The 42,584-nt window shown below is 60.6% G+C and carries 43 protein-coding genes and 1 tRNA gene; 26 read left to right on the forward strand and 18 right to left on the reverse strand.

The window, feature by feature from the left end; translation table 11 throughout:
- Window positions 1–165 precede the first annotated feature (165 nt).
- A tRNA-Asp gene (locus NOM06_RS18465) sits at window positions 166–242 on the forward strand.
- A gap of 242 nt (window positions 243–484) precedes the next feature.
- Here NOM06_RS18465 and NOM06_RS18470 read toward each other — a convergent pair.
- Window positions 485–3,067 (reverse strand): bifunctional acetate--CoA ligase family protein/GNAT family N-acetyltransferase, encoded by a 2,583-nt coding sequence (locus tag NOM06_RS18470; protein WP_255912690.1) that lies wholly within the window; start codon window positions 3,065–3,067, stop codon window positions 485–487.
- A 73-nt stretch (window positions 3,068–3,140) separates the two neighbouring features.
- Window positions 3,141–3,332, reverse strand: coding sequence for a hypothetical protein (locus NOM06_RS18475; protein ID WP_005339486.1), 192 nt, complete (start codon window positions 3,330–3,332; stop codon window positions 3,141–3,143).
- Between the two features lie 191 nt (window positions 3,333–3,523).
- Here NOM06_RS18475 and NOM06_RS18480 point away from each other — a divergent pair, with 191 nt between their 5' ends.
- The gene (locus NOM06_RS18480; protein WP_255912692.1) at window positions 3,524–4,390 is read left to right on the forward strand and encodes a transporter substrate-binding domain-containing protein; all 867 of its coding nucleotides are present in this window, start codon (window positions 3,524–3,526) and stop codon (window positions 4,388–4,390) included.
- Here the strand turns inward: NOM06_RS18480 and ilvY are convergent.
- On the reverse strand, window positions 4,379–5,272 hold the full coding sequence (gene ilvY / locus NOM06_RS18485) for an HTH-type transcriptional activator IlvY (protein ID WP_088868139.1): 894 nt from the start codon (window positions 5,270–5,272) through the stop codon (window positions 4,379–4,381). The genes NOM06_RS18480 and ilvY overlap by 12 nt on opposite strands.
- Window positions 5,273–5,493: 221 nt before the next feature.
- Here ilvY and ilvC point away from each other — a divergent pair, with 221 nt between their 5' ends.
- Window positions 5,494–6,975, forward strand: a complete 1,482-nt coding sequence (gene ilvC / locus NOM06_RS18490) for a ketol-acid reductoisomerase (protein ID WP_005355979.1) — start codon at window positions 5,494–5,496, stop codon at window positions 6,973–6,975.
- Window positions 6,976–7,144: 169 nt separating this feature from the next.
- Here ilvC and pgi read toward each other — a convergent pair whose 3' ends face one another.
- The 5 genes from pgi to coaBC form a co-directional block, all read right to left on the reverse strand.
- Complete coding sequence (gene pgi, locus NOM06_RS18495) at window positions 7,145–8,794, reverse strand: glucose-6-phosphate isomerase (protein WP_144716165.1); 1,650 nt, start codon at window positions 8,792–8,794, stop codon at window positions 7,145–7,147.
- A gap of 347 nt (window positions 8,795–9,141) precedes the next feature.
- A complete protein-coding gene (locus tag NOM06_RS18500) occupies window positions 9,142–9,978 on the reverse strand; it encodes a mechanosensitive ion channel domain-containing protein (protein WP_255912694.1) in 837 nt (278 codons plus the stop codon).
- 165 nt (window positions 9,979–10,143) lie between these two features.
- A complete protein-coding gene (gene slmA / locus NOM06_RS18505) occupies window positions 10,144–10,740 on the reverse strand; it encodes a nucleoid occlusion factor SlmA (protein ID WP_005339495.1) in 597 nt (198 codons plus the stop codon).
- A gap of 68 nt (window positions 10,741–10,808) precedes the next feature.
- Window positions 10,809–11,267, reverse strand: coding sequence for a dUTP diphosphatase (gene dut, locus NOM06_RS18510; RefSeq protein WP_139474480.1), 459 nt, complete (start codon window positions 11,265–11,267; stop codon window positions 10,809–10,811).
- Between the two features lie 81 nt (window positions 11,268–11,348).
- A complete protein-coding gene (gene coaBC / locus NOM06_RS18515; RefSeq protein ID WP_255912696.1) occupies window positions 11,349–12,551 on the reverse strand; it encodes a bifunctional phosphopantothenoylcysteine decarboxylase/phosphopantothenate--cysteine ligase CoaBC in 1,203 nt (400 codons plus the stop codon).
- Window positions 12,552–12,698: 147 nt separating this feature from the next.
- On the opposite strand from coaBC, the gene radC reads away from it, so the two are divergent.
- The 6 genes from radC to NOM06_RS18545 all read left to right on the forward strand — a co-directional run bounded on the left by radC (window position 12,699) and on the right by NOM06_RS18545 (window position 16,361).
- Window positions 12,699–13,373 carry a DNA repair protein RadC gene (radC, locus tag NOM06_RS18520; protein WP_255912698.1) on the forward strand — a complete coding sequence of 225 codons (675 nt, stop codon included), beginning with the start codon at window positions 12,699–12,701 and terminating at the stop codon, window positions 13,371–13,373.
- Between the two features lie 136 nt (window positions 13,374–13,509).
- Window positions 13,510–13,746, forward strand: coding sequence for a 50S ribosomal protein L28 (rpmB, locus tag NOM06_RS18525; protein WP_005307492.1), 237 nt, complete (start codon window positions 13,510–13,512; stop codon window positions 13,744–13,746).
- Between the two features lie 11 nt (window positions 13,747–13,757).
- A complete protein-coding gene (gene rpmG, locus NOM06_RS18530; RefSeq protein WP_005307500.1) occupies window positions 13,758–13,925 on the forward strand; it encodes a 50S ribosomal protein L33 in 168 nt (55 codons plus the stop codon).
- Between the two features lie 93 nt (window positions 13,926–14,018).
- A complete protein-coding gene (locus NOM06_RS18535) occupies window positions 14,019–14,474 on the forward strand; it encodes a hypothetical protein (protein ID WP_042054783.1) in 456 nt (151 codons plus the stop codon).
- 24 nt (window positions 14,475–14,498) lie between these two features.
- Window positions 14,499–15,311 (forward strand): bifunctional DNA-formamidopyrimidine glycosylase/DNA-(apurinic or apyrimidinic site) lyase, encoded by an 813-nt coding sequence (gene mutM, locus NOM06_RS18540; RefSeq protein ID WP_021231536.1) that lies wholly within the window; start codon window positions 14,499–14,501, stop codon window positions 15,309–15,311.
- 114 nt (window positions 15,312–15,425) lie between these two features.
- Window positions 15,426–16,361 (forward strand): VirK/YbjX family protein, encoded by a 936-nt coding sequence (locus tag NOM06_RS18545; RefSeq protein WP_255912699.1) that lies wholly within the window; start codon window positions 15,426–15,428, stop codon window positions 16,359–16,361.
- A gap of 106 nt (window positions 16,362–16,467) precedes the next feature.
- On the opposite strand, the gene coaD is transcribed toward NOM06_RS18545, so the two are convergent.
- Window positions 16,468–16,950, reverse strand: coding sequence for a pantetheine-phosphate adenylyltransferase (gene coaD / locus NOM06_RS18550; RefSeq protein ID WP_076495402.1), 483 nt, complete (start codon window positions 16,948–16,950; stop codon window positions 16,468–16,470).
- Between the two features lie 134 nt (window positions 16,951–17,084).
- Here coaD and NOM06_RS18555 point away from each other — a divergent pair, with 134 nt between their 5' ends.
- Window positions 17,085–18,122, forward strand: coding sequence for a glycosyltransferase family 9 protein (locus NOM06_RS18555; RefSeq protein WP_139736005.1), 1,038 nt, complete (start codon window positions 17,085–17,087; stop codon window positions 18,120–18,122).
- Between the two features lie 51 nt (window positions 18,123–18,173).
- On the opposite strand, the gene NOM06_RS18560 is transcribed toward NOM06_RS18555, so the two are convergent.
- The gene (locus tag NOM06_RS18560) at window positions 18,174–18,950 is read right to left on the reverse strand and encodes a glycosyltransferase family 2 protein (RefSeq protein ID WP_005339515.1); all 777 of its coding nucleotides are present in this window, start codon (window positions 18,948–18,950) and stop codon (window positions 18,174–18,176) included.
- Between the two features lie 276 nt (window positions 18,951–19,226).
- Between NOM06_RS18560 and waaF the strand changes: the two genes are divergently transcribed.
- From waaF to NOM06_RS18585, 5 genes are all read left to right on the forward strand, one after another.
- The gene (gene waaF, locus NOM06_RS18565; protein WP_005339516.1) at window positions 19,227–20,261 is read left to right on the forward strand and encodes a lipopolysaccharide heptosyltransferase II; all 1,035 of its coding nucleotides are present in this window, start codon (window positions 19,227–19,229) and stop codon (window positions 20,259–20,261) included.
- 1 nt (window position 20,262) lies between these two features.
- A complete protein-coding gene (waaA, locus tag NOM06_RS18570; RefSeq protein ID WP_255912700.1) occupies window positions 20,263–21,528 on the forward strand; it encodes a lipid IV(A) 3-deoxy-D-manno-octulosonic acid transferase in 1,266 nt (421 codons plus the stop codon).
- Between the two features lie 93 nt (window positions 21,529–21,621).
- Window positions 21,622–22,602, forward strand: coding sequence for an MDR family oxidoreductase (locus tag NOM06_RS18575; RefSeq protein ID WP_255912701.1), 981 nt, complete (start codon window positions 21,622–21,624; stop codon window positions 22,600–22,602).
- Window positions 22,603–22,676: 74 nt separating this feature from the next.
- The gene (locus tag NOM06_RS18580; RefSeq protein ID WP_005339521.1) at window positions 22,677–22,802 is read left to right on the forward strand and encodes a hypothetical protein; all 126 of its coding nucleotides are present in this window, start codon (window positions 22,677–22,679) and stop codon (window positions 22,800–22,802) included.
- 137 nt (window positions 22,803–22,939) lie between these two features.
- Entirely contained in the window at window positions 22,940–23,272 is a 333-nt protein-coding gene (locus NOM06_RS18585) for a DUF2799 domain-containing protein (protein WP_005339523.1), read from the forward strand.
- 20 nt (window positions 23,273–23,292) lie between these two features.
- On the opposite strand, the gene NOM06_RS18590 is transcribed toward NOM06_RS18585, so the two are convergent.
- Complete coding sequence (locus NOM06_RS18590) at window positions 23,293–23,457, reverse strand: hypothetical protein (RefSeq protein WP_005339525.1); 165 nt, start codon at window positions 23,455–23,457, stop codon at window positions 23,293–23,295.
- Between the two features lie 112 nt (window positions 23,458–23,569).
- On the reverse strand, window positions 23,570–24,004 hold the full coding sequence (locus tag NOM06_RS18595) for a flagellar basal body-associated protein FliL (protein ID WP_005339527.1): 435 nt from the start codon (window positions 24,002–24,004) through the stop codon (window positions 23,570–23,572).
- A 145-nt stretch (window positions 24,005–24,149) separates the two neighbouring features.
- Between NOM06_RS18595 and NOM06_RS18600 the strand changes: the two genes are divergently transcribed.
- Window positions 24,150–24,686 carry a chorismate lyase gene (locus tag NOM06_RS18600; RefSeq protein ID WP_193861462.1) on the forward strand — a complete coding sequence of 179 codons (537 nt, stop codon included), beginning with the start codon at window positions 24,150–24,152 and terminating at the stop codon, window positions 24,684–24,686.
- Entirely contained in the window at window positions 24,683–25,552 is an 870-nt protein-coding gene (gene ubiA, locus NOM06_RS18605; RefSeq protein ID WP_005339536.1) for a 4-hydroxybenzoate octaprenyltransferase, read from the forward strand. Before NOM06_RS18600 ends, ubiA begins: the two co-directional genes overlap by 4 nt.
- Window positions 25,553–25,621: 69 nt before the next feature.
- Here ubiA and plsB read toward each other — a convergent pair whose 3' ends face one another.
- A complete protein-coding gene (gene plsB / locus NOM06_RS18610) occupies window positions 25,622–28,045 on the reverse strand; it encodes a glycerol-3-phosphate 1-O-acyltransferase PlsB (RefSeq protein WP_019446525.1) in 2,424 nt (807 codons plus the stop codon).
- A 204-nt stretch (window positions 28,046–28,249) separates the two neighbouring features.
- On the opposite strand from plsB, the gene lexA reads away from it, so the two are divergent.
- The 4 genes from lexA (at window position 28,250) to NOM06_RS18630 (ending at window position 31,773) form a co-directional block, all read left to right on the forward strand.
- Window positions 28,250–28,873 (forward strand): transcriptional repressor LexA, encoded by a 624-nt coding sequence (gene lexA / locus NOM06_RS18615; RefSeq protein ID WP_005339540.1) that lies wholly within the window; start codon window positions 28,250–28,252, stop codon window positions 28,871–28,873.
- Between the two features lie 483 nt (window positions 28,874–29,356).
- Window positions 29,357–29,572 (forward strand): hypothetical protein, encoded by a 216-nt coding sequence (locus tag NOM06_RS18620; protein ID WP_019446524.1) that lies wholly within the window; start codon window positions 29,357–29,359, stop codon window positions 29,570–29,572.
- A 210-nt stretch (window positions 29,573–29,782) separates the two neighbouring features.
- Window positions 29,783–30,409, forward strand: coding sequence for an SCO family protein (locus NOM06_RS18625; protein ID WP_255912702.1), 627 nt, complete (start codon window positions 29,783–29,785; stop codon window positions 30,407–30,409).
- Window positions 30,410–30,483: 74 nt separating this feature from the next.
- Window positions 30,484–31,773: an MATE family efflux transporter gene (locus NOM06_RS18630; RefSeq protein ID WP_255912708.1), complete on the forward strand. Its 1,290-nt coding sequence runs from the start codon at window positions 30,484–30,486 to the stop codon at window positions 31,771–31,773.
- Between the two features lie 13 nt (window positions 31,774–31,786).
- Here NOM06_RS18630 and trmL read toward each other — a convergent pair whose 3' ends face one another.
- The 3 genes from trmL to NOM06_RS18645 all read right to left on the reverse strand — a co-directional run bounded on the left by trmL (window position 31,787) and on the right by NOM06_RS18645 (window position 34,373).
- Entirely contained in the window at window positions 31,787–32,251 is a 465-nt protein-coding gene (gene trmL, locus NOM06_RS18635) for a tRNA (uridine(34)/cytosine(34)/5-carboxymethylaminomethyluridine(34)-2'-O)-methyltransferase TrmL (RefSeq protein WP_064335101.1), read from the reverse strand.
- Between the two features lie 74 nt (window positions 32,252–32,325).
- On the reverse strand, window positions 32,326–33,696 hold the full coding sequence (locus tag NOM06_RS18640; RefSeq protein ID WP_005356054.1) for an ATP-binding protein: 1,371 nt from the start codon (window positions 33,694–33,696) through the stop codon (window positions 32,326–32,328).
- Window positions 33,678–34,373, reverse strand: a complete 696-nt coding sequence (locus NOM06_RS18645) for a response regulator (protein ID WP_255912703.1) — start codon at window positions 34,371–34,373, stop codon at window positions 33,678–33,680. The genes NOM06_RS18640 and NOM06_RS18645 overlap by 19 nt, the downstream gene beginning before the upstream one ends.
- An 85-nt stretch (window positions 34,374–34,458) precedes the next feature.
- Here NOM06_RS18645 and NOM06_RS18650 point away from each other — a divergent pair, with 85 nt between their 5' ends.
- The 4 genes from NOM06_RS18650 (at window position 34,459) to NOM06_RS18665 (ending at window position 37,915) form a co-directional block, all read left to right on the forward strand.
- Entirely contained in the window at window positions 34,459–35,370 is a 912-nt protein-coding gene (locus tag NOM06_RS18650) for a cation diffusion facilitator family transporter (RefSeq protein WP_005339551.1), read from the forward strand.
- 8 nt (window positions 35,371–35,378) lie between these two features.
- Window positions 35,379–36,158, forward strand: a complete 780-nt coding sequence (gene cysE / locus NOM06_RS18655; protein WP_005339552.1) for a serine O-acetyltransferase — start codon at window positions 35,379–35,381, stop codon at window positions 36,156–36,158.
- Between the two features lie 20 nt (window positions 36,159–36,178).
- On the forward strand, window positions 36,179–37,459 hold the full coding sequence (locus NOM06_RS18660; RefSeq protein ID WP_255912704.1) for a hypothetical protein: 1,281 nt from the start codon (window positions 36,179–36,181) through the stop codon (window positions 37,457–37,459).
- Window positions 37,460–37,705: 246 nt separating this feature from the next.
- The gene (locus NOM06_RS18665) at window positions 37,706–37,915 is read left to right on the forward strand and encodes a cell division protein ZapB (RefSeq protein WP_005339554.1); all 210 of its coding nucleotides are present in this window, start codon (window positions 37,706–37,708) and stop codon (window positions 37,913–37,915) included.
- Between the two features lie 72 nt (window positions 37,916–37,987).
- Here NOM06_RS18665 and elbB read toward each other — a convergent pair whose 3' ends face one another.
- Complete coding sequence (elbB, locus tag NOM06_RS18670) at window positions 37,988–38,638, reverse strand: isoprenoid biosynthesis glyoxalase ElbB (RefSeq protein WP_005339556.1); 651 nt, start codon at window positions 38,636–38,638, stop codon at window positions 37,988–37,990.
- Between the two features lie 400 nt (window positions 38,639–39,038).
- On the opposite strand from elbB, the gene polA reads away from it, so the two are divergent.
- Window positions 39,039–41,804 (forward strand): DNA polymerase I, encoded by a 2,766-nt coding sequence (polA, locus tag NOM06_RS18675; protein WP_255912706.1) that lies wholly within the window; start codon window positions 39,039–39,041, stop codon window positions 41,802–41,804.
- Between the two features lie 88 nt (window positions 41,805–41,892).
- Here the strand turns inward: polA and NOM06_RS18680 are convergent, their stop codons facing one another.
- The gene (locus NOM06_RS18680; RefSeq protein WP_255912707.1) at window positions 41,893–42,432 is read right to left on the reverse strand and encodes a gamma carbonic anhydrase family protein; all 540 of its coding nucleotides are present in this window, start codon (window positions 42,430–42,432) and stop codon (window positions 41,893–41,895) included.
- Between the last annotated feature and the right edge of the window lie 152 nt (window positions 42,433–42,584).

Consider the following 42,584-nt stretch of genomic DNA (forward strand, 5'->3'; position numbering starts at 1 on the left):
CAGAAGTGAAACGCGGTAGCGCCGATGGTAGTGTGGCATTCGCCATGCGAGAGTAGGACACTGCCAGGCACCCAATTAAACGGTGATGTGAAAACACATAGCCGGCTGCGAGGGTGACACCTCACAAACAAGCAGCAAAAGATTTAGCGCAAGCTAACCGAATGCGGAGCGGTAGTTCAGTCGGTTAGAATACCGGCCTGTCACGCCGGGGGTCGCGGGTTCGAGTCCCGTCCGCTCCGCCACTAATTTGAAGGCCTTCCCAGATGGGAAGGCCTTTTTGCTATGGGCGGTTTTGTCCATAAGAACCACAGATTTGCACAGCAGAGCCCAGTCGTGAGACTGGGCTCTGCTGTTTTTAGCGTGTTAAACAGCCAACGTTTGGTTTTTACCTGCCAAGAGAGGGCCAGATAGCCGGTTATTCCCGCCATTTTCTGGCTATATCCGAGCCTTATCAGTCATTTGAGCGAGTTTACAGGCGGCCAAATCAGGCTTCTGCCGCCTGCTGGTTGCAGGGCAGTTCCATATTGACCACCCCCTCTTCCATTTGCACATCGATCTTGAAGCCAAGCCGTTTGGCGAGGTTGATCATGCCACGATTGCTGGGCATAGTCATGCCGGATAACTGGCCAATCCCCTGCTCCTTGGCGTAACGGATGATCTTCTCCATCATCAATTTGCCGAGCCCCACCCCTTTCAAGTCCGATCGCACCAGAATGGCAAACTCGGCATCGCTCTGGTCCGGGGTCGAAATGGCGCGCACCACGCCGAGGATCTGATCCTGCAGATCGCCATCTTGCCCCACAGCAACGAAGGCCATCTCCCGGTCGTAATCGATCTGGGTCATGCGAGCCAGCTCTTCATGGCCCAGCTCGCCCACATCGGCAAAGAAGCGTTTGTACCTGTCTTCATCGGAGACCTGCAGCACGAACTGCTTGTGAGCCGGTTCATCTTCCGGCCGGATCGGGCGCAGAAGGATATGGCGCTGATCCTTAAGCCAGGCACCCTCCTCCAGTTCGGTAGGATAGGGACGGATCGCCAGTCGGTTGCTGGTCGGGATGGTGGGGTCAGCCAGCATGAGGCTGGCATCCAGCACCACCATTTCGGCACCGCACGCTTGCAGCGGGTGCAGATCCAGCTCCTGAATCTCCGGAAAGGCGAGCAATAGCTCGGAGAGCTGGCAAAGCACTTGGCCCAAGGCATCGATATCCAGTCGTTCCGGCGTGGCTTGTTCGCGGATCTTGCGGCTTTTGAGGGCGCCGATGATCTGGTAACGGGCCAGCGCCTGATTGAGCGGTGGCAAGGCTGCTACCATCTCCTGCGGTTCGGCGCCCGACTCGCCCAGCAGGATGACGGGGCCAAAGATGGCGTCTTGCTGGATGCGTACCCGCAGTTCGAGGCCGCCGCTGCGGCGAGCCATGCGTTGCACGAGCAAGCCTTCGATGCGGGCGCCCGGATCATGCTGTTTGACCCTGTCCAGAATGGCATCTGCGGCTTGCGCCACTTCGGCCGAGGTGCGCAGATTGAGTACCACTCCGTGTACGGCAGACTTGTGCAGGATATCGGGCGAGCGCAGTTTTACCGCTACTGGATAGCCGATCTGCTCGGCGGTGAGGGTCGCCTCGATGGCGTCGGTGACGATCCAGGTGGGCAGGGTCGCGAGCCCGGCTGCCTGCAAGATGGGGTGGGCGAGATGGGTATCCAATCTTAGCTGTTTGCGCTCCTGCGCTTGGCGGATCAGCTGCTGGCACAGATCGACATTGAGCTGGTTACCGTGCAGGGATGCCGGTGTCTCCATCAACTGCTTCTGGTTGCGGCGGTATTCCACCATGTGCATGAAGGCTGCCATGGCGCTTTCCGGCGTGCGGTAGGTCGGGAAGCCCGCCTCGGTAAAGAGTTTGCGCCCCTCCTGTGCCGAGTATTCGCCCGCCCAGTTGGTGAGGATATTGAAACGGCGCGCTCTGGGATGCTGTTTCAGATGGGCGATTAGATGACTGGCCAGCGGCGCGCTCGGTGCCGTGAGCGAAGGGGCGTGGATGATCAGGATGGCGTCGATGCCATCCTCCTGCAACACGTTGTCCAGCGCCTCCTGATAGGTGGTGATGGTGGCATCGCTGCCGATATCGAGTGGCGGGCGAGCCAGCTTGCCGCCCCGCTCCAGCAGTACATCTACCGCCATATTGGCCAGCCCGCGGCCGTTGGAGATGATGGCGAGTCGCTCTCCCTTGAGGGTCATGGAGTGGCTGAGGGTTTCCACCGCGGCAAACAGTTCGTGGGTATCCCGAACCCGCAGCATGCCGGCGCGACGGATGGCGGCATCATAGACATTGTCGAGGCCGTGGGTCGGTTCGTGGCGCCCGCTTTTCAGTACCAGGATCGGCTTGTTGCGCGAGGCTGCCCGCGCCGCCGAGAGAAAGTGGCGGGCGTCGTGCAACTTGTCCATATAGATCAAAATGGCGCGGGTGACGCTGTCGCGGGAGAGCTGATCCAGCAGCTGGCCGAAGTCGATGTCGCAGTGATCACCTAGGGAGATGAAGGCGGAGAAGCCCAGCTCATGCTGCTTGGCCCAATCCAGAATGGTGGTGCTGACGGCGGCGGATTGCGACAGAAAGGCGACCTGCCCCGGCTTGGCAGCAATGGGGGAAAAGCTGGCGTTTATCCCCTGGCCGGGCAGCAGCATCCCCATGCTGTTGGGGCCGAGCAGGCGAATGCCGTATTGCTGGCAGACCCGTTTCAGCTCCAGCCGCTCCTCGGGGGAAAAGTCGGCGGCCAGTATGATGGCTGCGCCCGTACCCTTGTGGCCGAGCGCTTCCAGCAATGGCAAGACCCGCTCCCGCCTGGTACAGATGATGGCGAGATCCGGGGTCAGCGGCAGGCTGGCAATATCGGGATAGGCCAGCACGCCGGCGATGGCCTTGTTACGCGGGGTGACGGGGAGGATGGGCCCTTTGAACTGGCCCGCCAGCAGGTGGCGTACGATCACATGACCCGCCTTGAGCGGGTCGGTCGAGGCGCCGATCACGGCGATTGAGTGGGGTTTGAACAGCCGATCCAGACCGCTTGCTTTCATGGGCACTCCCGACAAAAGGGGGAAGATACCAGTCTAATACGCCTTTGCTGCGGGTTCTGTGACCGGCTCCTGATCACCGTTTGTTCAGGGCATTGGCACGCAGATAAAAGCGCAGTTCGCCTTGCACCCGGCGAATGGCTCCCAGGTGGCGTTCCTGCAGATAGATATCCTGCTCCCGATCGAGCGCCGTGCTGGGTACGCCCATGCTTTGCAGATACTCGTCAAACAGGGTTGAACCCTTGATCTCTACCAGATGCTGTTTCATGGCGCTCCTCCCTGATGTGGTTCGATGATGGTGAATATTCAGTCTGCGATTCCTTGCCCGGTTTGCCTATTGTCACTTCTGACATGAGACGGGACAGGAGAAGGTTCACACATCTGGCAGCGAACGCCGCATCAGGCCCTTGGCTGGCGTTATAGTATGACCAGAAGCATGGCGCTTGGATGGTGCAGGGAATGAAGCGAGTCGGATTGTTGTGCATGGTGTTGTGGCTGTGGGCGGCGGATGCGTCGGCTGCCGTGCAGTCGATCCGCGCCTGGAATCTGCTGCTGGATCACCCCAACCCCGCCGTCGCCCAGTTGCTGCGGCTCTCTCTCGATCTCACCGTGCCCGAGTATGGCCCCTACCAGCTGGTCTCCAGCCCGCAAATGGAGCAGGGGCGGGCGGTGAAGGAGCTGCGTAGCGGCGAGCTGGTTCAGGTCGGTGTCTTTGCCCCCGATGGTGAGCGAGAGCGGGAGTTGCTGGCAATCCACATTCCGCTGGCCAAGGGGCTGCTCGGCTGGCGGGTGTGCCTGGTTCGGCAGGGGGATGAGGGGCGATTTGCCGCGATCGAGTCGTTGGCGGACTGGCATCGCGCCGGACTCTCCATTGGTCAGCACAGGTCCTGGCCAGACACCCAGTTGCTGCGGGCCAACGGTCTCAAGGTGACGGTGGGCAATCTTTATGAGGCGCTCTTTAACATGCTGCGCAAGAAGCGCTTTGACTGCTTCCTGCGATCGGTCATCGAGGTCGAGGATGAGCTGAAACAGCATCCGGATCTCGCCATCGAGCCCCGTCTGGTGTTTCGCTATCCGCTGGCGCTGCTCTTCTTTGTCTCGCCAAAATATCCGGAGCTGGCGCAGCGCATCGAGCTTGGCCTGCTGCGGGCGCGGCAGTCTGGTGCTTTTGACCGGGTCTTTGAAGAGGGATTTGGCAGCACCATTCGGCGGCTGAATCTGGATGAGCGGGTGCGCCTCGAGCTGCACAACCCCGACTTGCCGCTGCCTAGCCGCATTATGATGGCCGATCCGGCCCTTATCTATAAACCGGTGTCAGCGCAGTGAGCCCTGATTCTGCGCGGTATCCCAGAAGGCGCGGATCAGCGGTTCCTCCAGCCGCTTCTTGAGCACTCCGATCCCCACATCAAATGGCTTGAAGGCGGGTTTGAGGTCAATGATCCGCACCTTGTCGCCGAGCGGGCTATGGTCGATCACCGCTGCTGGCACCAGCCCCACGCCACAGCCGAGCGCCACCATGGCGACGATTCCCTCGTTACCCGCCACTTCGGCATAGATGTTGGGCGCTATCCCCTTGTTGCGAAACCACTGATCGCTGCGTTTGCGGGCCAGCCCCTGCTCGGAGAGGATGACTGGCAGCTGCTCCCAATCCGGCTCCCCCTGACGGAACCACAGGTTCAGTTGCGGGGCGTTGCGCGGCGCGATAAAGACCAGCGGCACCAGCTGCAGGCTGGCGAACTCCAGCTTGGCGGGCAGGGCGTCGGGGCGGGCTGCGATGGCGAGATCGGCCTCGTCGGCCAGGATCTTGTCCACCGCCAGCGCCGGGTCGCCGGTCTCCAGCTTGATCTCCAGCTGGGGGTAGCGGCGGCGAAAGCGCTCCAGTACCTCGGGCAGCAGAAAGTAACTGGCGGTGACCGAGCAGAAGACCCGCAGCCGCCCCTGCAGCGGTTCATCGCTGCGTTTGAGCTCCTGCTTGAGCTGACGCCACTCCTGCAACAGGCCGCCGCCGAATTCGCGCAGCTTCTCGCCGGCGGGGGTGAGCCGTACCGAGCGGTTGTCCCGTTCGAACAGGATGCAGCCGGTCTCCTGCTCCAGCCGCTGGATGGCGCGGCTCAGGGTGGAAGGGCTGACCGCCATGGCATCGGCACTCTTGCCGAAGTGGAGGGAGTCGGCGAGGTGGAGAAACAGCTCGAGATTGCGAAGGTCCATCTTTCAGCTCCTGGCGCGGCTTGTGTGCCCGATATCCAGCGGTTGGCGGCTTGTTTCTGCCATCTCGCGGTACATTCAGCAGGCAATTATGAAGGATTAACGTTTCAATTATTGCAACGTACTGTTTCGAATATATCAGTTCAGGCAATAAGTGTCCCGCGCTATAGTGGTTCAGACAACGCCGCCATCCGGCATGGAATCAATCGAACGGAGCAATTACCATGGCTAACTATTTCAACACCTTGAACCTGCGTCAGCAGTTGGCCCAACTGGGCAAGTGTCGTTTCATGCAGCGCGAAGAGTTCGCGGACGGCTGCAACGTGCTGAAGGGCAAGAAGGTGGTGATTGTGGGCTGTGGTGCCCAAGGTCTGAACCAGGGTCTGAACATGCGCGACTCCGGGCTGGATATCTCCTACGCCCTGCGCAAGGCTGCCATCACCGAGAAGCGCGCCTCCTGGCAGAAGGCTACCGACAACGGCTTCGCGGTCGGCACCTATGAAGAGCTGATCCCGACCGCCGATCTGGTGCTGAATCTGACCCCGGACAAACAGCACTCTGACGTGGTGAAAACCGTGATGCCGCTGATGAAGCAGGGCGCTGCGCTGGGCTACTCCCACGGCTTCAACGTGGTGGAAGAGGGTCAGCAGATCCGTTCCGACATCACGGTCGTGATGGTGGCGCCCAAGTGCCCGGGCACCGAGGTGCGTGAAGAGTACAAGCGCGGCTTCGGCGTACCGACCCTGATCGCCGTTCACCCGGAAAATGACCCGAAAGGCGAAGGCATGGCCATCGCCAAGGCGTGGGCCTCTGCCACCGGCGGCGACCGTGCCGGGGTGCTGGAGTCCTCCTTCGTGGCGGAAGTGAAATCCGACCTGATGGGCGAGCAGACCATCCTCTGCGGCATGCTGCAAGCCGGTTCCCTGCTCTGCTACGACAAACTGGTTGCCGAAGGCACAGACCCGGCCTACGCCGGCAAGCTGATCCAGTTTGGTTGGGAGACCATCACCGAAGCCCTGAAGCAGGGTGGCATCAGCCTGATGATGGACCGCCTCTCCAACCCGGCCAAGCTGCGCGCCTTCGAACTCTCCGAGCAGCTCAAGACCCTGATGCGCCCGCTGTTCGAGAAGCACATGGACGACATCATCGCCGGTGAGTTCTCCCGCGGCATGATGGCCGACTGGGCCGAAGATGACGTCAAACTGTTCACCTGGCGTGAAGAGACCGGTAAATCCGCCTTCGAAAACGCCCCGGCGTTCGCTGGCAAGATTGCCGAGCAGGAGTACTTCGACAATGGCGTGGTGATGGTGGCCATGGTCAAGGCGGGTGTCGAGCTGGCGTTCGAGACCATGGTAGCTTCCGGTATCTACGAGGAGTCTGCCTACTACGAATCCCTGCACGAGTTGCCGCTGATCGCCAACACAGTTGCTCGCAAGCGCCTGTACGAGATGAACGTGGTCATCTCCGATACCGCTGAGTACGGTAACTACCTGTTCGCCAACGCCGCCGTGCCGTTGCTGCGCGAGCACTTCATGCCGACCCTGAAGGCGGGTGATCTGGGTGCCAGCAAGGCGGAAGGGCAGAGCGTGGATAACCTGGCGCTGCTGGCGGCCAACGAAGCGACCCGCAACCATCCGATCGAGAAAATCGGCCAGGTACTGCGTGGTTATATGAAAGACATGAAACGCATCGCCGTTGGCGGTTAAGCCCGCATCGGGCTGGAGGATGAAGGGGCGGGGATGACGATCCCCGTCGCCGGTCGGACTGGACACCCGACCGGCCAGCCAGAAAAACCAGCCTGACAGTCATAAAAGATGGTCATAAAAAAGCCCCGCTCATCGAGCGGGGCTTTTGCATTCAGAAAGGCTGGATAAATCAGGCTTTCCACGCTTTCCAGGTGTTGATCAGGCCGTTGGTAGAGCAGTCGTGGCTGGTGACAGCCTCGTTGTTGCCCAGCTCCGGCAGGATCTTGTTGGCCAGCTGTTTGCCCAGCTCCACGCCCCACTGGTCGAAGGAGAAGATGTTCCAGATTGCGCCCTGTACGAAGATCTTGTGCTCGTACATGGCGATCAGGGCACCCAGGGTTTTCGGGGTCAGGCTCTTGAACAGGATGGAGTTGGTCGGGCGGTTGCCTTCGAACACCTTGAACGGCACCAGATCCTTGACCTGCTCCAGGGTTTTGCCAGCAGCCAGGAACTCGGCTTCGACCTCTTCCTTGCTCTTGCCGAAGGCCAGTGCCTCGGTCTGGGCGAAGAAGTTGGCCAGCAGTTTCGGGTGGTGGTCACCGATCGGGTTGTGGCTGATGGCTGGCGCCAGGAAGTCACAGGGGATCAGCTTGGTGCCCTGATGGATCAGCTGGTAGAAGGCGTGCTGGCCGTTGGTGCCCGGCTCACCCCAGATGATGGGGCCGGTCTGGTAGTCAACCGGCTTGCCGTTGCGATCCACGTACTTGCCGTTGGATTCCATGTTGCCTTGCTGGAAGTAGGCAGGGAAGCGGTGCATGTACTGGTCGTACGGCAGAATGGCTTCGGACTCGGCACCGTAGAAGTTGTTGTACCACAGGCCAATCAGCGCCAGCAGCACCGGCACGTTCTGCTCATAGGAGGCAGTGGCGAAGTGCATGTCCATCTCGAAGGCGCCTTGCAGCAGGGCTTCGAAGTTCTCGAAACCGACAGACAGGGCGATGGGCATGCCGATGGCAGACCAGGAGGAGTAGCGGCCGCCAACCCAGTCCCAGAACTCGAACATGTTGTTGGTGTCGATGCCGAATTCGGCCACGGCCTTGCCGTTGGTGGAGAGGGCCGCGAAGTGCTTGGCAACGTGGGCCTTGTCACCGGCGATCTTGATAAACCAGTCGCGGGCGGTCAGGGCGTTGGTCATGGTCTCCTGGGTGGTGAAGGTCTTGGAGGCCACCAGGAACAGGGTGGTTTCCGGATCGATCTTCTTCAGGGTCTCGGCGATGTGGGTGCCATCGACATTGGAGACGAAGTGCATCTGCAGGTGGTTTTTGTAGGGACGCAGTGCCTCGGTGATCATTACCGGGCCCAGATCAGAGCCACCGATACCGATGTTGACCACGTGCTGGATCGCCTTGCCGGTGTAGCCTTTCCACTCGCCGGAGATGATCTTCTCGCAGAAGCCTTTCATCTTGGCCAGTACGGCGTTCACTTCCGGCATCACGTCCTTGCCGTCGCATTCGATGGGGCGGTCGGAGCGATTGCGCAGGGCCACGTGCAGTACCGAGCGGCCTTCAGTCATGTTGATCTTGTCGCCATTGAACATGGCATCGATCGCGCTGCGAAGATCGGTCTCTTTGGCCAGATCAATCAGCAACTTGAGGGTTTCTTCGGTGATCAGGTTCTTCGAGTAATCAACCAGGATATCGCCGCCGAAGGTAAGGGAAAACTTGTCAAAGCGCTTCGGGTCCTGCGCGAACAGATCCTTGAGTCGAGTCTCTTTGTTTGCTGCAAAGTGGGCTTCCAGTGCCTGCCAGGCCTGGGTTTGGGTTGGATTGATATTTTTCATAGGATTCCTGAAATGCCAAGTTGTGTTTGAACCTTGCAGGCAAGGTCCCGCCAAACCTTATTATCCGAGCATTATAGCGAGCCGATCGGGCGGCCCGTGTAACAGATTTTTACCGATTGTCTTTTACCGCAATGGGTCACTGTCGGGAGCATACAACCAGAACATTGGGATTATGTGTCACGAAAGCAAGGCGGATCTTGCGCTTGCTCATGATTGAGGCCACCCCGATGGCCTGAAATTGTTTTCATCCGGTTGGCGTGGTTATGCATCGAAATGGCCATGGAGCGTGGCCAGAAACGACAATGCCAGCCCGAAGGCTGGCATTGTTTGTTGAAGCAGAACCGCGATCACGCCTGTGGTTTTTGCATGTGCATCACCATCTGCGGGAAGGGAATTTCGATCCCTTCGGCATCAAAGGTGAGTTTCACCTTCTCGTGGAAGTCGAACCAGACACCCCAGTAGTCGCCGGTCTTGACCCACGGGCGCACCACGATATTGACCGAGGAGTCGGCCAGCGCGGCGACGGCGATGGTGGCTGCCGGATCTTTCAGGATACGCGGCTCTTCGCTCACCAGACGCTCGAGGATCTGCTTGGCCTTGCGCAGGTCAGAGCCGTAGCCGATGCCAAAGGTCATATCGACGCGGCGGGTATCCATGCGCGAGTAGTTGACGATGGTGCCGTTGAGGATGGCGGAGTTCGGGACTACCACCATTTTGTTGTCTACGGAGGTGAGGGTGGTGGTAAAGAGTTGAACGGACTGCACGACACCGTTGGTGCCTGCCACTTCGATAAACTCGCCCGCCTTGATGGGGCGGAAGATGATCAGCAGGAAGCCGGCAGCGAAGTTGGAGAGCGAGCCTTGCAGCGCCAGACCGATGGCCAGACCTGCGGCACCGATAATGGCGACGAAGGAGGCGGTCTGCACGCCGACACGGCCCAGCGCGGCGATCACCACGAACACCAGAATGGCGTATTTGAGAATGCTGCCGACGAAGTGAGTGACGGTGATGTCCAGCTTGCGGGCCTGCATCACCTTGACCACGCCACCGCTGATGAGGTTGGCGGCGATATAGCCGACCAGCAGGGTCAGCAGGGCGGCGGCTATATTGACGCCATATTCGATCAGCAGGCCCTGGTTATTGACCAGCCAAGTCTGCGCTTCGGTAATGATTTCGGGTTCCATAGGATGTCCTGTCAGGTTCTAAAAGGTTCATGGTGGATAAATCTAACACCGCAGCGCGACAGTACGGGTCGCATCTGGTACTTCTTTTCTGCCATAAAAACCTGACACAAAAAAGAAGGGAGGCCAAAGCCTCCCTTCTTTTTGCTGAATGATGCGAAAAAACCATCAGCTCTGCAGTAGTTGGCTGCGGATAAATTGCCACTGATCTTCGAAACCGGCGGTCGGCTTGAGCTTGAACTCGGAACGCACGAACTGGCTGATGCGGCCCTCGGTGTAGGCCAGCAGCAGATTGGCCAGCATGGTCTCGTCGAGCTGGAAGCCCTGACCCTCGCGCAGCCGCTTCTCGCGCAGCACCTGTTTGATCTGGGTCTCCAGCTTGTCGAACAGGATGCTGATGCGATCCCGCAGTCGATCGTGTTCACCCAGCAGGGCGTCGCCGTTGAGGATGCGGGTGATGCCGGGATTGCGCTCGGCAAACACCAGCAGCAGCTGAAGGATGTGGTGGCAGCGCGCCATGGTGTCCTTCTCTTCCGCCATGATCAGATTGACCCGTGACAGCAGGGAATCCTCGATAAAGTCGATCAGCCCCTCGAACATCCGCGCCTTGCTGGGAAAATGTCGATAGAGGGCTGCTTCAGAGACGCCGACCTCGGCCGCCAGACGGGCCGTGGTGATGCGCTGACCCGGACTGGTTTCCAGCATGTGGGCGAGCGCCTGCAGGATCTGATCGCGCCGACTCTGTTTCTGATTACTGCTTGCCATGGATTCCCCTAAAAAAACAATGGCTTGATTCTGTTATTAAGCACCGCCCATCAGGCTGGTGTGGTCTGTTATTGGCGACCAGAAGAACCAAAACCGCCTTCACCCCGTTCGCTCTGATTGAACTCATCGACCAGTTGGAAGCTGGCCTGAACTACCGGCATGATCACCAGCTGGGCGATGCGCTCGCCGGGTTGCATGGTGAACTCATCCTTGCCGCGGTTCCAGACCGAGACCATCAGCTGACCCTGATAGTCGGAATCTATCAGACCGACCAGGTTGCCCAGCACGATGCCGTGCTTATGGCCGAGACCGGAGCGGGGCAGAATGGTGGCACACAGACTCGGATCCTGGATGTGGATGGCCAGACCGGTCGGTACCAGGGTGGTATCACCCGGAGCCAGAGTCAGCGGCGCATCCAGCAGTGCGCGCAGATCCATGCCGGCAGAGCCCGGTGTGGCGTAGGCGGGCAGCGGGTACTCGGTACCGATACGGGCATCCAGAATCTTCAGTTCTATTTGTGTAGTCATGAATCGCTTTTTCAGTTGGATCTTGTATTGGCGCCTCTCTTGGCAAGGCGGGGCGCCGTGGGTCTTGTTCTTTCGGGACGCTCAGTGCCGGTAGTGGCGTGCAATCAGGGCGATCAGGTGACGGGCCAGCGTCAGCTTGTCGGCCAGCGGCAGCGGGGCCTGGCCCCCTTGCCAGAACACGGTCAGGGCGTTGTCATCGGCGTTGAAGCCTTGCCCCTCGCGGGACACATCGTTGGCGGCGATCATGTCCAGCCGCTTACGCTGCAACTTGTCGAGGGCGTATTGTTCCACATCCACGGTTTCGGCGGCAAATCCGACGGTGAAGGGTTTGTCTAAAAGGGCACCGACGGCCGCGATGATGTCGGGGTTTTTCACCAGCCTCACCACCATCTGGTCGTTGTCGCCGGTTTTCTTGATCTTCTGGCTGGCGACCTGTTCGGGACGGTAGTCGGCTACCGCGGCGCAACCGATGAAGAGGTCGCACTCGCCCACCCGGCTCATCACAGCCTGATGCATCTGCTCGGCGCTCTCGACATCGATGCGGGTAACGCCCGCAGGCGTCGCCAGCGTCACTGGCCCGCTCACCAGCGTCACTTCGGCACCCGCTTCACGGGCAGCTCGGGCGATGGCGTAGCCCATCTTGCCGGAGCTGTGGTTGCTGATGTAGCGCACCGGATCGAGCGCCTCGCGGGTTGGCCCTGCGGTGAGCAGCAGCTTGACGCCTGCCAGCAAGGGCTCGGCGGCCAGCTGCTGACAGCAGCGATCCACCAGTTCGAGGGGGTCCAGCATCCGCCCCGGGCCCACATCGCCACAGGCCTGGCTGCCGGCATCCGGCCCCCACAGCAGAATGCCGCGGCTGGCCAGGGTCTTGAGGTTGGCCTGGGTGGCGGCGTTGAGATACATCTGCTGGTTCATGGCAGGTGCCAGCGCGATGGGCGCCGGAGTGGCCAGACAGAGGGTGGTCAGCAGTTCGTCGGCCATGCCTGCAGCCATCCGCGCCATCAGGTTGGCGCTGGCGGGGGCGATCAGTACCAGATCGGCCCACTTGGCCAGCTCGATATGGCCCATGCCCGCTTCGGCAGAGGGATCCAGCAGGCTGTAGGCCACCGGATGACCGGAGACCGCCTGCAGGGTCAGCGGGGTGATGAACTCCTTGGCGGAGCGGGTCATCACCACCCGCACTTCGGCACCCTGATCTTTCAGGCGGCGTACCAGCTCGGCACTCTTGTAGGCGGCGATCCCGCCGCTGACACCCAATAGGATGCGTTTATCGGCCAATCTCATCTGCTGTTTCTCTATCCGGCTCATTCTGACTGGTCGGCTAAGATACCACAGGCAATGGATGACGACAGGGGTTGGCATCAAGGGGTGTGGTCGGGCGCGCGCAATTTTTTGCTATGTTTTTTCTCAACAGGGATGAGGGAGAGACAAATGAGCATCAAAGAGTGGCCGGAAGATGAACGCCCCAGAGAGAAGCTGCTGCGTCAGGGGCCTGCGGTGCTCTCCGATGCCGAGCTGCTCGCCATCTTTCTGCGCACCGGCGTCAATGGCCTGAGTGCAGTGGATCTTTCACGTAATCTATTGAATCAATTCGGCTCTTTGCGCAGCTTGCTGGGGGCGGATCAACGGACATTCTGCGAGGCACACGGCCTTGGCCCGGCCAAATATGCCCAGTTGCAGGCGGTGCTGGAGATGGCCAGACGCCATCTGGCCGAGCAGTTGCAACGGGGCGATGCCCTCACCTCGCCCCAGCTGACCCGCGACTATCTTCAGGCTCAGCTGCGGGATCGGCCGAGGGAAGTGTTTGCCCTGCTGCTGCTCGACAATCAGCACAGAGTCATTCAATTTGTTGAGCTTTTTTTCGGCACAATCGATTCGGCGAGCGTCTGGCCAAGAGAAATCGTGCAGATCGCGCTCAAACATAATGCAGCCGCGGTGATTCTGGCGCATAATCACCCGTCCGGCGTCGCCGAGCCCAGCAGGGCCGACCGCCAGATCACGGATCGGATCACGGCCGCTTTGGCCCTGATCGATATCAGAGTGCTGGATCACTTGGTGATCGGTGATGGCATCACGGTTTCTTTTGCCGAGCGCGGTTGGCTATAACTGTGCTCTGGCACCGTATTAGTTGATCTTTGATCACGGATGCTGTATAAAATGCCGCCTTCTGTTTGCCCCGCAATCGAAGGCCAGCGGGGCAGATATTTGCTCGAGCAATGAAGTAAGATTTGGAGAGACTGACATGTCTAGAGTATGCCAAGTAACCGGCAAGCGCCCGGCAGTTGGTAACAACCGTTCGCACGCTAACAACGCCACCAAGCGTCGTTTCCTGCCGAACCTGCACACTCACCGTTTCTGGGTTGAGAGTGAAAAACGCTTCGTAAGCCTGCGCGTATCCGCAAAAGGCATGCGTATCATCGACAAGCGTGGCGTTGAAGTGGTTCTGGCTGAACTGCGCGCCAGCGGTGTTAAGGTATAAGGAATTAGATCATGGCTAAAGGTATTCGCGAGAAAATTCGCCTGAACTCCAGCGCCGGTACTGGTCACTTCTATACCACTACCAAAAACAAGCGCACCATGCCCGAAAAAATGGAGATCAAAAAGTTTGATCCCGTTGTTCGTCAGCATGTGATCTACAAGGAAGGCAAAATCAAGTAATTACTTGATGCTGCATTCCCAAAAACCCGGCTTCGTGCCGGGTTTTTTTATGCGCCGAATTCAGTACACTGCCGGTTCAAAGGGAGGCTTGCCATGTTCAAATTGAGCCGCAAAGGCTGGAATAACGTGATCATCGTGGTGGTGCTGATCGTGATCACCCTGTTGCATCGTATGGAGACTGCCCAGCAGGAGAACAGTGCCAAGCGTGCTCGCCCCTTGCTGCCGGATGCTGCCGTGGTGCTCACCTGGCAGGGGCCGAGCTGGCAGATTGAGCGGATTGGTCAGGGCTGGCGCAGCATGCCGGATCTGGGACTCGACACAGCGCAGCTGGATGCCCGGCTGGCGCGCTGGCAGAGCTGGTTGCTGCCCCCCGGCGAGGTGGTGCGCGGTACCCCGGTGACCATCAAGGTGTGGATTGCCGGCCAGAACGATCCGGTCGAGATCGGCCTCTATCAGAACAGCGGCCAATATGGCGCCCAGCTGCCCTCCGGTCTCTGGCTCGCCCTCACTGCCGAGCAGTATCGCGATCTGCTGCGTCCTGCCCCCTGAGTTCCTTTTCCTTGCGAGGTGCCCATGCCTGAATTGCCAGAAGTTGAAGTCAGTCGTCAGGGGATCTCCCCCTGGCTCACCGGTATCAAGGTGACGCGTGTAGTGGTGCGGGATGGCCGCCTGCGCTGGCCGATCCCCGGTGAGATTCAGGAGCTGGTGGATCTCACCATCCATCGGGTGCGTCGCCGTGCCAAATACCTGCTGCTGGAGACCGATTTCGGCACCGCCATCCTTCATCTGGGGATGTCCGGCAGCCTGCGGGTGCTGGATATCGGCACCCCGGCCGAGAAGCACGACCACGTGGATATCGAGCTGGAGAATGGCAAGCTGCTGCGGCTCAACGATCCGCGCCGCTTCGGCGCCCTGCTCTGGACTCGCGAACCGGCCGAAGCCCATGCGCTGCTCGCCAAGCTGGGGCCCGAGCCGCTCACCGATGCCTTCAGTGCTGATTACCTGCGTGAGCGCGCCAAGGGGCGTAGCACCGCCATCAAACAGTTCCTGATGGACAATCAGGTGGTGGTCGGGGTGGGCAACATCTACGCGAACGAGGCGCTCTATGCTGCCGGCATTCACCCCAAACGGGCGGCGGGCAATATCAGTGCCGAGCGGCTGGGAACCCTGGTGGCCGAGATCAAGCGCGTGTTGGCCGAGGCGATTCGCCAGGGCGGCACTACCCTCAAGGATTTCACCAGCGCCGATGGCAAGCCGGGCTATTTCGTGCAGCAGTTGCAGGTTTATGGCCGTGGCGGTCAGCCCTGTTTCCACTGCCACACCCTGCTGACCGAGACAAGAATGGGCCAGCGCACCACGGTTTTTTGCAGTCATTGCCAGCGCTGAGCGCACTTTTTGCCCCGATCCGGGGGAAGTTGTAACAGCGTATTTCCACTCTGTTGAAGATTTGCACAGCTGTCACTAGTATCCCGACCGTTCAGGCGGTTTGAGAATATAAAAATGACAGTTAAATCAATAGACTGGGAATATTTATCCCGGCAGGAGCGCTATTGCGCAAAATCCATGGCCCGCTTCCTCTACCCCGAGGGATGTGATCGGAAAACCTTCAATCGCGGCAAGTTCGTGCTGCGCAGCCTGCTCTATCGCAAGTCGCTGAGTCGGGTCTTCAGTCTGTTTCAGTGCGACTCGCTCAAGGCGCTGCCAGCGGTCTATCCCGAGCTGCTCGACAAGCCGATGCGCCCCTATCGCTTCGCCTGTGCCAGCGCCCGTCAACGGGCCGAGATGCTGGAAAATCACTACCGGTTGCTGCTGGAGTGCTACCCGCAGCTGATCGACCCCCTCTATCTGGGCGAGGGGATCGAACTTGGGCACTATCCCCAGAGCGGCTGCCGCATTCTGTTGCGTCACGATGGCACCTTCCGCCGCGAGGCCGAGCTGGCGCTCTCCATCGTCAACGGCGAGGGGCAGCGCCTCTACAGCTGCGCCTTTTCGCTGGCGGGCAGTGCGGATCGTTTGATTCTGATGATCGGCTCCATGCAGGGGCCGGAGCCTGCGGTCGACAATGCTCAGGATCGGGTGCGCGAGCTGACCAAAGAGGGGCACGGCCTGCGGCCCAAATCCCTGCTGGTGCAACTGGTGCTGCAACTGGCGCAGAGCATGGGGGCGGCGGAGGTGCTGGCGGTGCGCAAGCGGGCCCACGTGTTTCAGGCCAAGCGCTACAGCAGCAAGCAGAAAGCCAATTTGCAGGCCGATTATGACGAGCTGTGGCAGGAGTTCGACGCCCGGGATGTGGATGCCAACTTCGTCGCCCTGCAAGCCCAGCCGCGCAAGCCGCTGGAGGAGATCGCCTCCAAGAAGCGGGCCATGTATCGGCGCCGCTACGAGTGGCTCGATCTGCTGGTGCAGGAGATGAGCGAGCGGTTTGCCCGTCAGTAACCGGCAAGCAGGCTGACCTCTCCATAGCGAGAGAGAAACAACAAGGGCTACCCGCGGGTAGCCCTTGTTCGTAGTTGCCGTCGGGAATGGCGAGTATGGAAGGGGATCACCCTTTCTGTTTGGCGGCGATGGCTTGGGCCACCACGGGATCGACAAACTGACGAATGTCGCCACCGTGCAGTGCTACCTCTTTCACCAGAGTGGAGGAGATAAAGGAGTTCTCCTCCGCCGGGGTGAGGAAGACGCTTTCCAGCTCAGGCATCAGGCGGCGGTTCATGTTGGCCAGCTGGAACTCGTACTCGAAGTCGGAGACGGCGCGCAGGCCGCGGATCAGCACGTTGGCCTGATGCTCTTTGGCAAAATCGACCAGCAGCCCGGAGAAGCCCACCACCTTGACGTTGGGAAGCTGGCTGGTCACTTGCTGGACAAGCTGGACACGTTCCGCCAGATCGAACAGCGGGCGCTTGCTCGGGCTGTTGGCGACGCCGACGATCACCTCGTCAAACAGCTTGGCGGCGCGGCCGATCAGGTCGGCGTGGCCATTGGTAACGGGATCAAAAGTCCCGGGATAAATTACCCTGGTAGTCATCTTTGCGGTCCTGCAACCTGGAAATTTGGTCGCATTATAAGGTCGTCGCTTGAGAATAGCAGTGCATCAGGCAAGAATACGCCATCGCGCATCAAGCCTCCCTGCATTGGTGACAGGGAGCAAAGGGATTTTTTATGAAACGTATTCTGGTCGTTCGCAATGACAAGATTGGTGACTTCATGCTGGCGTGGCCGAGCTTCGCCATGCTCAAAGGCTCCATGGAGTGTCATGTGACTGCCCTGGTTCCGGCCTACACGGCCCCGCTGGCCCGGCTCTGCCCCTGGATTGACGAGGTGATCATCGATCCGGGCGTGCGAGCTGACAAGGAGCAACAGCGGGCACTGCTGGCCCGGATCAAGGCGGCGGCGTTCGACGCGTCCATCTGCCTCTTCTCCAACTCCCGCAACGCCATGCTGGTGTGGAAGGCACACATCCCTTATCGGCTGGCCCCGGCGACCAAGCTGGCGCAGGTGCTCTACAACCAGCGACTGGTGCAGCGCCGTTCCCGCTCCCAGAAGCCGGAGTCCGAGTACAATCTGGAGCTGATCCGCCGCTTCCTGGCCGATCAACAGGTGGCCGTGGTGGAGCCCAAGACCCCCTTCCTGCGGTTCGATGACGAGACCCTGCTACAGGTGCGCGAACAGCTGGCACTCAAGCTCAAGCTCGATGCCAGCCGCCCCTGGCTGATGGTGCATGCCGGTAGCGGCGGTTCGGCCAACAACCTCTCCATCGAGCAGTACGCCCGCATCATCATCAAGCTCAATCAGGCCTGCCCCGAGCTGCAGTGCGTGCTGACTGCTGGCCCGGGCGAGGAGAAGATGGCCGAACAGCTGGCGGCCGAGCTGCTGGCCCACGGCGGCAACGGCTGGATCTACCGCTCCAGCGATGGTCTGCCGATGTTCTGTCAGGTGCTGGCCAACGCAGCCCTGTTTATCGCTGGCAGTACCGGCCCGCTCCATATCGCTGGCGCGCTCGATGTGCCGACCATCGGCTTCTTCCCGATGCGCCGCTCAGCTACTCCGCTGCGCTGGAAGCCCCTCAACAGCGAAGGGCGTCACCTCGCCTTCAGTCCGCCGGAGGATAGCGACCATCCTGAGGATATGAGTCAACTCGATCCCAAGACCATGGTGCCGGTGATGGCCCGCTGGGCGGCGCCTTTCTGGCGCAAGTAAGGTATGCAGCAATGCAAACAGGGCCCCGCGGGGCCCTGTTTCGTATGACGGTTATTCCGGCTGCTGCGGTTGCTGGCGCACCCAGAGGTCGGCGTATTTGACGAAGGTGGAGTGGGCGGAGAGGATCGCCAGCAGCAGCCCCTGCTTGCCATCGAGGAAGCCCGCTTTGAGCAGGTACATCTTGAGGAAGCAGCCGACCGCGTGGATCAGCCCCTGACTGAGGGAGCCCTTCTTGCCGCGAGCGGTGCGCTGATCGGCCCAGGCGCGGGCATAACCGGCGGATTTCACCAGATAGTGCTCCAGATCCCGATAGGTGAAGTGGAGCAGGTCGCCATGAATATTGACGATCTTCATGTTGGCCCGCACTTCCACCTTTTCGTGCACCAGCGCCTCGTTGTAGCTGGTGAGCGCCTTGGGATAGAGGCGCAGCACCCGATCCGGATACCAGCCACTGTGGCGGATAAAGCGGCCAAACACCCAGGAGAGGCGCGGGATCGAGTAGATGGTATCGCTGGCCGGATTGGCCATCACGTTGGCGATGGCGGTTTTCAGCTCGGGGGTGAGCCGCTCGTCGGCATCCAGCCACAGCACCCAGTCGGATTGCACGTGGGACTGGGCCAGTCGGCGCTGTTTGCCAAAGCCCGGCCACTTGGCATTGACGAAGAAACGGGCGCCAAATTCGGCGGCGATGGCCGGGGTCTCGTCCTGACTGCCTGAGTCCAGAATGACGATCTCATCCACCAGTCCGTCGAGGGAGGCGAGGCACTTGCGCAGGTTGTCGGCTTCATTCTTGACGATCAGAACGGCAGCCAGAGTCGGTTTTTTCACGAATGTGGGCTCACGGTTATTGCCCGGCTGGCGGGTCGAATGCGTATTGATGGGCTATTCTAACGGAAAAACGGGCCAAAGAGAGAGCCGCCATTGCCCGTTTCTATCAGCTGTTTGCCTGTCTCGCCACGTCCGGTTGGAAGCGGGGCACCGCTGGAAAAATGGGGTGACGGCAGCGTCTGCCAAGGATCTTCTGTTATTTATCCGACCATTCTTGGGGCATAATCTCGCCCAGTGATGATTAACAGCCGGGCCAGTCCCGAGAGAAGACGCGTGATGAAAATATTGGTGATCGGCCCCTCCTGGGTCGGCGATATGGTGATGTCCCAGAGCCTCTACAAGGCGATCAAGGCCAACCATCCGGAGTGTGAACTGCACGTGATGGCCCCCGCCTGGTGCTGCGCCCTGCTGGAGCGGATGCCGGAGGTGGACAAGGCGATCACCATGCCCCTCGGCCACGGTGACTTCAAGCTGGTGGCGCGCCGCCGCCTCGGCAAGCAGCTGGCGGCGGAGAAGTACGATCAGGCCATCGTCCAGCCCAACTCCATGAAGTCGGCGCTGATCCCCTGGTTTGCCCGCATTCCGGTCCGTACCGGCTGGAAGGGCGAGAGCCGCTACGGTCTGCTCAATGACCTGCGCAGCAACAAGTCCGCCTTCCCGCTGATGGTGGAGGGCTATCTGGCGCTCGCTTATCCCAAGGCGCAGATGAAGAGCCGGGCCGATATCCCGACCATTCCGCACCCGGCTCTCCACGTCGATTTGATCAACCAGAGCAAGGCGCTGGAGCGGCTGGGACTGGATCGCGCTCGCCCGGTGCTGGTGCTCTGCCCCGGTGCCGAGTTTGGCCCGGCCAAGCGCTGGCCGGAGGGGCACTATGCCGTGGTGGCCCAGCAGCATCTGGACGAAGGGTGGCAGGTGTGGATCTTCGGCTCCAACAAGGATGTCCCGGTAGCCAATACCATCCGGGATCGGGTCAACCTGCTAACTCGCCCCAACTGCCACGTGCTGGCGGGCAAGACCAGCCTGCACGAGGCGATCGATCTGATGGCGCTGGCCAGCCGGGTCATCTCCAACGACTCCGGCCTGATGCACATCGCCGCCGCCCTCAACCGGCCGCTGGTGGGCGTCTATGGCTCTACTTCGCCGCTCTACACCCCGCCGCTGGCGGATCGGGTCGAGATCGTTCACACCGACATCGAGTGTCGCCCCTGCTTCAAGCGCACCTGCAAGTTCGGCCATCTCAAGTGCCTGATCGACTTGGCGCCGGAGCAGGTGGTCGATGCCTGCAAGAAGCTGGAGCAGAGTCAGTAAGATGCCCTACCGTCTGCTCTACAACCTGCTGATCCATCTGGGATTGCCGCTGGCGCTGCTGGCCCTCTACAAGCCGAAGAAAGGCAAGCCCGGCTTTGGCAAGCGCTGGGCCGAGCATCTCGGGCGGTTGCCTGCCACCGGACAGTATGCACCGCTCTGGATCCATGCGGTGAGCGTGGGGGAGACGCTGGCCATCACGCCGCTCATTCGCGCCCTCAAGGCGGAGCGGCCCGATCTGCCGATCCTGCTCACCACCACCACCCGCACCGGCGCCGATCAGGCTGCCAGGCTGGGGGATCTGGTGATCCATCGCTACGCGCCGCTCGACTACCCCTGGGCCATTGCCGCCTTTCTCGACACCTTCAAGCCGCGCGCGCTCTGGGTGATGGAGACCGAGCTGTGGCCGAACTGGCTGGCCGCTTGCGAGGCGCGCCATCTGCCGGTGACCATCATCAACGCCCGCCTCTCCGAGCGATCCTGCCAGCGTTATGCCCGCTTCCACGGCGCCTTCGACGCCCTGAGCCGGCCACTGACCCATCTGCTCTGCCAGCATCAGGATGATGCCGACCGCTTCGCCCGCCTCGGCATCGATCGTTCGCGGCTGGCGGTGACCGGCTCCATCAAGTTCGATATCCAGTTTGGTGACGAGGTGCAGGCCAAGGGGCGCGCCCTGCGCCAGCAGCTGGGCGCCGAGCGGCCGGTCTGGATCGCCGCCAGCACCCATCTGGGTGAGGACGATCAGGTGCTGGCCGCCTTCGATCTGCTGCTCAAACGCCATCCCGACGCGCTGCTCATTCTGGTGCCGCGCCACCCCGAGCGGTTTGACCGGGTGGCCGAGCAGTGTGCCCCTTACGGCTGCGTGCGGCGCACCAGTCATGCTGCGGTTGGAGCACAGGATAAGGTCTATCTCGGCGATACCATGGGTGAGCTGCCGCTGATGCTGGCGGCGGCCGATGTGGCCTTCGTCGGCGGCAGTCTGGTGAAGATCGGCGGTCACAACCTGCTGGAACCGGCGGCGCTCGGCAAGCCTTGCCTGACCGGCCCCGCCTACTTCAACTTCAGCGACATCACCCGCCAGCTGGTGGCTCAGGGGGGCGCTGCCATCGTGGCCGATGCCGCCGAGCTGGGCGAGCGGGTGAGCCAGCTGTTTGCCGATGGCAACGCCCGCCGCGAGATGGGCGAGCAGGCCCGCGCCGTGGTGCTGCGCAATCAGGGTGCGCTGGCGCGCAGCCTCTCTTATTGTCTCACCGCGTTGGAGAACGACTGAACCCATGATGAGCACCGCACTGGCGCTCGATTGTCAACTGCACAAGCGCCAAAGCAGCTGATCCCCGTTTCACACGTCATCAAAGAGGCAACCATGTTCAAGGCTCTGTTACTGGAAAACCAAGACGGCAAGACTGTTCCGACTCTGACCCGGCTGGCCGAGAGCCAGTTGCCGGAAGGTGAAGTGCGGGTAGCGGTCGCTTACAGCTCCATCAACTACAAGGACGGGCTGGCCATCACCGGCAAGGGCAAGATAGTGCGCCAGTGGCCGCTGGTGCCCGGCATCGACTTCGCCGGTACCGTGCTCGAATCTGCCGACAGCCGCTATCAGACCGGCGACAAGGTGGTGCTGACCGGTTGGGGCGTGGGTGAAGGCCACTGGGGCGGCATGGCCGAACAGGCGCGGGTCAAAGGGGACTGGCTGGTGCCGTTGCCCGCCGGGCTGGATGAGCGCCAGGCCATGTGCATCGGTACCGCCGGTCTCACCGCCATGCTCTGCGTGCTGGCACTGGAAGAGGCGGGTATTACTCCCGCAAGTGGCGAGGTGCTGGTCACCGGCGCGGCAGGCGGTGTGGGCTCCACCTCGGTTGCCCTGCTGGCAGCCCTTGGCTATCAGGTGGCGGCGCTGACCGGTCGTCCGGAAGAGCAGGGCGCCCTGCTGACCGCACTGGGTGCCAGCCGTATCGTGCCGCGCAGTGAACTGCTGGTGCCCGCCAAACCGCTGGAGAAGCAGCTGTGGGCCGGTGCCATCGACACCGTCGGCAGTCAGGTGCTGGCCAAGCTGCTGGCTCAGATGAACTATGGCGGCGCCGTGGCTGCCTGCGGGCTGGCGGGCGGTTTTGATCTGCCGACCAGTGTGATGCCCTTTATCCTGCGCAACGTGCGGCTGCAGGGGGTCGATTCGGTGATGTGCCCGTTTGAACGTCGTCAACTGGCGTGGCAGCGACTGGCACGGGATCTTCCTGCCAGCTTCTTCGCTCAGGCGGTCACCGAGATTGGGTTGGAGCAGGTAGTGGAGGCAGCCGAGGCCATTACGCAAGGCCAGATCGCAGGTCGCACTCTGGTCAAACTTTGAACTCTCTCTGACTGGCGAGCCCGACAATTCCGGATAAAATTGGATTGCGGGTGAACTATCCAAGGAGAGTGAAGATGGGTGGACACAAGCCGGATTACGACTCCTCTGATGATGATTGGGAGCCGGATTCCTGGGAAGAAGAGCTGGATCAGTGGGAAGATGAAAGCTGGCAGGATGATGACACTTTCGATGACCAGTGAACCACGGCATTGAACGAACAGGCGGGCTTTGGGCCCGCCTGATTTTTTTGCCGCGCTCACACGGCTGAGCGTTCGTCCTTGGTCAGGGGCGGGGCGCTGGGTAGAATGAACTGCCCAAATGACGCTCAAGGATGACTATGCGACTCACCATCATATTGTTGGCTGCCCTGCTGGGTGGCTGTGTCTCCAACGATGATCCCTGCGAGAAGGTGTGGAGTGAGGTGGGGGAGGCGGATGGCAAGCTGGGCTTCACCACCGAGCGGATCGAGTTCCATCAGGGCCAGTGTGGCAAGAAGGTGGATGCCGAACTGTGGAAGCAGGGACACCAGAAGGGATTGGCATGGTATTGCCGCCCCGAGCATCTCTATCTGGCTGGCCGCTCAGGCGAGGAGTATCGCGGCGTTTGCCCGAACGATACCCAGGCGCGCAGATTGTTCGAGCAGGGGCGTCAGGGGTGGACCGATCAATAACACCCTGACAGGGAGGGGCGTTACTCCTCTTTCAAGCGCAGTGGCTGGCAGAGGTAACCCTTGTCATTGGCACTGCGGGCGCATTTGCTGCAGACAAACTTGGGTTTGCGGACTATCTTGCGCAACGCCTTGAGATCGGTGGGGATCTCGTGACGGCGCCATTCACACAGGGTTTTGCTGCCCATAACGACTACCTCTACGACTTGACGGCCGTATTGTAATCGATTTTCATTTCGAATAAACCGGCAAAGCTCGCTTATTGGCCGATATGCCAATAAGCGATTGTTTCGGGAAGGATTACTGGTAGAGGAACTTGGTGAAGATAAGCTCGCGCACCGCTTTCTTGCCAGTCTCTTTCACCAGCAGTTCGTTGACGGTTGTCTCGCACTCCTTGCGCAGCTCTTCTCTGTTGGTCAGGGACTTCACTTGATCGGCATTTTTGCTGCCAATCAGACGGATGATGGCATCGCGGATCAGCGGGTCATGCTGCTCCAGCAGCTTGAGGTCGGCTTCGTTTTCCGCCATCAGCTCTACCGTGACCCGGATATAACCGAGGGTTTTGCTATCACTCAGGTAGTTGGTGATGATGTCGGGATCGAGCGCGTGGTAGGAGAAACCGGGCTTGGCAGCCCCCTCTGCGCCCTCTGCGGGCGGCTCATCTTCAGCCAGAGCTTGCTGCTGCAGGGCGCCACAGCTCAGTAACAACACCAGCAGAATTTTGAAGATCTTCATATAGATGGCTCATCAGCAGGAGATAACCCATTTTTGATGTTGCCATCGGGGCCGTCAAGCACGGATGTTCTTACATTTCGCTATTGATTTACGGATAATAAACCGGATTTTAACCTGAACACGGAAATCTCTGGATGGTGAAGCTGTGAAGTCCGAGTTGACTGTTCCCCTCACGCCGTTAAGCGGGTGGCTGGCCCCCGAATGTTGCGAATTGCCCGCCAGCTTGCGCCCCTGGCTGCTGGAGCCCGGCTCCATGACCCGGCGGCTGCGTCTGCACAATCGCCACTTTTCGGTGGAGTGGCTGGGCAATCACCCGGTCGCCCTTACTGCCGATGAGCAGTGGCTGGTGGATTCGGCCTCGCCGGCCGGCACCTGCCGCGAGGTGATCCTGCACGGGGATCGTGGGCCAGCCGTGCTGGGCTGGACCCTGTTTGCCGATGACGCACTGCAAGGGAGCGGCATTGCCGAGCTTGGCGAGCAGCCGCTGGGTGAGCGGGTATTTGGCCATGAGCCTGCCCGCCGCGATCATCTGCAACTGGCCCGTTTCGATATTGCCGCCAATCCCCGTTGCCCGGCCGCCACTGTCTGGGGGCGTCGTTCCCGTCTGTTTCTGGGGCAGTGGCCACTGCTGGTGCACGAGCTGTTTCTGCCCTCTCTCGTCTGTGACAAGGAGCTGGAGTGAATCTGTTAACCAAGGAGCGGGGACTTGCCTATATGCAGTTGGCCCGCGTCGACAAACCCATAGGCACTCTGCTGCTGCTGTGGCCAACCCTGTGGGCGCTCTGGCTGGCCGCTGGTGGCCTGCCCAATCTCTGGGTGCTGACCGTGTTTGTGGTCGGCGTCTTTCTGATGCGCTCGGCAGGGTGCGTGATCAACGACTATGCGGATCGCAACTTCGACGGCCATGTCAAACGCACCGCTGGTCGCCCCTTGCCCACGGGCAGAGTCAAACCGTGGGAGGTGTTGGCGCTCTTCTTCGTGCTGGCGCTCATTTCATTTGGTCTGGTGCTGACCATGAATCCGCTCACCATCGGCCTGTCGTTTGTCGCCCTGCTGCTGGCGGTGAGTTACCCCTTCATGAAGCGCTTTATCTCGAATCCCCAGCTGGTGCTCGGGATGGCCTTCTCTTGGTCGATCCCGATGGCCTATGCGGCGCAGGCGGATGCCCTGCCGCTGGTGGCCTGGTTGCTCTTCTTTGCCAATCTGCTCTGGACGGTGGCTTACGACACCCAGTACGCCATGGTGGATCGGGATGACGACCTCAAGATCGGCCTCAAATCCAGCGCCATCCTGTTTGGTCGTTACGACAAACGGATCATCGGCGCATTGCAACTCTCGACTTTGCTGCTGCTGTTGGCGGTCGGGCAGCTGATGACGCTGGGGGGCTGGTATTACTGGGGATTACTGGGGGCGGCGGTGCTGTTTGTCTATCAGCAGCGGCTTATTCGTGAGCGGCAGCGAGAAGCCTGCTTCCAGGCGTTTCTCAACAACAACTATGTGGGGGCGCTGGTGTTTGCCGGTCTGGTGCTTGACTACCTGCTGGCGTGACATGTTCCCGCGCAGACTCCGATAAAAAAGAAGGCCGCATGATGCGGCCTTCTTTGTTTGTGTTGCAGATCAGAGCTGATTGCCTGCCTGAATGGTGCGGCGGATCTTGTTGCTCAGCAGCGGCACTATGTTGTCGGCCAGCGCCTGGAAGCGGCCGAGATCCGGCTTGCACTCGGGAGAGAGGTAACCCTCCTTGCGCAAGGTGTGGATCAGGGTGCTGAACAGCTTCTGGTCGAAGAACTCGGGGGCGTTGATGCCGTGCAGGGTGCCGAGGCGCTCTGCCATCATCAGGCCATCCGCCTCCAGCTGCTCCGCCTCGATATGGGGCTGGGCCAACACCCGGGTCAGCACGATGGCGTAGCGTTGCAGGGTCTCCTGAATGCTCTCAGCCAGCAGCAGCAGGCGCATCTGGTTGGCCGGATTGACCCAGTAGCCGTCATCGCGGGTCTCGATCAGTTGCTGGGTTTGCAGAGCGTCGAGCAGGCTGTCGACCAGCGCTGGCAGCTCCTCCTCTTCATAACGCAGGAACAGCTCGGTCTTGAGCAGCGGATAGATGTCGATGCAGCGGGCCATGATCTCGCTGCGGGAGATCCCTTCGCACCGTTCGATCAATGCCGCCACCAGAGAGGGCATGGCGAACAGGTGGAGGATGTTGTTGCGGTAGTAGGTCAGCAGGATCGCCTGATAGCGGTCGAGACTGATGATCTGCCCCAGCTTGTCCTCGCTCACCTCGAACTTGTTGAGCTCCATCGCCTGATCCAGCAGGGTCTTGGCATCCTCATCCGGAATGGTGCTCTGCGGGCTGTAAGGCACCGCTTTGAGCAGATCCAGATAGGTGTTGAGCTGGGCCTGCAACTCGTCGCGGGTCAGGGCGTGGCGCTCGGCGGCCAGCAGCGCCAGCGCGCTCAGGGTCAGGCCGTTGACCGCAGCAGCGCCGTTGATGCGGGTCATCAGCAGTTCGGCCAGATTGTTGACAGTGCCTGCCATCCACTCCGGACGCTCCTCTTCCCCGATGTGCTTTTTCCAGTCGGGGATATGTTCGCTCAGGTAGCTGTTGAGGGTCAGCGGTTCACCGAAGTTGACGAAACCACGGCCGTAGTTGCGCAGCTTGCGCAGGATGCCGAGCACCTGCAGGAAGCTCTCTTTCTCCTTGCGGCTGCCCTTGAGCTCGTTGTGGTAGGTGTTCACCTCCATCACGTGCTCGTAGCCCAGATAGACCGGCACCAGAGTGACCGGCCTGTCCAGCCCGCGCATCATCGCCTGCAGGGTCATCGCCAGCATGCCGGTCTTGGGCGGCAGCAGACGGCCGGTACGGGAGCGACCGCCTTCGGTGAAGAACTCTACCGAGTAACCCTTGGCAAACAGCAGGTTGAGGTATTCCCGGAATACCGTGCTGTAGAGCGGGTTGCCCTTGAAGGTGCGGCGAATGAAGAAGGCGCCGCCGTGGCGGAAAATCGGGCCCGCCGGCCAGAAGTTGAGGTTGATGCCTGCCGCGATATGGGGCGGCACCATCCCCTGGTGGTAGATGACGTAGGAGAGCAGCAGGTAGTCCATGTGGCTGCGGTGGCAGGGAACGTAGACGATCTCGTGCCCTTCCTGCGCCAGCTGGCGTACCTTCTCGGCGCCATTGACCGACAAACCGCGGTAGAGCTTGTTCCACAGCCAGCCGAGGAAGCTCTCGCCCAGGCGGATCAGCCGGTAGGAGAAGTTGGAGGCGATCTCGTCCATGTAGCCATGGGCACGCTTTTGCGCCTTCTCGAGGCTGATCCCTTCGCGCTGGGCCTCCTCTTCAATCGCCTGCTGGATCACCGCGGAGTCGAGCAGCTGCTTGAACAGCAGGTTGCGGTTCGGCAGTTTCGGGCCGGTGGCGGCCAGCTGCTGGCGGCTGAAGTGGGTACGGGCCACTCGCGCCAGCTTGTGGGCGATGGCCTCGTCAGTGCCGTGCTTGTCCGCCATGTAGCGCAGGGAGAGCGGCGGCGAGAAGCGCACCAGATTCTCGCGACCCTTGAGGATCACGATGAGCGCCTTCTTCAGCCGGTTCGGCGCCAGACTGCTGATGATGTTGAGGCCGGAGGCTTCTTCCCCTTCCCGACCCGGAGCGCGGCCCCAGAACAGGGTGACGGGCACCACCTGGATATCCAGCTCGGGATCCTGCTTGTGCAGATCCAGCAGCTGGTGGAACTCCTGCAGGAAGGGGAGCGGTTTGCTGCGTTTGCCAAACAGGGGAGGCGGACGATCCAGACAGACATAGCGCGGCAGCAGCTGGCCGTTGAGCTCCAGCGGCGTGAAGGGGCCGGGCAGACCGAGATCCTCGCAGCACTGCTGCAGGGTCATCAGGTCGGTGATCGAACTGGTTTTCAGGGCATAGACGATGGGTCTGGCCGGATCCAGATTGAGTTCTGTGATGGGATTTTCCGGCAGGCTCTTGTGATTGACCAAGCCGCTGACCGGCCATTGCAAGATGGCTCTGGAAATCTTCTGTCCTAGGGACATGTGCGTCTGCTCTCCAAAAAAATGCGGCGTGAGCATAGCAAATCAACAGCCCCTTGTCGCCGAGAGGTACGATGAGTCGGCTGCGCAGGATCAAAACAGTAGTAAATGAGGGGTTGGTCGCGACAAATGTCAGCTGCGCCTTGCCTTGGCCACTGCACTGTATATACTGCCAGTGTGCTGTATAAAAAGACAGGTGCCAATTCTATGAAACCCCTTACCCCCCGCCAGGCCGAAGTGCTGGAGCTGATCAAGGTGAACATGAGCGAGACCGGCATGCCGCCGACTCGTGCCGAGATTGCCCAGAAGCTTGGTTTCAAGTCGGCCAATGCGGCCGAAGAACATCTGAAGGCCCTGGCCAAAAAAGGGGTCATCGAGATCATGCCGGGCACGTCCCGCGGCATTCGCCTGTTGCTCGAAGAGGAAGAGGTGCTGGAAGAGAGCGGCCTGCCGCTCATCGGCAAGGTGGCTGCCGGTGAACCTATCCTGGCGCAGGAGCATATCGAGAGCCACTACCAGGTGGATCCAGCCCTGTTCCACCCGCGCGCAGATTTTCTGCTGCGGGTGCAGGGGATGAGCATGAAGAACATCGGTATTCTGGATGGCGATCTGCTGGCTGTGCACAAGACTCAGGAGGTGCGCAACGGTCAGGTGGTGGTGGCTCGTCTCGATGAGGATGTCACCGTCAAGCGCTTCCAGCGCAAGGGCAGCCAGGTGTGGCTGCTGCCAGAAAATGAAGAGCTCTCCCCCATCGAGGTGGATCTCTCCTGCCAGCAGCTCACCATCGAAGGGCTGGCGGTCGGGGTGATCCGCAACGCCGACTGGATGTAATCATCCCCGCCAACTGCGTTTGCCACACGGCCTCTTTCGGGAGGCCGTGCTGTTTCTGGCGCACTTTCCCTGTCATATCAAACAGATCATCGGCGGCGGCATTTTTGTCCTGCGCGACCGGCTACCAATCATCCATTTCAGATATATGCTCAGATCAGTGCCCTGTCGCCGAGACAGGGCTTGGCACCTCCCTCTGACCATCGCAATGCGCAGGACGGGAGGGCCGGTAACAACGAGAATCGGGCAGTACACCTTCACGGGATATGAAGGGGGGGTGGGGAGATCCCGAGCCTTGTCAGGCAAAGGGGACCACTCGTAATGGTTGCAGATAGTCGTGACGGGCCTGTTCCCAGTTCAGGCCGACGAAGCAACATGACCTGTCGGTCAAGGAGGACTGGTATGGCATCAAGATCGCCATGGGATTCAGAGGCTGGGGCTGCGCCAGCGGAATCGTCAATCACCCGTTTCGTCAAAGGTAGCCGGATGACCTGGTTTTACGGTCTCTGGCTGCACCATCGTGGTTCGCACTGGACGCTCTGGCTGGGATGCCCGAAAGAGAAGGTGGTGCGTCTGGTGCTGCTGTTCAAGCGTGGTCACGGTGATCGCCAGGGGGAAGAGGGCTGGCTGGCCCCCGTGATTCCCATCGGCGTGCGGGCCATCGGCAAGATGTTGCAGCAGGGGCGTAACGCTCGCCCCTGAGCAGAAGAGACAAACAAATCCATCCATAACCGGCACCCTAGGGGGCCGGTTTTTTTATGGCCGCAACTGGCGATTAATTATGCCAAATGGTCGACTCCTGACAGGGCGTTGCACAAGGTTGAACCACCTTGGCGGCTCGCTGGGGTACAATGCCCCCCTCTTGTCCGGTCACTGCTGGCCATCTGCCTCGAACTGAAAGGGTCTCTTGTTATGATGAAGCTCCGCTATCCCCTGCTCTTTCTGCTGCTGACAGCCTGCCTGATCTTGGTGTTCTACGCCACGCAGCCAGAGCAGCCGGAACAGGCCGATTATTATCCGGCGGGGCGGGACATCAATGATTTCGCCTTTACCGATGCGGACAACCAGCCGTTCACCCCTGCCAGCCTGAAAGGGCACTGGACTTTCCTGTTTGTCGGCTACACCTTCTGCCCCGATATCTGTCCCACCACCCTGGCAGATATGCGCTCCGTCTATGACCAGCTGAAGAAGATGGCGCCCGACAGTCAGGTGGTGTTTATCTCGGCGGACCCCCAGCGTGACGACATTCCCCGTCTCAAGACCTATACCGCCTTCTTCAATCCCGAGTTCAAGGCGGCCACTGCCCCCCACGACAAGCTGTTCCCGTTTGTGCGCAATCTGGGGCTGATCTACTCCATCGCCAATCAGGGGGAGAAGGATTATCTGATCGATCACTCCGCCTCCATCGTGCTCATCAATCCCAAGGGCAAGCTGCAGGCGGTGTTCCGCCCGCAGGTGGCGCCGGGTCAGGTGCCCAGGGTGCAGATGGCCACCATGCTCTCTGACTTCGCCCGCATCCTGAAGCTGACAGGCCACTGAGCGTGACTCCAGCTGTTGCCCCCTGGTGGCGAGATCCCTCTTGCCACCGCGCCGTCTTTGCGCTCGCCCTGCCCATGGTTTTCTCCAATATCACCACCCCCTTGCTGGGGCTGGTGGACACCTGGGTGATCGGTCATCTCGGTCAGGCCTGGTTTCTGGGGGGTGTCTCGGTCGGTGCGACCCTGATCAACCTCATCTTCTGGTTGCTCGGCTTTTTGCGGATGTCGACCACCGGGCTGACGGCGCAGGCGCACGGCGCCGCCGACGGTCGTGCCCAGCTCGATACCCTGCTGCGGGCGCTGGGGCTGGCCATTGCTCTTGGCCTGGCGCTGCTGTTGTTGCTCTTCCCCCTGTTGCCACGACTGATCGCCCTGAGTGGCGGCTCGCCCGAGGTGCAGCTTTATGCGGGCCAATATGTGGCGGTGCGGGTCTGGAGCGCCCCGGCGGCGCTCTGCAATCTGGTGGTCATGGGCTGGCTGTTGGGGATGCAGGATGCCCGCAGCCCCATGGTGATGCTGATCCTCACCAATCTGGTCAACATGGCGCTCGATGCCCTGTTTGTACTGGGGCTCGGCTGGCAGGTGCGGGGTGTGGCGGCGGCCTCGGTCATGGCGGACTACTGCGCGCTGGCGGTCGGCATCTGGCTGGTGCACCGTCAGCTGCGGCAACTGGCGCCGACGGTGTGGCTGGATGGCTGGCAGCGCTGGCGACAGCTCGCGCCCATGGTGCGGCTGCTCGGTCTCAACCGCGATATCTTCCTGCGCTCCCTCTGTTTGCAGCTCTGCTTCGCCTTCATGACTCTGCAAGGGGCACGGCTGGGGGATGTGGCGGTGGCCGCCAATGCGGTGCTGCTCAACTTCCTGATGCTTATCTCCTACGGACTCGATGGTTTTGCCTATGCGGTGGAGGCCATGGTAGGACGAGCCATCGGTCAGCGGGATCGGCAGAAACTGCGGGAGGCCATCGTGCTCAATCTGGGCTGGGCCGCCCTCATTGCCAGTGGTTTTACCCTGCTGTTTGCCCTCTTTGGTGCCCACCTTATCGGCTATATCACCGACATTCCGGCCGTGGTGGCGGAGGCACATCGTCAGCTTCCCTGGCTGATCGCCATGCCCTTGCTGGCGGTCTGGTGCTTCCTGCTGGATGGCGTATTTATCGGGGCGACCCGGGCGCGGGAGATGCGCAACAGCATGTTGTTGGCCGCGTTTGGCGGCTTCTTCCCGATCTGGTGGCTCTGTCAGTCGTGGGGCGTGGCCGCGTTATGGGCGGCGATGGCGGCGCTGATGGTGGGGCGCGGTCTGTCGCTGGGGGTCACTTGCTTGCGGCTGGAGCGCAGCGGGCATCTGCTCGACGCCCGCCACTGATCATCGGTGGCGCTTACATGGCACCGTCGTAGCCGAGCTGGCGCCAGCTCTCGTAGACAAAGACAGACACCGCGTTGGAGAGGTTCATGCTGCGGCTCTGGGGCACCATAGGGATGCGTAGCCGCTGCTCGAATGGCAGACTCTCGATGATCTCGATGGGCAGGCCGCGACTCTCCGGGCCAAACAGCAGGGCGTCGCCAAGGGCATATTGTGCTGCCGAGTGCGCGGTGCGGCCCTTGGTGGTGCAGGCAAACACCCGTTTGGGCGCCACGGCGGCCAGAAAAGCCTCATAGTTCGGCCAGCGCTTCACCTCGGCAAATTCGTGATAGTCGAGTCCCGCCCGCTTTACCCGCTTGTCATCCCACTCAAATCCCAGCGGCTCGATCAGATGGAGCCGGTAACCGGTATTGGCGCAGAGCCGGATGATATTGCCGGTGTTGGGCGGAATTTCCGGCTGGTAGAGGACGATATCGAGCATGACGAGCTCCTGCAAAGAGATGTAAAGCCAAGAAGGGGCGCCAGCATACCCAGCGCCCGTCCGGATGAAAAGGATCAGGCGATGGGCAAGCGGATGGTGATGGTCAGCCCGGTCGGGTGATTGTTGCTGGCCGCAATGGTACCGCCGTGGCGCTGGATTGCCTCCGAGGCGATGGCCAGCCCCAACCCGGTGCCGCCAGTCTTGGCGTTGCGGGCGTCATCGACCCGGAAGAAGGGCTGGAACAGCAGCGCCTGCTGCTCGTCTGGCACCCCGGGGCCGTCATCCCGAATGGTCATCACCCACTCCAGTCCCTCCCGATACCAGTCCACCTTGATGAACTCGCGGGCATATTTGAGGGCATTGCGCAGGGGGTTCTCCACCGCCCGGGCCAGCAGCTCGGGCCACATCTGGATCGACTCTGCGGGCAGTGGCGGCAGTCTGAGCTGTTTGCCGCTCTGGTTTGCCTCGAACATGGCATCTTCGAGGATGGGCTCCAGCAGGTCGGCCAGCGGGTGTACCACCGGCGCCTCTACATGCTGCTGCACTCGCGACAGATCCAGCAGATCGCCGATCAGCTTGTCCAGCCGTCCGATCTCCGATTCGATCCGCGCCAGCTCGGCGCTGTCACCCTGTTTGCGGCGGATCAGCGCCTGCGCCAGTTGCATCCGGGTGAGGGGGCTGCGCAGCTCGTGGGAGATATCGGAAAGCAGCTGTTTCTGCTTCTGGATCATGCTCTTGAGCGTCTCCACCATGCGGCTGACGTTATCCGCCAGCTGGCCAATCTCGTCGCCCCGTCCCAGGTTGGGGATCTGTACCTCCAGATTGCCAGCCGCCAGTTGGGAGACCGACTTCTGCAACTGCAGGATGGGGCGGGTCAGCCGCCAAGCGAGCAGCAGGCAGAGCGGGGTGCTGACCAGCATCGAGATGCCCAGAATGCGGATCGGGTGATCCAGCACCTGAATAAACAGGAACAGGTAGGGATTCTCGGCATTGAGGCCGAAATAGACGTGATAGCGATGGCCGTGGTGCTCCATCAGGAAGGGGCCGGCGATCGCCTTGCGATCCTCGTTGCCCAGCATGGGATTGGCCGGGTCATCGGCATCCACCATAAAGCGCACCACGAACTTGCGCGGATGGGTGGTGGACTGGATCTGCCCCTTCTCGTCGCGCAGGTAGACGTTATCCACCGGCAGCATGGCGATCTTGTCCATCGCCTTGGCCAGATCGAAATCCTGATCCGGCTCGGCGGCGTTGAGCAGGGCTTGCACGTTGTTCTGCATCCGCGCGACTTCGTGGGTCGGCAGCGGGATCTGGTTGCGGGGATCCAGGGTCGGCAGGCTGATCACGGCGGCCAGCATCACCAGCAGCATGAACCAGAACCAGAGGAAGATGTGGGTCGAGATCCCGTTGAGGGAGTTGATGCGCTCTATTCTTGCTCTAGCCACAGGTACCCGCGCCCCCGTACGGTTTTGAAGCGGGGCTGGCCATCGGTGCGGTCCGGCAGCTTCTTGCGCAGGTTGCTCAGGTGCATGTCGATGGCCCGATCGAAGGGTTCCAGCTTCTTGCCCAGCACCTGCTCGGAGAGGTGGCTCTTGCTGACGATCTGGCCGGGATTGCGCAGCAGGCACTCCAGCAGGCCAAACTCGGTGGCGGTCAGCTCCAGCAGTTGTTCGCCGCAGCGGGCCTGCTGCAGGCCGGGTTGCAGCACGATATCCATGAAGTGCACTTCGTCGGAGGAACTGCCGCGGTGGGGCGGGGCGCTCTGGGTACGGCGCAGGATGGCGCGTACCCGGGCCAGCAGCTCCCTGTCATCGAACGGCTTGGCCAGATAGTCGTCGGCACCCGCTTCCAGACCGTTAACCCGATCCTGGCTGTCACCGCGGGCGGTCAGCATCAGCACCGGGGTGTCGTGGGTCTTGCGCAGCTTGGTCAGCATGGCAAAGCCGTTGAGCTTGGGCATCATCACGTCCAGCAACACCAGATCGAAGCTCTGCTCCGCCAGCCGTTGCAGCCCCTCTTCACCATCCTCGGCGACCGTGACCTGAAATCCCTCCAGGGTCAGAATTTCGGTGAGCAGTTGGGTCAATTCAAGATCGTCGTCGACCAGGAGTATTCTGTTCATCTGGTGTTATTCCGCAGATTTTCGCGCCAAACTGACGCCGGGGTCAGGGTATAATAAGTTTTTCATCGCCAGAGGAAAGCCGGTTTTGAGCCATCAACAATATTCCCGTTGGGTGACCTTTGCCAGCATAGCGGCGGTCACCACAGCTACCTTGCTGATCATCGGCAAACTGATCGCCTGGCTGATGACCGATTCGTCGACCCTGCTGGCATCCCTGACTGACTCCTTTATGGATGTGAGTGCCTCCATCATCAACCTGCTGGCCATTCGCTATGCGCTGGCTCCCGCTGATGACGAACACCGTTTCGGTCACGGCAAGGCGGAGTCGCTGGCGGGCCTCATCCAGTCGGCCTTTATCTCCGGCTCCGCCCTGCTGCTGGTGATGCACGGAATTTCATCCCTGCTCAATCAGGCGCCTATTCTGCGGCTGGAGGCGGGTCTCTGGGTCAGCGGTGGCTCCATCGTGCTGACCCTGCTGCTGGTCAGCTTCCAGAGTTTCGTTATTCGCAAGACCAACAGTGTGGCCATCAAGGCCGACATGCTGCACTACCGTTCCGATCTGCTGCTCAATGCCGGTGTCTTGCTGGCGCTGGTGCTGGCGGGGCAGGGATGGTACTGGGCCGACGGCCTGTTTGCCATCCTGATCGGGCTGTTCCTGCTGTGGGGGGCGGGACACATCGGCTACGAGTCGGTGCAGGCCCTGCTCGATCGTCAGTTGCCAGCGGAAGAACAAGCGAGAATAATGGCGCTCTGCTGTGCCGTAGAAGGTGTACACGGCGTACATGACCTGCGCACCCGTCAATCCGGGCCGACCCGATTCGTACAGTTGCATCTTGAACTGGATGATCAGATCCCCCTGGTCAAGGCCCATCAGATCGCCGATGAAGCCGAACTGGCGGTACGCCAGGCATTCGAGCGGATGGATGTCATCATCCACATGGACCCCATCTCGGTGCTGACAAAAGAACAACAGAGCCCTCACCCAGAACAACAGTAGGCTGCAACATGGATGAACTGGTTGCCAAAACCTGGCACAAAATTCAGCAAGAAGCGGAGTGCATGGCGGCCCAGGAGCCGATGCTGGCCAGCTTCTTCCACTCCACCATTCTCAATCACAAGAATCTGCGTTCGGCCCTCAGCTTCCAGCTGGCCAACAAACTCGACAGCGCCACCATGCCCGCCATCGCCCTGCGCGAGGTGATCGAGCTGGCCCTGCGCAGCGAGCCCGAGCTGCTGACGGTAGTGGCGGCTGACATCTGCGCCGTGCAGGAGCGGGATCCGGCGGTCGATCTCTTCTCCACCCCGCTGCTCTACCTCAAGGGGTTCCATGCCCTGCAGGGTTATCGGGTCGCCAACTGGCTGTGGCGTCAGGGGCGCCGCTCGCTGGCCCTCTATCTGCAAAACCAGATCTCGGTGGTGTTCGGGGTTGATGTGCACCCGGCCGCCCGCATCGGCAAGGGGATCATGTTCGACCACGCCACCGGCATAGTGGTCGGCGAGACAGCGGTAATTGAAGATGATGTCTCCATCCTGCAGAGCGTGACCCTCGGTGGTACCGGCAAGGAGAGCGGCGATCGCCATCCCAAGATCCGCGAAGGGGTGATGATAGGGGCGGGCGCCAAGGTGCTCGGCAATATCGAAGTGGGCGTGGGCGCCAAAATTGGTGCGGGCAGCGTGGTGATCAACCCGGTGCCGCCTCATACCACGGTCGCTGGCGTACCCGCCAAGATCGTCGGCCGTCCGGAGTGCGACAAGCCTTCACTGGATATGGATCAGTGTCTCTGATCTCTTGGCCGGAGTAGTCGATGGCCAAGCGTTGGTCGGGTTATCTGATTTTGGGGATGTGGCTGCTCAACCTGCTCCATCTCTATCTGGGACTCTCCCCCTGGCCTGCTGCCATTGCGGCCTGGGGGGCATCACTGCTCACCTGGCCTTGGCTGGTGGGAGCCGCCAAGCGGCAGGCGCTGGCCCTCTATGGTGCCGCCCTGCTGCTGTTGATCTTCTCCTGGTGGCGGGGAGCGAGCCTCACCGCCGGTGACTGGCTGCTGGCCAACATCAATATGCTCACCATGTTTGCCGCGGTGAGCTCCCTCAACCTCGCCACCTCGGGTCTCTTGACCGGCACCACCTCCTGGACCGGGCGTAAAGGCCTGTGGAGCACCATGGCCAGCCTCAATCTGCTTGGGGCGGTCATCAATCTCTCGGTGCTGTTTATCATCGGCGATCGGCTGGAGCGCAATGGCACCCTGGAGCGGCGTCAGGTGATGGTGCTGAGCCGGATCTTCTGTGCCGCTGCCTTCTGGTCACCCTTCTTTGTCGCCATGGCGGTGGCGCTCACCTATGCGCCGGGCTTGCAGCTCTCCCATATTCTGCCGTTCGGGATCCTCGCCGCCTTGCTGGCGATGGGGCTGACTGCCTGGCAGGTGGAGCGGATCGGAGTGGCCGACTTTGCCGGTTATCCGCTGCGGCTGCAGACCCTGGGGTTGCCGGTCACGCTGGCGTTGCTGGTGCTGCTCATCAAGCAGATCTGGCCCCAGCTCGGCATTCTGGCGGTGATCGCGCTGGTGGCCCCGCTGCTGGCGCTGCTCTTTATGCCGAGGGCCGGGCGCAAGGCGGCCCTCAAGCGGCAGGTGGTGGAACGCTTTCCCGCCATCGGCGGTCAGCTGGTGCTGTTTCTGGGGGCCGGTTTGCTGGCGGCAGGCATCAACAGCGCGCTGTCGGTCATCGATCTCGGTGCCGGTCATGGCCTGCCACTGTTCAACCACTTTGGCTGGCTTGAGGCATCCCTCACTCTGCTGCTGATCCTGCTGGTGGCCATCGTCGGGGTGCATCCGCTCATCAGTATCTCCGGGCTGGCGCCACTGCTCTGGCCGCTGGCGCCGGATCCCAGCCTGCTCGGTATGTGTTTCCTGCTGGGGTGGGGGCTTGCCACCGGCACCAGTCCGCTATCCGGATCCAATCTGGCGCTGGCCTCCCGCTACAACCTCAGTGCCGGGCTGATTCTGCGCTGGAACCTGCTCTACGGCCTGCTGATGTATGTGGTCGCCTGTCTGTTGCTGGGGGCTTATATCGCCTTGCATGGATAACGGCGGTTCCGTCGAGAGGGTGCACATGATGCGCGGGCGGCGGGGTCTTTTACGTACTGTTCCGTGTGTTGTCGCGGCTCGGGCGCAGGATGCGAGAAAAATAGACGCATATTTAGACAATACATCTATGGATGGCGCATTTTACAGCGCACTGGCTTGTTTGTGCCGATGCGCTCGGGGTATGCTGGCTTCACGCGCTTGAATCGCCCTCTGTGGGGCATCGCAATTGAACAAACAGGTATGCATATGTCACTAGAAGTCCTTGAGCAACTCGAATCCAAAGTACAATCCGCTGTCGACAACATCTCCCTGCTGAAGATGGAGCTGGACGAGCTGAAAGAGCAGAACAGCAAGCTGCAAGACGAGAACCATCAGCTGCGCAACGAGCACACTGCATGGCAGGAGCGTCTGCGTGCCCTGCTGGGCAAAATGGATCAGATGGGCGAAACCATCTAATTCATCGCCTTCAGGCAGAATTGAAAACGGGCCGCTCCATGAGCGGCCCGTCTGTTTTTGGCGGGATGGGAATTATAGAGCCAGCAACTGCTTGACTGTCTTCTCGATGCCGTCTGCCGCTTCGACTATGTTGTTGGCCAGCATGTAGGCGGGGGTGGAGATCACCTTGCGCTCCTGATCCACCACGAATTCGTTGACCGGGCAGTTGAGATGGCTGCCACCCATCGCCTCGATGGCGTTGGCGGTGCCTTCGTCATGGCCGATGGTCGCCAGCGTCCCGGCACCATAGATCAGCGGGATCATGGCGGGCGCGATGCAGATATAGGCGGCCGGTTTGTTGGCTTTGGCAAAGCTCTGGCACGCTTTCAGCACATCGGGCTGGATCTGGCACTCGGCCCCTTTGATAGCGAAGTCGCACAGGTTCTTGGCCGCGCCAAAGCCGCCGGGCACCAGCAGCGCGTCGTAATCGGCCGCATCCAGCTCGGCCACATCCTTTATCTGGCCACGGCAGATACGGGCCGCTTCGACCAGCACATTACGGCTCTCCCCCTCGCTCACTTCACCGGTCAGGTGGTTGATGACATGGAGCTGCGCCACGTTCGGGGCGAAGCACTGGACGGCGGCTCCCTGACGGGCCAACGCCAGCAGGCTGATGACGGCCTCGTGGATTTCGGCCCCGTCAAAGACACCGCAGCCACTCAAAATCACGGCCACTTTTTTCATGGCAAACTCCTCGTTATTGAAAATGTGAGCCAGGATGGATTGTTGTACTTTTGTATGGTTATCGCTCGCCCTCCGCTGGTCAAGTCATCTTGCTGTGCTAGGATTGTTTCGTTTTGGATCCTGCCGTACCTACTCCCTTAAATCTTTTTCCACATTGATCGAGATCATTCTAACTGTCTCGCGATCGGTTTTTATGATCCCAACGCATTGTTTTTAATGGCTTTTTATATTCTTATGCACAATTTTATCACTGTGCACCCTGATGCGCCCCATTTTTGAACACAGAGTTATCCACAGGTTGAGTCCCTTTATCAGGCGCTGTGTGCTGTTGCTGCGCCCCTTGGTGTGAGGGGGGCCCTGTGGCATCCTAGCGGCTGTTTATCTCTGGCAGGACGATTTCATGGCCCCTAGCAACCCCCTTATTCTGGTCGACGGCTCCTCTTATCTTTACCGCGCCTTCTTCGCCTCCCAGCAGGCTGATCTGCGCACATCGACCGGTTTGCCGAGCGGCGCCGTCCGTGTCATGGCCAACATGATGCGCAGCCTGCGCAAGCAATATCCTGACTGTCATGTGGCCGTGGTGTTTGATGCCAAGGGCAAGACCTTCCGCGACGACATCTATCCCGAGTACAAGGCGACCCGCGCCAGCATGCCGGACGATCTGCGCAGCCAGGTTGCCCCGATCCACCAGATGATCAAGGCGATGGGTTTCCCCTTCCTGATGGTGGAGGGGGTTGAAGCCGACGACGTGATCGGCACCCTGGCCCGCCAGGCGACCGAGAAGCAGCTGCCGGTGCTGATCAGCACCGGTGACAAGGATATGGCGCAGCTGGTCTCCGACCATGTCACCTTGATCGACACCATGAAAGATGTGAAGACCGATCGGGAAGGGGTGATCGAGAAGTTCGGCGTACCGCCCGAGCTCATCATCGACTATCTGGCCCTGATGGGGGACAAGGTCGACAACATTCCCGGCATGACCGGTGTCGGCGAGAAGACCGCACTGGCCCTGCTGCAGGGGATTGGCAGCATCGACGAGATTGCCGCCAACCTCGATAAGGTAGCTGCCCTCGGCTTCCGTGGCTCCAAGGCGTTCGCCGACAAGTTCCGCGAGCAGGAGGAGCAGGTTCGTCTCTCCTATCGACTGGCGACCATCAAGACCGATGTCGAGCTGGAACAGAGTCTGGAAGAGCTGTTGCTCAAGCCGGTCGACAAGGAGTCCCTGCTGGCGGTCTATCGCGAATACGAACTGCGCAACCTGATCAAGGAGCTGGAATCCGGTGGTGAAGAGGGCAGCGAGAGCACCGGACAGGACGAAGCTGGCGATGAGAGCGCCGCTCCGGTTGCCTCCATCGAAACCGACTACCGCTGCATTCTGGACGAAGCCGAGTTTGACGGCTGGCTGGAACAGCTGAAAGCGGCACCGCTGTTTGCCTTCGATACCGAAACCACCAGTCTCGACTATATGGAGGCGCGGATCGTCGGCGTCTCCTTCGCGGTTGAAGCGGGCAAGGCTGCTTATGTACCGTTTGGCCACGACTATCTAGGGGCACCGGCACAGTTGAGTGAAGCCGTGGTGCTCGGCAAGCTCAAGCCGCTGCTTGAAGACCCGACCCGTCTCAAGGTGGGGCAGAATCTCAAGTACGATCGTAACGTGCTGCTCAACCATGACATCGATCTGCAGGGCATCGCTTACGACACCATGCTCGAGTCCTACGTGCTCAACTCCACCGCCAGCCGCCACGATATGGATTCGCTGGCCAAGCGTTATCTCGGAGTCGAGACCATCTCGTTTGAAGATATCGCGGGCAAAGGGGTGAAACAGCTCACCTTCAACCAGATCGAGCTGGAGCAGGCGGCCCCTTATGCGGCGGAAGATGCCGATATTACTTTGCGCCTGCACCAGACCCTGTGGGGTCAGCTGGAGGCCGTGCCGGGCCTTGCCAAGGTATTCAGCGAGATCGAACTGCCCCTGCTGCCAGTGCTGGCGCGGATGGAGTTGCTCGGCACCACCATCGATCCCAAGTTGCTGCACCAGCAGAGTCAGGAGATCGAGCTGCGCTTGGCAGAGCTGGAGAAGCAGGCCCATGAGCTGGCCGGGCAGGAGTTCAACCTCTCCTCGCCCAAGCAGCTTGGGGAGATCCTCTTCACCAAGCTGGGCCTGCCGATCATCAAAAAGACTCCGAAGGGTGCGCCGTCTACCGCAGAAGAGGTGCTGGCCGAGCTGGCGGAGACCTATGAGCTGCCGCAACTGCTGATGGAGCACCGTGGGCTGGCCAAGCTCAAGTCCACCTACACCGACAAGTTGCCGCTGATGATTAAGCCCCGGACCGGGCGGGTACACACCTCCTATCATCAGGCGGTAGCGGCTACGGGCCGTTTGTCATCATCTGATCCCAACCTGCAGAACATCCCGGTGCGCAACGAGCAGGGGCGCCGGATCCGTCAGGCCTTTATTCCGAGCTCTGGTTACAAGCTGGTGGCGGCGGACTACTCCCAGATCGAGCTGCGTATCATGGCGCACCTCTCCGGTGACAAGGGGCTGCTGACCGCCTTTGCCGAGGGCAAGGACATCCACAAGGCGACCGCCGCCGAGGTGTTTGGCGTAGAGCTTGATGCGGTGACCAGCGACATGCGCCGCAGCGCCAAGGCGATCAACTTCGGCCTTATCTACGGCATGAGTGCCTTCGGTCTGGCCAAGCAGCTGGGGATCGGTCGTGCCGAAGCGCAGAAGTACATGGATCTCTACTTCGAGCGCTACCCGGGCGTGCTGGAGTATATGGAGCGCACCCGTCAGCAGGCGGAAGCCCAGGGGTATGTCGAGACCCTGTTTGGTCGTCGCCTCTATTTGCCGGATATCAAGTCCCGCAACGCCGGTCTGCGCAAGGCTGCCGAACGGGCCGCCATCAACGCCCCGATGCAGGGCACGGCCGCCGATATCATCAAACGCGCCATGATCAACGTGGACAGCTGGATCCGCGGTATCGAGGATGAGTCGATCCGCATGCTGATGCAGGTACACGATGAACTGGTGTTCGAGATCCGCGAAGAGAAGCTGGAGGAGTACATCGCCATCATCAAGGAGAAGATGTCGGCCGCTGCCGAACTGCATGTGCCGCTGCTGGTGGAAGCGGGTACCGGTGACAACTGGGATCAGGCCCACTGATTTCCGGTCAGCCGTTTTGCACGGTTATATAGCTATATAAGAAGCGAAGCCCGGCATTATGCCGGGCTTCCTGTTTCTGCCAGCCTTATCAGGTCTCTTGCAGATACTCATCCTTGAGCAGGACATAGTTGTCGGCCGAGGTCTTGAGGAAGGCGATCTCGGCGGGTCTGAGCGGACGAGCCTGTTTGACGGGATTACCTATATATAGAAAGCCCGATTCGAGTCGCTTGCCCGGTGGCACCAGCGAACCTGCGCCGATCATCACATCATCTTCAACCACGACGCCATCAAGCAGAATGGCACCCATGCCGACCAGTACCCGGTTGCCGATGGTGCAGCCGTGCAGCATCGCCTTATGGCCGACCGTGACATCTTCACCGATCAGCAGCGGATAGCCGGTCGGGTTGCTGGCGCTCTTGCGAGTCAGGTGCAGCACAGTGCCGTCCTGAATATTGCTGCGGGCGCCGATGCGGATATGGTTCACATCCCCCCGTGCCGCCACCATGGGCCAGATGCTGGCATCATCGGCCAGTTCGATATCGCCCACCAGTGTTGCGCAGGGGTCTACATACACCCGTTTGCCCAGTTGCGGGAATTTTCCCTTGTAGGGTCTCAGTCGCAAGTCCATCTTGGCCTCCTTGTTTTCGGCCATTCTAGCAATCCGAAGGGTGTTTCTGTGGATAAGTTTGTATAAAAGCTGTGTTTGGATATGAATAACTAAAAAAGTGCCCTTTTTTGCAATTTTATTGCCGATAAGGGGTTGCCAGAAAGAATCTGTTC

This window comes from Aeromonas sp. JL9, assembly GCF_024436075.1.
GTDB classification, from domain to species: Bacteria; Pseudomonadota; Gammaproteobacteria; order Enterobacterales; family Aeromonadaceae; genus Aeromonas; species Aeromonas veronii.

Bases quoted from the DNA above. Each gene is read 5' to 3' on its own strand.
- NOM06_RS18470 (WP_255912690.1), bottom strand. From the start codon at position 3,067: ATGAAAGCAAGCGGTCTGGATCGGCTGTTCAAACCCCACTCAATCGCC.
- NOM06_RS18475 (WP_005339486.1), bottom strand. From the start codon at position 3,332: ATGAAACAGCATCTGGTAGAGATCAAGGGTTCAACCCTGTTTGACGAG.
- NOM06_RS18480 (WP_255912692.1), top strand. From the start codon at position 3,524: ATGAAGCGAGTCGGATTGTTGTGCATGGTGTTGTGGCTGTGGGCGGCG.
- ilvY (WP_088868139.1), bottom strand. From the start codon at position 5,272: ATGGACCTTCGCAATCTCGAGCTGTTTCTCCACCTCGCCGACTCCCTC.
- ilvC (WP_005355979.1), top strand. From the start codon at position 5,494: ATGGCTAACTATTTCAACACCTTGAACCTGCGTCAGCAGTTGGCCCAA.
- pgi (WP_144716165.1), bottom strand. From the start codon at position 8,794: ATGAAAAATATCAATCCAACCCAAACCCAGGCCTGGCAGGCACTGGAA.
- NOM06_RS18500 (WP_255912694.1), bottom strand. From the start codon at position 9,978: ATGGAACCCGAAATCATTACCGAAGCGCAGACTTGGCTGGTCAATAAC.
- slmA (WP_005339495.1), bottom strand. From the start codon at position 10,740: ATGGCAAGCAGTAATCAGAAACAGAGTCGGCGCGATCAGATCCTGCAG.
- dut (WP_139474480.1), bottom strand. From the start codon at position 11,267: ATGACTACACAAATAGAACTGAAGATTCTGGATGCCCGTATCGGTACC.
- coaBC (WP_255912696.1), bottom strand. From the start codon at position 12,551: ATGAGATTGGCCGATAAACGCATCCTATTGGGTGTCAGCGGCGGGATC.
- radC (WP_255912698.1), top strand. From the start codon at position 12,699: ATGAGCATCAAAGAGTGGCCGGAAGATGAACGCCCCAGAGAGAAGCTG.
- rpmB (WP_005307492.1), top strand. From the start codon at position 13,510: ATGTCTAGAGTATGCCAAGTAACCGGCAAGCGCCCGGCAGTTGGTAAC.
- rpmG (WP_005307500.1), top strand. From the start codon at position 13,758: ATGGCTAAAGGTATTCGCGAGAAAATTCGCCTGAACTCCAGCGCCGGT.
- NOM06_RS18535 (WP_042054783.1), top strand. From the start codon at position 14,019: ATGTTCAAATTGAGCCGCAAAGGCTGGAATAACGTGATCATCGTGGTG.
- mutM (WP_021231536.1), top strand. From the start codon at position 14,499: ATGCCTGAATTGCCAGAAGTTGAAGTCAGTCGTCAGGGGATCTCCCCC.
- NOM06_RS18545 (WP_255912699.1), top strand. From the start codon at position 15,426: ATGACAGTTAAATCAATAGACTGGGAATATTTATCCCGGCAGGAGCGC.
- coaD (WP_076495402.1), bottom strand. From the start codon at position 16,950: ATGACTACCAGGGTAATTTATCCCGGGACTTTTGATCCCGTTACCAAT.
- NOM06_RS18555 (WP_139736005.1), top strand. From the start codon at position 17,085: ATGAAACGTATTCTGGTCGTTCGCAATGACAAGATTGGTGACTTCATG.
- waaF (WP_005339516.1), top strand. From the start codon at position 19,227: ATGAAAATATTGGTGATCGGCCCCTCCTGGGTCGGCGATATGGTGATG.
- waaA (WP_255912700.1), top strand. From the start codon at position 20,263: ATGCCCTACCGTCTGCTCTACAACCTGCTGATCCATCTGGGATTGCCG.
- NOM06_RS18575 (WP_255912701.1), top strand. From the start codon at position 21,622: ATGTTCAAGGCTCTGTTACTGGAAAACCAAGACGGCAAGACTGTTCCG.
- NOM06_RS18580 (WP_005339521.1), top strand. From the start codon at position 22,677: ATGGGTGGACACAAGCCGGATTACGACTCCTCTGATGATGATTGGGAG.
- NOM06_RS18585 (WP_005339523.1), top strand. From the start codon at position 22,940: ATGCGACTCACCATCATATTGTTGGCTGCCCTGCTGGGTGGCTGTGTC.
- NOM06_RS18590 (WP_005339525.1), bottom strand. From the start codon at position 23,457: ATGGGCAGCAAAACCCTGTGTGAATGGCGCCGTCACGAGATCCCCACC.
- NOM06_RS18595 (WP_005339527.1), bottom strand. From the start codon at position 24,004: ATGAAGATCTTCAAAATTCTGCTGGTGTTGTTACTGAGCTGTGGCGCC.
- plsB (WP_019446525.1), bottom strand. From the start codon at position 28,045: ATGTCCCTAGGACAGAAGATTTCCAGAGCCATCTTGCAATGGCCGGTC.
- lexA (WP_005339540.1), top strand. From the start codon at position 28,250: ATGAAACCCCTTACCCCCCGCCAGGCCGAAGTGCTGGAGCTGATCAAG.
- NOM06_RS18620 (WP_019446524.1), top strand. From the start codon at position 29,357: ATGACCTGGTTTTACGGTCTCTGGCTGCACCATCGTGGTTCGCACTGG.
- NOM06_RS18625 (WP_255912702.1), top strand. From the start codon at position 29,783: ATGATGAAGCTCCGCTATCCCCTGCTCTTTCTGCTGCTGACAGCCTGC.
- NOM06_RS18630 (WP_255912708.1), top strand. From the start codon at position 30,484: ATGGTTTTCTCCAATATCACCACCCCCTTGCTGGGGCTGGTGGACACC.
- trmL (WP_064335101.1), bottom strand. From the start codon at position 32,251: ATGCTCGATATCGTCCTCTACCAGCCGGAAATTCCGCCCAACACCGGC.
- NOM06_RS18645 (WP_255912703.1), bottom strand. From the start codon at position 34,373: ATGAACAGAATACTCCTGGTCGACGACGATCTTGAATTGACCCAACTG.
- cysE (WP_005339552.1), top strand. From the start codon at position 35,379: ATGGATGAACTGGTTGCCAAAACCTGGCACAAAATTCAGCAAGAAGCG.
- NOM06_RS18660 (WP_255912704.1), top strand. From the start codon at position 36,179: ATGGCCAAGCGTTGGTCGGGTTATCTGATTTTGGGGATGTGGCTGCTC.
- NOM06_RS18665 (WP_005339554.1), top strand. From the start codon at position 37,706: ATGTCACTAGAAGTCCTTGAGCAACTCGAATCCAAAGTACAATCCGCT.
- elbB (WP_005339556.1), bottom strand. From the start codon at position 38,638: ATGAAAAAAGTGGCCGTGATTTTGAGTGGCTGCGGTGTCTTTGACGGG.
- polA (WP_255912706.1), top strand. From the start codon at position 39,039: ATGGCCCCTAGCAACCCCCTTATTCTGGTCGACGGCTCCTCTTATCTT.
- NOM06_RS18680 (WP_255912707.1), bottom strand. From the start codon at position 42,432: ATGGACTTGCGACTGAGACCCTACAAGGGAAAATTCCCGCAACTGGGC.